This is a genomic window from Candidatus Methylopumilus planktonicus (genome assembly GCF_000981505.1).
Lineage (GTDB): Bacteria > Pseudomonadota > Gammaproteobacteria > Burkholderiales > Methylophilaceae > Methylopumilus > Methylopumilus planktonicus.
On sequence record NZ_LN827929.1, the window covers coordinates 340,614 to 397,712 of the forward strand.

64 protein-coding genes and 1 pseudogene (1 of these 65 cut by a window edge) are annotated in these 57,099 nt (G+C 35.9%); 23 read left to right on the forward strand and 42 right to left on the reverse strand.

The genetic code is table 11. From position 1 onward, the window contains the following. The 3 genes from BN1208_RS01880 to BN1208_RS01890 form a co-directional block, all read right to left on the reverse strand. Positions 1 to 648 carry an alpha/beta hydrolase gene (locus tag BN1208_RS01880; RefSeq protein WP_046487326.1) on the reverse strand — a complete coding sequence of 216 codons (648 nt, stop codon included), beginning with the start codon at positions 646 to 648 and terminating at the stop codon, positions 1 to 3. 48 nt (positions 649 to 696) lie between these two features. Next, positions 697 to 1,218: an SRPBCC family protein gene (locus tag BN1208_RS01885; RefSeq protein WP_046487328.1), complete on the reverse strand. Its 522-nt coding sequence runs from the start codon at positions 1,216 to 1,218 to the stop codon at positions 697 to 699. A gap of 61 nt (positions 1,219 to 1,279) precedes the next feature. Then, positions 1,280 to 2,221 carry a YncE family protein gene (locus tag BN1208_RS01890; protein WP_052734606.1) on the reverse strand — a complete coding sequence of 314 codons (942 nt, stop codon included), beginning with the start codon at positions 2,219 to 2,221 and terminating at the stop codon, positions 1,280 to 1,282. Between the two features lie 95 nt (positions 2,222 to 2,316). Between BN1208_RS01890 and BN1208_RS01895 the strand changes: the two genes are divergently transcribed. Next, positions 2,317 to 2,790 (forward strand): RNA pyrophosphohydrolase, encoded by a 474-nt coding sequence (locus BN1208_RS01895; protein ID WP_046487330.1) that lies wholly within the window; start codon positions 2,317 to 2,319, stop codon positions 2,788 to 2,790. 1 nt (position 2,791) lies between these two features. Here BN1208_RS01895 and BN1208_RS01900 read toward each other — a convergent pair whose 3' ends face one another. The 5 genes from BN1208_RS01900 to nadC all read right to left on the reverse strand — a co-directional run bounded on the left by BN1208_RS01900 (position 2,792) and on the right by nadC (position 7,628). Then, entirely contained in the window at positions 2,792 to 3,436 is a 645-nt protein-coding gene (locus tag BN1208_RS01900; RefSeq protein ID WP_046489187.1) for a phosphatidylserine decarboxylase, read from the reverse strand. 4 nt (positions 3,437 to 3,440) lie between these two features. Further along, entirely contained in the window at positions 3,441 to 4,457 is a 1,017-nt protein-coding gene (ilvC, locus tag BN1208_RS01905; RefSeq protein ID WP_046487331.1) for a ketol-acid reductoisomerase, read from the reverse strand. 20 nt (positions 4,458 to 4,477) lie between these two features. Continuing rightward, positions 4,478 to 4,969, reverse strand: coding sequence for an acetolactate synthase small subunit (gene ilvN, locus BN1208_RS01910; protein WP_046487334.1), 492 nt, complete (start codon positions 4,967 to 4,969; stop codon positions 4,478 to 4,480). Continuing rightward, on the reverse strand, positions 4,970 to 6,688 hold the full coding sequence (locus tag BN1208_RS01915) for an acetolactate synthase 3 catalytic subunit (RefSeq protein ID WP_046487336.1): 1,719 nt from the start codon (positions 6,686 to 6,688) through the stop codon (positions 4,970 to 4,972). A gap of 73 nt (positions 6,689 to 6,761) precedes the next feature. Then, entirely contained in the window at positions 6,762 to 7,628 is an 867-nt protein-coding gene (gene nadC, locus BN1208_RS01920) for a carboxylating nicotinate-nucleotide diphosphorylase (RefSeq protein WP_046487338.1), read from the reverse strand. A 54-nt stretch (positions 7,629 to 7,682) separates the two neighbouring features. On the opposite strand from nadC, the gene BN1208_RS01925 reads away from it, so the two are divergent. Continuing rightward, positions 7,683 to 8,294 carry a glutathione S-transferase family protein gene (locus BN1208_RS01925; RefSeq protein WP_046487340.1) on the forward strand — a complete coding sequence of 204 codons (612 nt, stop codon included), beginning with the start codon at positions 7,683 to 7,685 and terminating at the stop codon, positions 8,292 to 8,294. Here the strand turns inward: BN1208_RS01925 and mnmA are convergent. The 11 genes and pseudogenes from mnmA to BN1208_RS01975 all read right to left on the reverse strand — a co-directional run bounded on the left by mnmA (position 8,245) and on the right by BN1208_RS01975 (position 16,517). Then, complete coding sequence (gene mnmA, locus BN1208_RS01930) at positions 8,245 to 9,372, reverse strand: tRNA 2-thiouridine(34) synthase MnmA (RefSeq protein ID WP_046487342.1); 1,128 nt, start codon at positions 9,370 to 9,372, stop codon at positions 8,245 to 8,247. The genes BN1208_RS01925 and mnmA overlap by 50 nt on opposite strands. Before the next feature lie 4 nt (positions 9,373 to 9,376). Continuing rightward, positions 9,377 to 10,180 (reverse strand): pyrroline-5-carboxylate reductase, encoded by an 804-nt coding sequence (proC, locus tag BN1208_RS01935; protein WP_052734607.1) that lies wholly within the window; start codon positions 10,178 to 10,180, stop codon positions 9,377 to 9,379. After that, on the reverse strand, positions 10,177 to 10,740 hold the full coding sequence (locus tag BN1208_RS07180; RefSeq protein WP_156157761.1) for a YggS family pyridoxal phosphate-dependent enzyme: 564 nt from the start codon (positions 10,738 to 10,740) through the stop codon (positions 10,177 to 10,179). The genes proC and BN1208_RS07180 overlap by 4 nt, the downstream gene beginning before the upstream one ends. Positions 10,741 to 10,998: 258 nt before the next feature. Continuing rightward, positions 10,999 to 11,346, reverse strand: coding sequence for a hypothetical protein (locus BN1208_RS01945; RefSeq protein ID WP_052734609.1), 348 nt, complete (start codon positions 11,344 to 11,346; stop codon positions 10,999 to 11,001). Positions 11,347 to 11,499: 153 nt separating this feature from the next. Beyond that, entirely contained in the window at positions 11,500 to 12,339 is an 840-nt protein-coding gene (locus BN1208_RS01950; protein ID WP_231854584.1) for an amidohydrolase family protein, read from the reverse strand. Then, complete coding sequence (locus BN1208_RS07395; RefSeq protein ID WP_231854585.1) at positions 12,240 to 12,776, reverse strand: amidohydrolase family protein; 537 nt, start codon at positions 12,774 to 12,776, stop codon at positions 12,240 to 12,242. Before BN1208_RS07395 ends, BN1208_RS01950 begins: the two co-directional genes overlap by 100 nt. Beyond that, positions 12,773 to 13,727: pseudogene (locus tag BN1208_RS01955) on the reverse strand (aspartate carbamoyltransferase catalytic subunit). The gene BN1208_RS07395 and the pseudogene BN1208_RS01955 overlap by 4 nt, the downstream one beginning before the upstream one ends. Next, complete coding sequence (pyrR, locus tag BN1208_RS01960; RefSeq protein ID WP_046487344.1) at positions 13,720 to 14,220, reverse strand: bifunctional pyr operon transcriptional regulator/uracil phosphoribosyltransferase PyrR; 501 nt, start codon at positions 14,218 to 14,220, stop codon at positions 13,720 to 13,722. Before pyrR ends, BN1208_RS01955 begins: the two are co-directional and overlap by 8 nt. Before the next feature lie 8 nt (positions 14,221 to 14,228). Then, a complete protein-coding gene (gene ruvX / locus BN1208_RS01965) occupies positions 14,229 to 14,681 on the reverse strand; it encodes a Holliday junction resolvase RuvX (protein WP_046487347.1) in 453 nt (150 codons plus the stop codon). Between the two features lie 158 nt (positions 14,682 to 14,839). Beyond that, positions 14,840 to 15,922, reverse strand: a complete 1,083-nt coding sequence (gene ribBA, locus BN1208_RS01970; protein WP_046487351.1) for a bifunctional 3,4-dihydroxy-2-butanone-4-phosphate synthase/GTP cyclohydrolase II — start codon at positions 15,920 to 15,922, stop codon at positions 14,840 to 14,842. A 7-nt stretch (positions 15,923 to 15,929) separates the two neighbouring features. Beyond that, complete coding sequence (locus BN1208_RS01975) at positions 15,930 to 16,517, reverse strand: riboflavin synthase (RefSeq protein WP_046487355.1); 588 nt, start codon at positions 16,515 to 16,517, stop codon at positions 15,930 to 15,932. A 49-nt stretch (positions 16,518 to 16,566) separates the two neighbouring features. On the opposite strand from BN1208_RS01975, the gene BN1208_RS01980 reads away from it, so the two are divergent. From BN1208_RS01980 to kdsB, 8 genes are all read left to right on the forward strand, one after another. Then, positions 16,567 to 17,835 carry a lipoprotein-releasing ABC transporter permease subunit gene (locus tag BN1208_RS01980; RefSeq protein ID WP_046489193.1) on the forward strand — a complete coding sequence of 423 codons (1,269 nt, stop codon included), beginning with the start codon at positions 16,567 to 16,569 and terminating at the stop codon, positions 17,833 to 17,835. Beyond that, a complete protein-coding gene (locus BN1208_RS01985) occupies positions 17,828 to 18,505 on the forward strand; it encodes an ABC transporter ATP-binding protein (protein WP_046487358.1) in 678 nt (225 codons plus the stop codon). Before BN1208_RS01980 ends, BN1208_RS01985 begins: the two co-directional genes overlap by 8 nt. Before the next feature lie 67 nt (positions 18,506 to 18,572). Then, on the forward strand, positions 18,573 to 19,175 hold the full coding sequence (locus BN1208_RS01990; RefSeq protein ID WP_046487362.1) for a MotA/TolQ/ExbB proton channel family protein: 603 nt from the start codon (positions 18,573 to 18,575) through the stop codon (positions 19,173 to 19,175). Positions 19,176 to 19,191: 16 nt separating this feature from the next. Beyond that, positions 19,192 to 19,605 carry an ExbD/TolR family protein gene (locus BN1208_RS01995; RefSeq protein ID WP_046487367.1) on the forward strand — a complete coding sequence of 138 codons (414 nt, stop codon included), beginning with the start codon at positions 19,192 to 19,194 and terminating at the stop codon, positions 19,603 to 19,605. 30 nt (positions 19,606 to 19,635) lie between these two features. Next, a complete protein-coding gene (gene msbA / locus BN1208_RS02000) occupies positions 19,636 to 21,390 on the forward strand; it encodes a lipid A export permease/ATP-binding protein MsbA (protein ID WP_046487371.1) in 1,755 nt (584 codons plus the stop codon). 4 nt (positions 21,391 to 21,394) lie between these two features. After that, positions 21,395 to 22,387, forward strand: a complete 993-nt coding sequence (lpxK, locus tag BN1208_RS02005; RefSeq protein ID WP_162197755.1) for a tetraacyldisaccharide 4'-kinase — start codon at positions 21,395 to 21,397, stop codon at positions 22,385 to 22,387. Then, positions 22,380 to 22,562 (forward strand): Trm112 family protein, encoded by a 183-nt coding sequence (locus tag BN1208_RS02010; protein WP_046487375.1) that lies wholly within the window; start codon positions 22,380 to 22,382, stop codon positions 22,560 to 22,562. The genes lpxK and BN1208_RS02010 overlap by 8 nt, the downstream gene beginning before the upstream one ends. Then, complete coding sequence (gene kdsB, locus BN1208_RS02015) at positions 22,559 to 23,308, forward strand: 3-deoxy-manno-octulosonate cytidylyltransferase (protein WP_046487378.1); 750 nt, start codon at positions 22,559 to 22,561, stop codon at positions 23,306 to 23,308. The genes BN1208_RS02010 and kdsB overlap by 4 nt, the downstream gene beginning before the upstream one ends. On the opposite strand, the gene BN1208_RS02020 is transcribed toward kdsB, so the two are convergent. From BN1208_RS02020 to BN1208_RS02045, 6 genes are all read right to left on the reverse strand, one after another. After that, a complete protein-coding gene (locus tag BN1208_RS02020) occupies positions 23,305 to 23,643 on the reverse strand; it encodes a P-II family nitrogen regulator (RefSeq protein WP_046487380.1) in 339 nt (112 codons plus the stop codon). The genes kdsB and BN1208_RS02020 overlap by 4 nt on opposite strands. A 22-nt stretch (positions 23,644 to 23,665) precedes the next feature. Next, the gene (locus tag BN1208_RS02025) at positions 23,666 to 25,249 is read right to left on the reverse strand and encodes an NAD+ synthase (protein ID WP_046489198.1); all 1,584 of its coding nucleotides are present in this window, start codon (positions 25,247 to 25,249) and stop codon (positions 23,666 to 23,668) included. A 4-nt stretch (positions 25,250 to 25,253) separates the two neighbouring features. Continuing rightward, entirely contained in the window at positions 25,254 to 26,201 is a 948-nt protein-coding gene (locus tag BN1208_RS02030; protein ID WP_052734611.1) for an ankyrin repeat domain-containing protein, read from the reverse strand. A gap of 3 nt (positions 26,202 to 26,204) precedes the next feature. Beyond that, entirely contained in the window at positions 26,205 to 27,077 is an 873-nt protein-coding gene (sucD, locus tag BN1208_RS02035; protein ID WP_046487385.1) for a succinate--CoA ligase subunit alpha, read from the reverse strand. A gap of 1 nt (position 27,078) precedes the next feature. Then, on the reverse strand, positions 27,079 to 28,242 hold the full coding sequence (sucC, locus tag BN1208_RS02040; RefSeq protein ID WP_046487388.1) for an ADP-forming succinate--CoA ligase subunit beta: 1,164 nt from the start codon (positions 28,240 to 28,242) through the stop codon (positions 27,079 to 27,081). A gap of 321 nt (positions 28,243 to 28,563) precedes the next feature. Then, the gene (locus BN1208_RS02045; protein WP_046487390.1) at positions 28,564 to 28,941 is read right to left on the reverse strand and encodes an ATP-grasp domain-containing protein; all 378 of its coding nucleotides are present in this window, start codon (positions 28,939 to 28,941) and stop codon (positions 28,564 to 28,566) included. Positions 28,942 to 29,065: 124 nt separating this feature from the next. Between BN1208_RS02045 and serB the strand changes: the two genes are divergently transcribed. Continuing rightward, positions 29,066 to 29,911, forward strand: coding sequence for a phosphoserine phosphatase SerB (serB, locus tag BN1208_RS02050; RefSeq protein WP_046489203.1), 846 nt, complete (start codon positions 29,066 to 29,068; stop codon positions 29,909 to 29,911). On the opposite strand, the gene BN1208_RS02055 is transcribed toward serB, so the two are convergent. The 10 genes from BN1208_RS02055 to BN1208_RS02100 all read right to left on the reverse strand — a co-directional run bounded on the left by BN1208_RS02055 (position 29,908) and on the right by BN1208_RS02100 (position 40,060). Continuing rightward, the gene (locus BN1208_RS02055; RefSeq protein WP_046487393.1) at positions 29,908 to 30,687 is read right to left on the reverse strand and encodes a ferritin-like domain-containing protein; all 780 of its coding nucleotides are present in this window, start codon (positions 30,685 to 30,687) and stop codon (positions 29,908 to 29,910) included. The genes serB and BN1208_RS02055 overlap by 4 nt on opposite strands. Positions 30,688 to 30,698: 11 nt before the next feature. After that, positions 30,699 to 31,532: an SMP-30/gluconolactonase/LRE family protein gene (locus tag BN1208_RS02060; RefSeq protein WP_046487396.1), complete on the reverse strand. Its 834-nt coding sequence runs from the start codon at positions 31,530 to 31,532 to the stop codon at positions 30,699 to 30,701. A gap of 24 nt (positions 31,533 to 31,556) precedes the next feature. After that, on the reverse strand, positions 31,557 to 32,045 hold the full coding sequence (locus BN1208_RS02065; RefSeq protein ID WP_046487399.1) for an ankyrin repeat domain-containing protein: 489 nt from the start codon (positions 32,043 to 32,045) through the stop codon (positions 31,557 to 31,559). Between the two features lie 19 nt (positions 32,046 to 32,064). Next, positions 32,065 to 35,952 (reverse strand): phosphoribosylformylglycinamidine synthase, encoded by a 3,888-nt coding sequence (purL, locus tag BN1208_RS02070; RefSeq protein WP_046487402.1) that lies wholly within the window; start codon positions 35,950 to 35,952, stop codon positions 32,065 to 32,067. Between the two features lie 85 nt (positions 35,953 to 36,037). After that, positions 36,038 to 37,828 (reverse strand): ferrous iron transport protein B, encoded by a 1,791-nt coding sequence (gene feoB, locus BN1208_RS02075; RefSeq protein ID WP_046487405.1) that lies wholly within the window; start codon positions 37,826 to 37,828, stop codon positions 36,038 to 36,040. After that, positions 37,825 to 38,058: a FeoA family protein gene (locus BN1208_RS02080; RefSeq protein WP_046487409.1), complete on the reverse strand. Its 234-nt coding sequence runs from the start codon at positions 38,056 to 38,058 to the stop codon at positions 37,825 to 37,827. The genes feoB and BN1208_RS02080 overlap by 4 nt, the downstream gene beginning before the upstream one ends. A gap of 87 nt (positions 38,059 to 38,145) precedes the next feature. Next, positions 38,146 to 38,940 carry a peptidylprolyl isomerase gene (locus BN1208_RS02085; protein WP_082092821.1) on the reverse strand — a complete coding sequence of 265 codons (795 nt, stop codon included), beginning with the start codon at positions 38,938 to 38,940 and terminating at the stop codon, positions 38,146 to 38,148. 36 nt (positions 38,941 to 38,976) lie between these two features. Further along, positions 38,977 to 39,225, reverse strand: a complete 249-nt coding sequence (locus tag BN1208_RS02090) for a BolA family protein (RefSeq protein ID WP_046487412.1) — start codon at positions 39,223 to 39,225, stop codon at positions 38,977 to 38,979. A 6-nt stretch (positions 39,226 to 39,231) separates the two neighbouring features. Further along, positions 39,232 to 39,531, reverse strand: coding sequence for a YciI family protein (locus BN1208_RS02095; protein WP_046487415.1), 300 nt, complete (start codon positions 39,529 to 39,531; stop codon positions 39,232 to 39,234). Between the two features lies 1 nt (position 39,532). After that, complete coding sequence (locus BN1208_RS02100; protein ID WP_046487418.1) at positions 39,533 to 40,060, reverse strand: septation protein A; 528 nt, start codon at positions 40,058 to 40,060, stop codon at positions 39,533 to 39,535. 87 nt (positions 40,061 to 40,147) lie between these two features. Here BN1208_RS02100 and BN1208_RS02105 point away from each other — a divergent pair, with 87 nt between their 5' ends. The 6 genes from BN1208_RS02105 to BN1208_RS02130 all read left to right on the forward strand — a co-directional run bounded on the left by BN1208_RS02105 (position 40,148) and on the right by BN1208_RS02130 (position 45,268). Then, the gene (locus BN1208_RS02105) at positions 40,148 to 40,993 is read left to right on the forward strand and encodes a 3',5'-nucleoside bisphosphate phosphatase (RefSeq protein ID WP_046487420.1); all 846 of its coding nucleotides are present in this window, start codon (positions 40,148 to 40,150) and stop codon (positions 40,991 to 40,993) included. A gap of 68 nt (positions 40,994 to 41,061) precedes the next feature. Beyond that, positions 41,062 to 41,700 (forward strand): site-2 protease family protein, encoded by a 639-nt coding sequence (locus BN1208_RS02110; protein WP_046487423.1) that lies wholly within the window; start codon positions 41,062 to 41,064, stop codon positions 41,698 to 41,700. 17 nt (positions 41,701 to 41,717) lie between these two features. After that, positions 41,718 to 42,917 carry a tryptophan--tRNA ligase gene (locus tag BN1208_RS02115; protein ID WP_046487425.1) on the forward strand — a complete coding sequence of 400 codons (1,200 nt, stop codon included), beginning with the start codon at positions 41,718 to 41,720 and terminating at the stop codon, positions 42,915 to 42,917. Next, positions 42,917 to 43,708 carry a segregation and condensation protein A gene (locus BN1208_RS02120; protein WP_046487427.1) on the forward strand — a complete coding sequence of 264 codons (792 nt, stop codon included), beginning with the start codon at positions 42,917 to 42,919 and terminating at the stop codon, positions 43,706 to 43,708. Before BN1208_RS02115 ends, BN1208_RS02120 begins: the two co-directional genes overlap by 1 nt. Before the next feature lie 3 nt (positions 43,709 to 43,711). After that, a complete protein-coding gene (scpB, locus tag BN1208_RS02125; protein WP_046487429.1) occupies positions 43,712 to 44,263 on the forward strand; it encodes an SMC-Scp complex subunit ScpB in 552 nt (183 codons plus the stop codon). Between the two features lie 30 nt (positions 44,264 to 44,293). After that, positions 44,294 to 45,268, forward strand: a complete 975-nt coding sequence (locus BN1208_RS02130) for a pseudouridine synthase (protein WP_052734613.1) — start codon at positions 44,294 to 44,296, stop codon at positions 45,266 to 45,268. On the opposite strand, the gene prmB is transcribed toward BN1208_RS02130, so the two are convergent. From prmB to xseA, 7 genes are read right to left on the reverse strand one after another with little or no spacing between them, the layout of a single operon-like run. Further along, a complete protein-coding gene (prmB, locus tag BN1208_RS02135) occupies positions 45,265 to 46,164 on the reverse strand; it encodes a 50S ribosomal protein L3 N(5)-glutamine methyltransferase (RefSeq protein WP_046487431.1) in 900 nt (299 codons plus the stop codon). The genes BN1208_RS02130 and prmB overlap by 4 nt on opposite strands. Continuing rightward, positions 46,161 to 47,288: a succinyl-diaminopimelate desuccinylase gene (gene dapE, locus BN1208_RS02140; RefSeq protein WP_046487434.1), complete on the reverse strand. Its 1,128-nt coding sequence runs from the start codon at positions 47,286 to 47,288 to the stop codon at positions 46,161 to 46,163. The genes prmB and dapE overlap by 4 nt, the downstream gene beginning before the upstream one ends. Before the next feature lie 5 nt (positions 47,289 to 47,293). Beyond that, on the reverse strand, positions 47,294 to 47,656 hold the full coding sequence (locus tag BN1208_RS02145) for a Spx/MgsR family RNA polymerase-binding regulatory protein (RefSeq protein WP_046487437.1): 363 nt from the start codon (positions 47,654 to 47,656) through the stop codon (positions 47,294 to 47,296). Positions 47,657 to 47,659: 3 nt separating this feature from the next. After that, the gene (gene dapD, locus BN1208_RS02150; protein WP_046487440.1) at positions 47,660 to 48,487 is read right to left on the reverse strand and encodes a 2,3,4,5-tetrahydropyridine-2,6-dicarboxylate N-succinyltransferase; all 828 of its coding nucleotides are present in this window, start codon (positions 48,485 to 48,487) and stop codon (positions 47,660 to 47,662) included. A gap of 50 nt (positions 48,488 to 48,537) precedes the next feature. After that, positions 48,538 to 49,353: a M48 family metallopeptidase gene (locus tag BN1208_RS02155; protein WP_046487442.1), complete on the reverse strand. Its 816-nt coding sequence runs from the start codon at positions 49,351 to 49,353 to the stop codon at positions 48,538 to 48,540. Between the two features lie 2 nt (positions 49,354 to 49,355). After that, positions 49,356 to 51,236 (reverse strand): potassium transporter Kup, encoded by a 1,881-nt coding sequence (locus BN1208_RS02160; protein WP_046487445.1) that lies wholly within the window; start codon positions 51,234 to 51,236, stop codon positions 49,356 to 49,358. Positions 51,237 to 51,269: 33 nt separating this feature from the next. Beyond that, on the reverse strand, positions 51,270 to 52,499 hold the full coding sequence (xseA, locus tag BN1208_RS02165; RefSeq protein WP_223259253.1) for an exodeoxyribonuclease VII large subunit: 1,230 nt from the start codon (positions 52,497 to 52,499) through the stop codon (positions 51,270 to 51,272). A gap of 64 nt (positions 52,500 to 52,563) precedes the next feature. Between xseA and BN1208_RS02170 the strand changes: the two genes are divergently transcribed. The 6 genes in view from BN1208_RS02170 to BN1208_RS02195 are tightly spaced (at most 13 nt apart) and all read left to right on the forward strand, a layout consistent with a single transcriptional unit that may run on beyond the window. After that, complete coding sequence (locus tag BN1208_RS02170; RefSeq protein ID WP_046487447.1) at positions 52,564 to 53,064, forward strand: disulfide bond formation protein B; 501 nt, start codon at positions 52,564 to 52,566, stop codon at positions 53,062 to 53,064. Further along, positions 53,064 to 53,945, forward strand: a complete 882-nt coding sequence (cysM, locus tag BN1208_RS02175) for a cysteine synthase CysM (protein ID WP_046487450.1) — start codon at positions 53,064 to 53,066, stop codon at positions 53,943 to 53,945. The genes BN1208_RS02170 and cysM overlap by 1 nt, the downstream gene beginning before the upstream one ends. Before the next feature lie 4 nt (positions 53,946 to 53,949). Next, on the forward strand, positions 53,950 to 54,726 hold the full coding sequence (locus tag BN1208_RS02180; protein WP_046487452.1) for a 3'-5' exonuclease: 777 nt from the start codon (positions 53,950 to 53,952) through the stop codon (positions 54,724 to 54,726). A gap of 10 nt (positions 54,727 to 54,736) precedes the next feature. Beyond that, a complete protein-coding gene (gene rlmD / locus BN1208_RS02185; protein ID WP_046487455.1) occupies positions 54,737 to 56,074 on the forward strand; it encodes a 23S rRNA (uracil(1939)-C(5))-methyltransferase RlmD in 1,338 nt (445 codons plus the stop codon). A 13-nt stretch (positions 56,075 to 56,087) separates the two neighbouring features. Further along, positions 56,088 to 56,570, forward strand: a complete 483-nt coding sequence (locus tag BN1208_RS02190) for a L,D-transpeptidase (protein ID WP_046487457.1) — start codon at positions 56,088 to 56,090, stop codon at positions 56,568 to 56,570. Then, positions 56,560 to 57,099: the 5' portion of a queuosine precursor transporter gene (locus BN1208_RS02195; protein ID WP_231854586.1), read on the forward strand. Its footprint extends 171 nt past the window's final position; 540 of the gene's 711 nt are visible here — the first part of the coding sequence; it begins with the start codon at positions 56,560 to 56,562; its stop codon lies off the right edge, out of view. Before BN1208_RS02190 ends, BN1208_RS02195 begins: the two co-directional genes overlap by 11 nt.

Genomic DNA, 57,099 nt, shown 5'->3' on the forward strand with positions numbered 1-57,099 from the left:
TTATTTGAATGATTGGTTGAAGAAAATTGATAAATCATCTATCTCTTTTTCACATACTTCATGACCCATAGGGTACTTTTCAAAGTGCGCAAAATTAAACTTTGCCATTAGTTTTTTAAAGGAAGAATCGGCAATTTCTATATCTATAACATTATCATATAGGCCGTGAGCCATAAAGATTGGTATCTTAATTAAATCATTTTTTATGGACCTTATAAGCATGTCTTTCAAAGGAAGATAACCAGACAAAGCTGCAATGCCTCCTAATTTTTTATGGTATTTTAATCCTAAGTAAAAACTCATTACAGCCCCTTGAGAAAAGCCTCCAATAATAATTTTTTCGGATGGGATACCAAGGGAAATTTGCTCTTCAATCAACTTTTGAATGATTAAACTTGATCTTTGCATACCCAATTCATCTTCATCTTTGTCTAAAGACAGATCATACAAATCATACCAAGCTCTCATTTCCATGCCTTGGTTGATTGTTACTGGCTGGTATGGAGCATGGGGCAAGATAAATCGAATTTTATTGAATTGCGATCTTCCGAAGATGCTTTTGAAATCAAATCCATCAGCTCCAAGACCATGAAGAAATATGACTGAGCCTATGGGCGGTTCAATATTGTCAATAATAATGGGTGTCATAAATAAAAAAAGCAGAATTAAATTCTGCTTTTTAATACCTAAATTATTTTATTTCGTTTCAGCTAATTTTTTAAGTGCTGGAAGCGCTACATCATACATTTCATTCACAGCTTTCAATGCTGTCTCGTCATCTTGGCCAGCTGGAATCGGTGGATTGAGTTTATAAACTCTATAAAAACGTCCTACCCATGTTACAGAGGATTCATTAGGGCTAGGGCCCTTTGCTACAACAATAAATGAATTATAGTCTGCCACAGGGACTGCTCCTTCTAAAATTTCATATTTTAACTTCATAGCTTCTTCATCGATGCCTTTAAGCCTTTCAATTACCTTACCCCCAGATTTTAGTGTAAGCGTTCTTAGGGTATCCTCGCCCTTTTTTTCTAATTTGCTATCAGTTACAAGAGGCTGCCATTTTTGAAAACTACCAAAATCTTTAATGATTGCCCAAACTTTATCAGGCGATGCATTGATTTTGATTGTTTTTTCTACTTTTTGAGGTGATGGGCCGTGAGCAAATACATTCATTGATACAAACAAAAGGAAGATACTAATAATAATTTTTTTCATGTGAATAGAGCCTTTGGTGTTTAATAAGCTTGATAATTATAAATTGTTTTTATATATAACATTAGTCAATTTTGATAAATTGACCAAAAGATCGGCTTTGCTTGCCTGTTTTGATTTCATAGAGATATTCTTGTTTTGCCAAGTCAATGATCGAAATAGAGTCGCTTCTCCAATTAGAAGTGATTAAAATATTATCTCTTTCATCAATATCAATACCCTCTGGATTGCCACCCACTTTGATTTTTTTGATTTCTTTTTTTATCTTAAGATCAACAACACTTATATTGTCATCTTGAGTATTTGTAACAAAAGCAAATTGGTTTTTTATATCGGATACCACTCCATAAGGATGATCTCCAACCTTAATAGTTTCCGAAGCAAATGATTGGATATTCACTACAGATAATGAGTCATCTAAAACATTAACAACAAAAAGTAAGTTTTTGCTGACAAATAAGCCATAGGGATGATTGCCTACTTTAATTTTCTTAACGAGAGCCAAATCAGATTGACCATATATTTCGACAGTATTCTCATCACGATTAGAAATAAAAAGATACTTTCCCTCAGTATCACAAATCATGCCAGATGGAGATTTGCCAACTACTATTTTTTTAATGACTGTTAAAGATTTTGTTTCTATTATAAAAACTTCACTATTAAACCAATCGCTCACATAGATGAAGTCTTCATTTGTGGACTTGGTAATTCCAACTGGCGTTCCACCAGTCTGTATTGTTTTAATAATTCGATTATGTTGAAGATCTAAAACATTTACGGAGGCATCATTAGTATTTGTAATAAAGGCATAGGATTGCTTTAGAGAAATAGCAACTCCTACAGGGCCTCTGCCTACAGGAATTTCTTGAATAATTTTTTTCTCTTTTATATTAACAACACTTACTGTATCAGAGCCTTGGTTGGTAATATAAGCAATAGGCGAAGTTGAGCAAGCACAAAGTAATAAACATAGAGCAAGTGAAATAAGATTTTTAAAATTCATAATTTAAGTTTTTTCGTAATAGATTCTAGCTTTAATTCTGGCTTTTATTTAAACTAAATCTATGGAAAAATTAAGGAAAAGCTTAAGGTGGTTTCATGATTGATAAAGATGGTTATCGGCCAAATGTTGGTATTGTCATTTGTAATGTCGAGAATCAAGTTTTTTGGGCGAAGCGAACACAAGAGAATGCATGGCAATTTCCTCAGGGCGGCATTCAAAAAGGCGAGGCGCCAGAAGAGGCTATGTATAGAGAGCTTATGGAAGAGGTTGGTTTAAAACCACACCATGTAGAAATACTTGGCCGAACAAAGGACTGGTTAAAGTATGAAGTGCCCTCACAATGGCTTCGAAGAGATTTTAGAGGGGTTTATAAAGGCCAAAAACAAATATGGTATCTCTTGAGGATGAAGGGGGAAGATACTGATATCTTTTTGAGGAACACTATAAAGCCAGAGTTTGATGCATGGCGCTGGCATGATTACTGGATGCCTCTTAATGAGGTGATTGAATTTAAAAGGGATGTTTATCGGCTTGCTTTAAACGAACTTCGTTTGTTTATAGATAATTAGTCTATTTTTTTAATTCAGCAATAATTGTTTCGCCATTAAAAACTGTGTCGCCCAAAGTAACTTTTATCTTTGAATTGATAGGTAAATATAAGTCAACACGCGAACCAAATCTTATAAAGCCATACCTTTCACCGACCTCTAACGCATCACCCTTATTTACATAGCATAAAATTCTTCTCGCAATTAAGCCAGCAATTTGAACGCAAGTAATATCAAAACCTTCTTTAGTTTTTAAGTGAAGCGCACATCTTTCGTTCTCCAAAGAAGCTTTTGACATAGCTGCATTTAGAAATTTTCCAGGAAAATACCATTTATTCATAATAATTGATTTAATCGGACTTTTGTTTGAGTGGACATTAAAGACATTCATAAAGACACTCACTTTAATTGCTCGCCTATTAAGATAATCGTCTTTACATTTTTCAATCACAATCACCTTGCCATCAGCTGCTGATACCACCATATTTTTCTTGGAGGGCGTGCTTCTTTTTGGATCTCTAAAAAATTGTAGAATAAATAAAGAGATTATCCAAAGAGGAATTGACCACAAAGCACATATTTTAAATACGATAGCTGATACGGCAATAGATGCTATTAGAAATGGCCAACCTTCTTTTGCAATGATAGGGTAAGCTTTTTTTACCATAGAGCTAGTTTTTGCTTTGATCAACAAGCTTATTCTTGGCGATCCAAGGCATCATTGATCTGAGTTGTGAGCCAACTTTTTCAATAGGATGTTCAGCATTGAGTCTTCGTCTTGCGGTCATTTCTGGATAGTTTGTTTTCCCTTCAAGGATAAAACGTTTCGCATACTCTCCATTTTGAATATTTTTTAAAGCTTCTTTCATGGCTAACTTGGCCTCATTACCAATAACTTTAGGGCCGGTTACGTACTCTCCGAATTCAGCATTATTTGAGATAGAGTAGTTCATATTAGCAATACCGCCTTCATACATTAAATCTACAATAAGTTTAAGTTCATGTAAGCACTCAAAATAAGCCATTTCTGGGGCGTAACCTGCTTCAGTTAATGTTTCAAAACCTGCTTTGACAAGCTCAACTGCGCCACCGCATAAAACAGCCTGTTCACCAAATAAGTCAGTTTCAGTTTCTTCACGGAAATCTGTTTCAATGACCCCACCTTTTGTGCCACCATTTGCCGCTGCATATGAAAGAGCAATTTCTTTTGCTTTGCCAGATTTATTTTGATAAATCGCAATTAATGAAGGTACGCCACCACCTTTAAGATATTCTGAGCGCACTGTGTGGCCAGGCCCTTTTGGTGCAATCATAATGACATCAAGATCATCCCTCGGAATAATTTGGTTATAGTGAATATTAAATCCATGGGCAAAAGCAAGCACAGCATTTTTTTTCAAGAATGGGGCAACTTCTTGATGAAAAATCTGAGGCATTGTTTCATCAGGGATTAAAAGCATGGCCACATCAGCATTTTTGACGGCTTCATTAATTTCTAAAACGTTATGTCCTGCACTTTTGGCTTTATCCCATGATGCGCCACCTTTTCTAAGAGCAACAGTGACGTTGACGCCTGATTCTTTAAGATTGGCTGCATGAGCGTGGCCCTGTGAGCCATAACCAACAATAACAACATTTAATTTTTTAATTAAATTTAAATCAGCATCTTTATCGTAGTAAACCTTCATAATAACCTTTCAGTTTTAATTTATACCTTTAAAATTCTATGACCGCGTCCAATTCCTGACGCACCAGTTCTGACCGTTTCTAAAATAGCCGCCTTATCAATGCTTTCAATATAAGCGTCTAATTTGCTAGATGATCCTGTTAACTCAATAGTAAATGAGCTATCAGAAACATCGATAATTCGTCCTCTGAAAATATCACACATTCTTTTCATCTCATCTCGGTACTGAGCATTTGCTTTAACTTTAACTATCATTAGCTCCCGCTCAATAAATTTGCCATCATTTAAATCTAGGACCTTTACAACATCAATTAATTTATTAAGTTGCTTGATGATTTGTTCAATAATCTCATCTGTGCCAGAAGTGACAATAGTCATTCTTGAGAGCGTTGCATCTTCAGTAGGCGCAACAGTCAAAGATTCAATGTTGTAACCTCTTGCAGAGAATAACCCGGAAACTCTAGATAAAGCACCAGATTCATTTTCCATCAATAGAGAAATAATATGTCTCATTTATAGATCCTCAGCTGTAATCATTTCTGACAAGCCTTTTCCATTAGGAATCATTGGAAATACATTTTCTTTTTGATCCGTAATGAAGTCCATAAAGACCAAGCGCTCTTTTAGTTTTTTACTAAAAGCTTCTTTGAGAGCCGGCTCAATATCGCTTGGGTTCTCGATTTTCATTCCAACGTGACCATAAGCTTCAGCTAATTTCACAAAATCAGGCAATGCTTCCATATAGGATTCCGCATAACGATTTCCATAAAAAAATTCTTGCCATTGTCTTACCATCCCCATGTATCTATTGTTGAGATTAATAATCTTGATAGGTAAATGGAATTGCTTGCAGGTAGATAGTTCTTGAATACACATTTGTATGGAAGCTTCACCGGTCACACAAGCAACCATCGCATCAGGATGAGCTAGTTGAGTGCCCATTGCATAGGGTAATCCCACGCCCATGGTTCCCAGGCCACCAGAATTAATCCATCTTCTAGGCTTATCAAATGGATAGTATTGTGCTGCCCACATTTGGTGCTGACCTACATCAGAAGTAATAAAGGCATCGCCTTTTGTTACCTGATGTAAGGTTTGAACAACAAATTGAGGTTTAATGAGTTTTTTATCGTTTTTAAAACTTAAGCAATTTGTCGATCTCCATTGGTCAATTTCTTTCAACCAATGCTTAAGCGATATGTTTTGCTTTGTTTTTTCTTTAGATAAAAGATCATTAAGTTCAGTAAGTACTGAAACGACATGACCTACGATAGGTATATCAATCTTTACTCTTTTAGAAATAGATGATGGATCAATATCAATGTGAATGATTGTTTTCGGTTTGGATAAGAAATGCTCTGGATTACCAATCACTCTGTCGTCAAAGCGAGCACCAACAGCCAACAATACATCACATTCTTGCATAGCCATATTAGCCTCATAGGTACCATGCATACCTAACATGCCTAGAAACTGCTTATCACTTGCAGGAAAACCACCCAAGCCCATAAGCGTGCTTGTAATAGGAGCCCCAATAGTACGAACAAATTTAGTTAATTGTGAAGAGGCATCGCCCAATACAACGCCGCCACCCGAGTAGATCATTGGTTTTTTTGCACTCAAAAGAAGTGACAATGCTTTTTTAATTTGGCCGCTATGACCCTTAATAATAGGGTTATAAGATCTTAAATGAACCGATTTAGGATAGTTAAACTCATATTTTTCGGCTGTGATGTCTTTTGGAATATCAACCAAAACAGGCCCAGGTCTTCCGCTTGACGCAACATAGAAAGCTTTCTTAATTGTAGATGCAATATCTTTAACGTCCTTAACTAAGAAATTATGTTTTACACATGGACGCGTAATCCCTACCGTATCACATTCCTGAAAGGCATCTTGCCCAATAGCGTAAGTTGGAACCTGACCACTAATGATCACCATGGGAATGGAATCCATGTAGGCGGTCGCAATACCTGTTACAGCATTGGTCGCTCCCGGGCCTGAGGTTACAAGAGCAACGCCAACTTTTCCAGTAGATCTTGAATAGGCGTCAGCTGCATGAACAGCTGCTTGTTCGTGACGAACTAGAACATGCTTAAATTTATTTTGCTTAAAAACAGCATCATAAATATTAAGGACGGCGCCACCAGGATAACCAAAAACGAATTTGACTTTTTCCTCGTGAAGGCAGCGAATAACAATTTCTGCTCCAGAAATGTGATTTGAGTTCATAGAATTCTTGATTGTAATTAGTGAGATAGCTTTAAACCCTCAACATTAACGCTTTAAGCGTATTTGGTCAAGTTTAGAGACTTTTAAAAGTCTCAATTTTCATAGATAAATCAATTGCCTTGATATTTTTTGTGAGCGCTCCTAGAGAGATTCTATTTACGCCCGTCAGTGCAATTTTTTTAACATTTTTTAGCGTAATATTTCCAGACGCCTCAAGAATCGCTCTTTTTTTATTAAGAAGTACAGCTTTTTTAAGATCTTTAATATTAAAGTTATCTAATAATATATTTCTAAAGCCTAGCTCAATAAATTTTTTAAACTGATCAAGATTTTCAACTTCAATTTGAATATCTTTACTTTTGGAGTATTTCAAAGCGAGCGAGAGTAAATCATCAATTTTTTTAGCGGATGTAATATGGTTTTCTTTGATAAGTATTTGATCAAAAAGTCCGATGCGTTGATTATTACCACCCCCAATAGCGACAGCATATTTTTGCGCAATTCTTAACCCTGGGATTGTTTTCCTTGTATCAAAGATACCTGTATGCGTATTTGCAATAGCTTTGACATATTGATGTGTAATCGTTGATGTGGAAGATAAGGTTTGTAAGAAATTAAGCGCTATTCTTTCTCCGCTGAGGATTGATTTTGCATTGCCGTAAATCTCACAAAGCCTCTGATTTTTTTTTACAATCTCACCTTCTTTAACAAGCCACTTTATTTTGATTTTTGGATCTAGCATTAAAAAAGTAGCGTTAAACCAAGGAATACCAGCAATTAAAGCCGACTCTTTGGCTTTAACATAAGCTACTGCAGTTGATTTTGCTTCGATGAGTTGAGCAGATAAATCAATATTACCTATATCTTCTTGGATCGCCATTTTGACATTTGTTTGAATGGCTTCAATCAAAGTTTTCTTATTTATTTTTGATCTTTGCATAATCTAGAAGCTTAACAAATTATAATAAATTTAGTTTTTTTAATTGAGAGAAAAATGAAGCTTTTTTATTCAAATAATAGCCCTTACGCTAGAAAAATAAGAATTTTAATTGATGAGAAAAAAGTTCCAGTGACTTTGGAGAAGGTTGTGCTTGCTGATAAAAATTGTACTATTCATGAATACAATCCTTTAGCTAAAGTACCTATATTGGTTATAAACGATATATCAATTTTTGATTCACCGGTAATAGCTGAGTATATTGACTATAAGAGTGGTCCGCTTTATTTAATTCCCAGTGATTTTGATAAAAAAATATTAGTAAAAAGATGGGAAGCTATAGCAGATGGATTATGCGACGCATCAGTGGCAATCATGCTGGAAAAGCGAAGGCCGATTTCACAACAAAATACTGATGTATTTGAAAAGCAAATGAGAAAAATAAAGTTAAGTCTTCAAAGGCTCAATGAAGAAATAGAAGATAAAGAATACTATTTAGAGGATACATTTTCGTATGCTGATATAGCCGTCGGATGTGCTTTGGGGTACGTTAAATTAAGATATCCTGAAATTGACTTTAAGAGTGAATATCTAAATCTATATCATTTGCATGAAGAGCTTATGAAGCGACAATCTTTTCAGGAAACGGCACCTGAGCCTTATCTATAGCGCATTCAATAATAGCGCCACCTAAACATACATTGCTTTCGTAAACAACCACAGATTGCCCGGGAGTAATGGCCCATTGTTTTTGCCCAAAAAATATTTCCACTGAATCATCTTTTATCATATCGATTTCACAAGGGGCATCAGATTCCCGGTATCTTGTTTTGGCTCCATATACCCAATGTTTCTCTGGTAGAGCCTCATGTATCCAATGGGGTTTCTTTGCAATTAATCCATCTTTAAATAAAAGGGGGTGGGCGTGTCCTTGAGCAACAATAAGTATATTTTCTTTAATACTTTTTTCAGCTACAAACCAAGGCTCACCATTACTCGTTTTCGAGCCACCGATGCCAAGCCCCTGTCTTTGGCCAAGCGTGTAAAACATAAGACCTATATGCTCTCCTAGTATCTTTCCGTGCTCATCTTTAATGGGACCTGGAGAATTTTCTATATATTTATTTAAAAATTCTGTAAAGGGTCTTTCGCCAATAAAACATATACCTGTAGAGTCTTTTTTATCACTGTTATGTAAACCTTCTTTTTTAGCAATCTCTCTTACATCTTTTTTAAGGAGATTACCTAGGGGAAATAAAGACTTTGAGAGCTGATGTTGATTGAGGCGATATAAGAAATAACTTTGATCTTTTGTTGAGTCGTCTGCTTTAAGAAGACTATATAAGCCGTCTGCTTCTTTAATTTGTGCGTAATGACCAGTTGCAATCTTATCTGCACCCATTGAAATTGCATGATTTAAAAAGGCACTAAATTTAATTTCAGAATTACATAAAATATCTGGATTTGGAGTTTTACCACTTTTAATTTCATTAATAAATTCAGAAAATACCTTTTCTTTATATTCCTTACTAAAATTTACTACTTCAATATCAATGCCAATTTTATCGGCAACAGATACTGCATCCAGAAGATCTTGTTTGCTTGAGCAGTAATCATCATCATCGTCATCTTCCCAATTTTTCATGAAGAGACCAACGACTTTATAGCCTTGGTTCTTTAGGAGCAAGGCAGCCACAGAAGAGTCAACGCCGCCTGATAAACCTACAATGACTGTACTATTATTCATTTAATTAATTAAATTCTGAGCCAAGTTTTTTTGATTTTTCACAAGCAGCTCGAGTAGCCTTTAAAAGTGTTTCATTTAATTTATTTGATTCGAGTTGTTTCAAGCCCTCTTCTGTTGTGCCACCTTTTGAAGCGACAGATGCTATAAGATTTTGAAGGTCATTTAAATGATCTGAAGCTAAATGAGATGCGCCGAGTAAAGTTTTACCACATAATTTTTCGGCCTCTTTTCTCGACAAACCTAATTCAATAGCTGATTCGATAAATGCATTGAGGAAATAGAATATATAAGCTGGCCCACTTCCTGAGATAGCTGTAACGGCATCCATCTTAGACTCATCTTCTAGCCAAATAAACTCTCCAATAGCGCCCGCAATTTCTTCAACAGCTACTTTGTTCTTTGCATCCAAGGCTTCTTGAGTAAAAAGAGCCGTTACTCCAAGCTGGATTTGAGCGCACATATTAGGCATAGATCTCACAATATTTTTATGCCCACCTACCCACTTCTCAATGGAGTCTATTTGAATGCCTGCCGCGATAGATAGAATAAGTTGATTCGAAATTTCACTGGAAATTGATTTAAGAACTGATTCAGCTTGCTGAGGCTTAACGGCAAGTACAATAATTTCATTGCTATTTATCTTTTTAAACTCCGCCTCCGTAGAAACATTAAATTTATTTTCAAGAGCTAATCTTTTTTCTGAATTAGATTCAATCACCCGAATAAGTGCAGGGTTATGGTCTTTATTTAATAAGCCGCTAATCATAGCTCCGGCCATATTTCCTCCGCCTAAAAAACAAATATTCAATTATCGTCCCCTTGAGTTTTTATTGCTCTCGCCCCAAAAATAGCGGTACCAATCCTAACAAGATTTGAACCATGCTCAATAGCTGGTTTGAAGTCATTCGACATACCCATAGACAATGTATCAACAGTATCAATTTGATTTTTTAATTTAGCATAAAGTACATGCATGGATTTAAATTCATCAATGACTTTTTTGCGGTCTTCCGTATTGGAGGGTATAGACATAATACCTCTTAGTTTAAGTTTAGGAAGTTCTTTGAGTGCGCTAATAAGGTCTATTAAATGTGATTGTGCATCATCGATCGCGATGCCGCTCTTAGTATCCTCACCGCTTGAATTAATTTGAATACAGATATTTAGAGGAGTGGCGCCTGAAGGTCTTAAGTCATTAAGTAGTTTCATAACTTTTAATCTATCTACGCTATGAACCCAGTCGAAGTTTTCTGCAATAAGCTTGCATTTATTGCTTTGAATGGGCCCTAAAAAATGCCACTGAATTGCAAAATTTTCTAAATGTAATTTTTTGTTGAGAGCTTCTTGAAGATAGTTTTCCCCCGAAATTTATGATACCAGCATCAAACGCTTCAATAATTTTTATCAAAAGAGTGACCTTTGCTTACAGCTACCAAAGTAACTTTCTCAGGAAAGTTATTAAAAGCAGAAGCCTCTAGAATGTTTTGATTGATTTGAGAAACGTTTTGAGAAATTGTAGTCATTATTTAAATAAAAAAAACCAAGCAAATTGAAGTTTGCTTGGTTTTAGTTTGTTTAGCAACAAAGAACTTGCTAATAAAAACGGGACATAAAGTCCCGTTATATTTATTTTTTAGCTGCTGGTTTTCTTTTAGCTGCTGGTTTTCTTTTAGCTGCTGGTTTTTTCTTAGCTGCTGGTTTTCTTTTAGCTGCTGGTTTTCTTTTAGCTGCTGGTTTTCTTTTAGCTGCTGGTTTTTTCTTAGCTACTGGTTTTTTCTTAGCTACTGGTTTTTTCTTAGCTGCTGGTTTTTTCTTAGCTGCTGGTTTTTTCTTAGCTGCTGGTTTTCTTTTAGCTGCTGGTTTTTTCTTAGCGCTGACTGATGTTGAAGGTTTAGAGATTGTTGCTGGAAGAGTGCTATTAGTTTCTACTGGTTTTGAAGAACCAAAAATTGCTGAAATTAATTTTTTGATCATTTAATACTCCAAAGAATAAAAAAAATTTTTTTTACTACAAATGCAAATATAAATATGGACTTGTTTTTAAACCTAGTCAAGTTTTTATTGCAATTATTTTCATATTACTTTTTACGATGAATTTATTCTTTTTATTTAATTTTTTAAAATTACTTAGGAGCCAGTAAAGACAATATTGCCATTAAAAATAGTGCTCGATACTTTTCCAGTAAGATTTTGATTAAAAAATGGTGTATTTTTACCTTCACTGATTAAAGATTTTGAATTTATTTCCCATGAATGCTCAGGGTCAAATATACAAATATCTGCATCCGAATTTACCGAGAGACTACCCTTATTAATTTCCAAAATACCTGAAGGCTGATTAGTTATTTTATTGATTAGCAAGCCCAGGTCTATTTTATAGTCCTCAGATAGCTTGTATACGAGCGGCATTAGGAGCTCTACGCTTGATGCGCCATGTTCAGACTCTGCAAAAGGTTTCAATTTATTATCTTCATTTACTGGTGAATGATCTGAACATATTGCATCAATTGTGCCATCAACAATTGAATCAATAATCTTTATTCGATCAGATTCTCTTCTCAAAGGAGGCTTTAAAAAACAGTTAGTGTTAAAGAAGCCAATATCATTATCTGTAAGAAAAATTTGATGAATAGATACATCACAAGTCACTTTGACACCATTTTTTTTAGCTATTTTTACTAAATTTAATCCATCAGCAGTTGATATTTTATTTAAATGAACCTTTGTCTTGGTTAAATGAGCAATTTCCAGAATTTTATTGATGGCAGTAGTTTCACTTATGCTTTGAATACCTTTTAATCCTAGTCGAGTTGAGATTTCACCCGCATTTATAATGCCCTTTTCTGATAAATAAGCATCCTCTGCTCTTAAAATGCTTTTAAATTGAATGTTGAGAGGTATTGAAAAGATCTGTACAAAACTTCTGTGTCTTGAATTGGTTTTTCTGCCTGAGAAAATCCAATACACCCAGATTCGTATAAATCATTTATTTCAGTTAATAATTTCCCATTTAATTTTTGAGTGAGCGCTCCAAGGGGATATACATTGCCTAACTTAAGCGCCTCTGATTTGTTCTTTAACATTTTCACAAGGCCTGGCTCATCTAGAATTGGTGTTGTGTCTGGAGGGCACACCATCCCAGTGACTCCGCCAGCATTTGCTGCTTTCATTTCACTTTCTAAGGTGGACTTATATTGGTTACCCGGCTCTCTTAAATTCAATTGAAGGTCAATAATGCCTGGTATAACTATTTTGTTTGAGGCATCAATTATCTGTTTTGCTTTCTTTGAGTCTAAATTCTTATTTAGTTCTGCAATTTTTCCATCTATAACCAATATATCTAATATTGCATCTATATTATTTTTTGGGTCAACCACTCGACCATTTTTAATTAAAATGCTCATGAATGTTGCCCTGCTAAAATTGCCATCACAGCCATTCTTACGGCTATTCCAAAAGTCACCTGAGGGAGAATGACAGATTGTTCGCTGTCAGCTATGGCTGAATCGATTTCTACCCCTCTATTCATTGGTCCGGGGTGCATAACTATTGCATCTTTTTTTGCTAAATCTAATCGCACTTGATTTAATCCATAAGTTTTAAAGTACTCTTCTTTGAGAGGGGAGCATGATTCCATCCATTCTTTCATTTTGAATCCTTAGCATCATAATGACATCTACATCTTTCAGTCCCTTATCGACATCATAGAAAACATGCACTCCTAGCTTTTCAATTTCATCGGGAAGTAATGTTTTGGGAGCAATCACTCTAATTTCAGGAACGCCAAGTATATTTAATGCGTGAATATTAGATCGTGCAACCCTAGAATTTAGAATATCTCCCACGATAGCCACTTTTAAATTATTAAAGTTTGTTTTATATTTTCTTATAGTAAAAGCGTCTAGAAGGCCTTGAGTGGGGTGAGAGTGATTTCCGTCACCTGCATTGATAATATGAATATTTGGCTTTACATGAGAGGCAATAAAATGAGCAGCACCTGATGACGAATGCCTTACAACAAAAATATCTGCATTCATGGCAATCAAATTATTGATTGTATCCAAAACAGTTTCACCTTTAGATTGAGACGAGGTAGCGACATTTAGATTAATAACATCGGCAGAAAGTCTCTTGGCAGCAATCTCGAAAGTAGTTCTAGTTCTTGTGCTATTTTCAAAGAAAACATTGCATACTGTTTTACCTCTTAAAATAGGAACTTTTTTAACATCTCTCTCGCCTATTTTTAAGAATGATTCTGCTGTATCTAATATTTGAATAATTTTTTCTTTGGACAGGCCTTCAATAGATAAAAGATGATTTAAATTACCTTTATTGTTTAGCTGAGGATTAAACATGAGATTCCTTTAACTGAAAGGTAAATTTTTTATTCTCATCTAATACAAGCTCTAAATGTTGATTTTTAGAAAGGCTAATTTTTTCGATACAAATCTGCGGCGAAATAGGAAGCTCTTGCTCGTTTCTGTCAATTAAAACAGCCAATGTAATTTTATCAGGTCTTCCATAATCAAAAATTTCATTCATGGCAGCCCTAACAGTTCTTCCTGAAGAAAATACATCATCAATAAGAATAATATGCTTGCCATTAATTTCCGTATCAATTTTTGAAGGCTTGTTTTTTATTTTTAAGCCGCGACTTGAAAAGTCATCCCTATAGAAAGACGTATCAATTGAGCCTGTTGCAACAGCACTTCCCAAGCTAGGTAAAATCTTTTGAAGAATAAGTTCTCCACCTCGCTGGACGCCAATGAGAACAGTGTTCTCATCAATCATCTCATTGATTTTATTTTTTAGGCTTTCTATAAGGTTTTCTGCGTTAGGTAGGTTCATTTTTTAACTTAAATTTGGTCAAGATAAGATTGTAAAATAATTTTTGCAGCTATTTGGTCAATTAATAGTTTCTTTTTCTTTAAATCAATTTTCTTATCTTTAAGTTCATGATTAGCTTCAATTGAAGTATAGCGTTCATCAATAAGATGAGTGGGAAGCAAATATTTTTGCTCTAGTTGCTTGGCGAATTTTTTAGATAAATTAGTGACTTTATGTTCAGACCCATCCACATTAAATGGAACTCCAACAACTATAGATATCGGCCTCCATTCATCCATAATTTTTTGAATAGCTTCAAATGTTTGGTTATTAGTTGAAGATTCGATTGTTATTAAAGCCTGAGCTGTCTTGGAAATATTGTTTCCAATTGCAACCCCTATGCGTCTTTGTCCAAAATCAAATCCTATGATATTTCCTTCTCTTTGCTTACCAGGTGCTTGATGATTTTCGATATTTAACATGGCAATTTTATCGAGCTTAATTCTAGATTCAAGCTAATAAGGGAAGTTTTTTTCGAAAAAAAAACTGACATGAAGTCAGTTTGACAGTGCGCTTTAAAATTATTTTTTCTATAATTTTTCAATGACATAATTCTAGCATAATTTAATAATAGCACATATTAATTTTCTAAATAACCTGTAATTTCAAGCCCAAAACCAATCATGCTCGGCATTTTTCTTGGGGCAGATAGTAGCTTCATTTTTCTAACTCCTAAATCTACTAATATTTGAGAGCCAATCCCGTAATTTCTTAGATCATTACTGCTCTTGAGTGGCAGAGTGTTTTCTGTTTTTAAAATATTTAGGAGATCGTTGGTGTTTGTATTGTGGTTTATAAAGACTAATACACCGCCATCCTCACTTATTTTTTTGATTGCCTTCAAGGCATTCCATGAATGCTTTTTATCTTCTATATCTAAAAGGTCTATCACCGATAAAGGCTCATGAACTCTCACAATAGTTTCTTTATCTTTTTGAATTTCACCTTTTACAAGGGCAATATGAGTTTCTTCTAAGATTTTGTCTTTATACAAAATTAATTTCATTTCGCCATAAGGCGTTAAGATATTTTTTTCGATTAATTTTTCGATTAATTTTTCATTTTTTCTTCGGTATTCGATAAGATCTGCAATTGTTCCAATCTTAATATTATGCTGCTCTGAAAATTTAATTAAATCTGGAAGTCGCGCCATATTTCCATCTTCATTAAGAATTTCACATATCACTGATGCTGATTCAAGACCTGCAAGATGCGCAAGATCACATCCAGCTTCAGTATGTCCAGCCCTGACAAGCACACCACCTTTTTTGGATATTAATGGGAATATATGACCGGGCCTTACAATACTTTTTGAAGTAGCATTTTTATGAATTGCAGCTTTAATTGTTGTGGCTCTGTCATTTGCTGAAATTCCAGTAGTGACGCCTTCAGCAGCTTCAATAGACACCGTAAAGTTAGTCCCTAAGCGTGTTTCATTTTCTTGAACCATTAGAGGCAATTCGAGTATTTTGCATTTCTCTTCTGTTAGCGTTAGACAAATAAGGCCGCGCCCAAATTTAGACATAAAATTAATATGATCTGAATTAGCAAATTCTGCCGCAAGAACGAGATCGCCTTCATTTTCTCTATTTTCCTCATCCACAAGGATAACCATTTTGCCTTGTTTTATATCTTCAATAATTTCAACTATCGGACGGATCATCTATTCTTTATTTTCTTTTGAGAATGTTTTCAAGGTATCTAGCAATCAAGTCTACTTCAATGTTAATTTCGCTGCCCTTGGTTAGGCTCCCTAAATTAGTTTCCTTCAGGGTAAAAGGAATAATGTTTACTTTAAAATTATCACTTTTAACTGAATTTACAGTAAGACTTACGCCATTTATCGCAATAGATCCCTTTTCAGCAATAAATTTCATTAGTTTTTTAGGGGGCTTGATTTCTAGAATCCAACATTGACTAGTAGTTTTGATACTGGCAATTTTTGCTATGCCATCAATATGGCCTGTTACAAAATGACCGCCTACTTTTCCATTGTATAAAACTGCACTCTCTAAATTTACTAGAGATTTTTCAGAAAAAGATATAGTTCTGCTTAACGTTTCTGCGGACACATGAAATATAAATTGATTTTTTTGTTTTTTCTGAACGGTAAGGCATACCCCATTAATAGATATGCTATCTCCCAAGTTGCTTGCCTTAATTTTATTGGCCTCATAGGCGACAGTAATGCGGGCATCTTTTTTTAAAGATTCAATTTTTTTTATTAAGCCGATGGATTGAATTATGCCTGTAAACATAGGGTGATTTTATCAGATTAGAATGTATATCCCTGATAAAATAAAACAAATGTCTTTACTTAACAAATACCTGCCTTTTGAAGTTTGGATTGCTTATAGATATATAAAGTTTAAGCAAAAAAATAGCTTCATATCTTTTATTTCAATGACAAGTATGGTTGGAATAGCTCTTGGAGTTTCAGCACTCATTATTATTTTATCTGTTATGAATGGTTTTCAGGATGAACTTCGAACGCGAATTCTAGGAGTGGCTTCTCATATTGAAATTACAAGCTCAAATAATACATTGACACATTGGGAAGATTTAGTAAAAAAACTTCATGAATCTCCTGATGTAGTAGGGTCAGCACCTTATGTAGATGGCCAGGGCATGTTAGTTAGCGAATTCGGAAGTCAGGGAATTATGCTTCGAGGGATTTCATCAGAACTTGAAGGTAATGTTGATAACTTGGAGAAGAAAGTTAAGGTTGGTAAGCTATCTGATTTAAAACCTAATACATTTAATTTGATTTTAGGGATAGATGCTGCAAAGCAACTAGGTATTGTCGTTGGAGATAAAGTTAATATTTTAATTCCGCAAGGCTCTTATACGCCCGCAGGCACATTTCCTAGAATGCGACAATTTAATGTTGCAGGTATTTTCGAAATTGGAATGTATGAATATGATTCTGGTATGGCGTTGATGAATATAGAAGACGCTCAGAAATTCTTTCAAATGAATAATACTATTTCAGGAGTCAGGGTTAAGACTGATGATCTTTTTTTGGCGCCTTTAGTGGCAAAAAGACTATCAGAGAGCTTGTCGGAATCAGGTGTTTTTTATGTCAGCGATTGGACAAAAAAACATGCGAATTTTTTCGCAGCTGTTCAAATGGAAAAAAGAGTGATGTTTATAATTCTGATGCTAATCATTGCGGTTGCGGCATTTAATATTGTTTCTACTTTGGTGATGGCGGTAACTGATAAAAGATCAGACATTGCAATTCTTAAAACATATGGAGCAAAACCTAAAAGTATCCTATATATATTTATCATTCAGGGTTCTTTGATAGGCTTAATCGGAACTATCAGCGGGGTATTTTTGGGAACTGTTGTTGCATTAAATATTCATTCGATCGTGCCTTTTATTGAGCATTTATTCAACGTTCAATTCTTATCCAAGGATATTTATTATATTTCTGAAGTGCCTTCCAAGCTCTTATATAGCGATGTAAGTGCTATAGCCTTTATCTCGATTTTGTTGTCTATTGTTGCCACAATTTATCCAAGCATAAAAGCTTCTAACACTTCACCTGCTGAGGCGTTAAAGCATGACTAAAAAATTACTTATAGCTTGTAAAGACTTATCTAAGACTTTTCCTGGTCTAGATGAAGAAATTATTAAAAAGTTAAATCTTAATATCAAAGAAGGTGATCATACAGCTATTGTTGGCGTCTCCGGGTCTGGCAAAAGTACACTTCTTCATCTCATGGCTGGACTTGAAAAGGCCTCATCTGGACAGATAGAAATTTTAGATCAAGATATCTCATTTTTAAATCAAGATGAATTGGGAGTTTTGAGAAATACACATTTAGGCTTTGTGTATCAATTTCATCATTTGCTCAGTGATTTTAATGCCATAGAAAATGTTGCAATGCCGTTATTAATTAGAAGGTATGGATACAAACAGGCTTTTAAGGAGGCTGAGGTACTATTAAAAAAAATAGGTTTAAGTAAAAGGCTGACTCATAAACCATCCGAATTATCTGGGGGCGAAAGGCAGAGAGTGGCAATTGCGAGATCCCTAATTACCAAGCCAAAGTGCATTCTTGCAGATGAGCCCACAGGAAATTTAGATGGAAAAACAGCACATTTTGTATTTGATTTATTGCTTGATTTAGCGAAAGAGGATCGTTCAACTCTTGTCCTGGTAACTCATGATATTCAGCTAGCATCAAAATTAAAGTTTCAATATAAATTAAATCAAGGAAAGCTTAAAAAGACTTAAGTTGATTTAAGCAATTAACCAAATATTAAGATAGAATAATGCTCATTAAACATTTGGAGAATTAGATATGTGGGAAATTATTTTAGCCGCTGGATGGCCGATTTGGCCGCTCATTTTTGCATCAATTATTGCTCTAGCAATTATTGGCGAGCGATTTTGGTCTTTAAGAGTTGAAATTATTGCCCCAAGCGATCTTCTCCCTGAGGTTCAGAACTTATTGAATCAAGGCACCATAAAAAAAGATGTCATTGCAAAAATTAGAGAGCATTCTCTTTTAGGTGAAATTTTTGCAAGCGCTCTTGTCAATTCAAATACATCCGCAGCTCATATTAAAGAAGCTATAGAAGAGTCAGGCAGATCAGTGAGCTACAAGCTTGAAAAATATCTATCAACACTTGGTACAATTGCGGCAGTTGCTCCTCTTTTGGGGCTCTTGGGCACGGTAATAGGCATGGTTGATCTTTTTAGTTCATTCACAAACAGTGGCCATGATGTGGCTATATTTGCAAGAGGCATTTCAGTGGCCCTGTATAATACGGCAGCAGGTATTGTTGTGGCAGTCCCAGCTATGATTTTTTATCGCTTTTTTAGATCTAAAGTAGATGATTTAATCTTTGATATGGAGCAACAAGCTCTTAAGCTGATTGAATCTATGGGCGTTCGTAAATAAATAATTAGGATTGCATATGAATTTTCAGCGGGGAAAAAAACACGAAGAGATGGAATTAAACTTAGTTCCTTTAATCGATGTTTTATTAGTTATTATTATTTTCCTTGTCGTAAGCACAACCTTCTCTAGATTTAGTGAATTAAAAATTAATCTTCCTACTGCTGAAGCCAATAGCCCCGATAAGAAACCTAACGTTATTAATGTGTCTATTTCAGCTGAGGGCGTCTACGCCATAAATGACAATCCCCTCCCTAATAAAAGCCTCGAGTCTATTATTGCGGCCTTAAAAAATTCGGCAAAAGGTGAAAAAGAAATTCCGGTAATTATTAATGCAGATGCAAAATGTGAGCATCAGTCCGTCATTAACGTCATGGAAGCCTCAAGACAGGCAGGGTTAACCCATATTACATTCTCAACAAAAGTTAACTAAACTTTAAAAAGGTTAGTTTTTCTTGGCCTAATGGCAAAAAATATTAAAAAAATAACTGCATCACAGCCAATTAATTTTAGATATCTTTATAAAAGACTGTTTAAATATACTTGGCAACATAAGTTTATTCTATCTTTAAGTTTAGTTTCATTGATTGTCCTGTCATTAACTAATACAGCATTTCTCGCTATTATTAAAAAAATTACTGATCAGGGATTTGGGTCGGAAATTGCAGATAAACAATCTTCCCTAGCTTTACTTCTTCTTTTGGTTATGTCGATAAGAGCCTTGTCAGGGTTATTTTCGAGTTATTTTATGAAATCAACTTCATTGAAGGTTGTTGAAAGTCTTAGGTCTGATCTATTTAAGAAAATTATGATGCTGCCCATGAATTTTTTTGACAAAAATTCATCAAGTCACATTGTCTCTAAATTAAATAGCGATGTTCAGCAGCTCTCAAATGTGATTACAGATATAGGATTTAATCTCATAAAGGACGGAATAAGTTTTATTGGGATAGTTTGCTATATGATTTATTTGGACTGGAAACTTACGCTAGTATTTTTATTATTAGCTCCAATCTTGGCCTATTACCTTAAAATAATGTCTCCAAGGCTTAGGGCTGCAGGAACGATTTCGCAGAATGCAAATGGGGAGTTAATCATGGCATCTGATGAGGCTATAGCTGCACAAAGAATCGTTAAAATATTTGGAACAGGCCAATACGAAGTTAGTCGGTTTAATAAAATTTCAGAAAAAATAAGGAAAATCCAAGCAAAGCTCATAAGAATTGCATCCTTAAATTCTTTTACAGTAGAAATTTTAGCGGGCGTTGCATTATCGGGAATTGCTTTTTATTCATTCGGTAAATTTTCGGCAGGACAATTTGCTGCTTTTTTTGCTGCTTTGTTGATGATCATTGCCCCAATTAAAAGCTTAACCTCAATAAATGACAAAATTCAAATTGCTATAGCAGCTGCTAAAAGTGTATTTGGATTGATGGATGAACCCTCAGAAATTGATCGTGGTTCAAAATTAATTAATCGGGCAAAAGGGCATATAAAAATATCTGACTTAACATTTAAATATCAAAATAGTAAGCTCAATATTCTCGAAGGCATCAATTTGATTATTAAGCCTGGTGAGAAAGTAGCGCTCGTTGGCAAATCAGGCGGAGGAAAAACAACGCTTATTAATTTATTGCCAAGATTTTATCAAATTGATCAAGGTAAAATTTTTTTAGATGGTATTAATATTAATGATTTAAAGTTAAAAAATCTGCGTAGTCAGTTTTCATTGGTAAGCCAAGATACAATTTTATTTAATGACACAATAATGAACAATATAGCTTATGGCAATTTAGAAAGACCAGTAAGTTTAGAGGAAGTTAAAAAAGCTGCTATCGCAGCAAATGCTTGGGAATTTATTGATCCCCTTCCGAATAAACTAGACCATGAAATCGGCGATAGGGGAGTTAGGCTGTCTGGAGGACAAAGACAAAGAATTTCAATTGCCCGTGCAATTTTAAAAAATGCACCAATACTACTTCTTGACGAAGCAACTTCAGCACTTGATTCTCACTCAGAAAAATATGTTCAGTCAGCCTTGGATAATCTAATGAAAAATAGAACAACTATAGTCATAGCCCATAGATTGTCTACAATTTTAAATGCTGATCGAATTGTTGTGATTGAGAAATCTAAAGTTATTGATGTTGGAACACATGCAGAATTAATTAGGCGATGCAAACATTATTCAACCTTGTACAAAAAAGGTCTGAAATAGTATTTTGATAGCATACAAGGCTCTCTCTAAGCTGCATTACTCAAAAAGCTTAGCTTCTTTATTTCTTCTGCCGTTATCAGCAATTTATCTCCTAATATCCTTTACTAGAAAATATCTTTATCGATTTAATCTTTTAAAGTCTTTTAAGATGCAGGTCCCTGTAATTGTTATCGGAAACATAACTTCAGGTGGTACCGGTAAAACTCCTTTAGTGATTCATCTCGCAAATGAATTGAAGAAAAATGGATACTATCCCGGAGTCATAAGCAGGGGATATGGCTCTAAAAGAAATGGTGTAAGTGAGGTAAATAAAAAAAGTGATGTGGAAAATATTGGTGATGAACCAATTTTGATTCATAAACATACCCATCTACCAGTTTTTATTGCAAAAGATAGGGTATTGGCTGCAAAAACACTCATTAAAAAATATAAAAAAATAGATGTCATTTTATCTGATGATGGAATGCAGCATTATCGTTTAAGGCGTGATATGGAAATTTTAGTTATAGATGGGACTAGAAGATTTGGGAATGGGTATCTTCTACCAGCAGGGCCGCTAAGGGAACCTAAGCGAAAACTGAAAGCTGTAGATGCTATCGTCTGTAATGAAAAAAAAGTGATAGATGGTAGCTACCTCATGAAATATAAGAGTTATTTCCTAATTAATCTAAAAACTAAGAAAAAAATTCCATTAAATAAGCTTCGCTTAAAGAACCTTCATGCAGTAGCTGGCATTGGGAACCCAGATCGCTTTTTTAATTACCTAAAGGCATTAGGTTTGGTATTTGATAGCTCATCTTATAAAGATCATTATCGGTTTACAAAAAAAGATTTTAAAACGATGAGTGATAAGAATATTATAATGACTGAGAAAGACGCTATTAAATGCGAAAAGTTTGCTAAGGATAATTTTTGGTATTTGCCAGTTGTTGCTGAAATTGACTCAAGGTTTACTGATCTTATTTTGAATAAAATGAAAAATATAGCCCATGGATAAAAATCTATTAAAAATTTTAGTTTGCCCAGTTACTAAGGGGCCATTAATCTATAAAAAAGAACAAAATGAGCTTATATCGAAGTCCGCTAAACTTGCTTATCCGATCAAAGATGGTATTCCAATTTTGCTGGAGAGTGAGGCGAGAGCAATCAAGAGTGACGAAGATTATTCATGACATTTAAAATTATTATTCCAGCGAGATATCAGAGTAGCCGACTCCAGGGGAAGCCTCTTTTGAATATCGCTGGCATTCCCATGGTGATTCATGTTATAAAGCAATCATTAAAAAGCAAGGTTAATGAGGCTGTGGTTGCAACTGACGATCAAAGGATTTTTGATGCTGTTGAAAAGTTTGGGTATAAAGCAATCATGACTAATATTAATCATAAATCTGGCACTGATCGATTAGCAGAGGTTGTTAATTTGATGCATTGGTCAGATAACGAGATTGTTGTTAATGTTCAGGGAGATGAGCCGCTTATTGACCCATTATTAATTAATCAAGTTGCAGAATATTTAGATTATCAAAAAGAAGTATTTGTTTCTACAGCGTGCCATTCTATCTCAGATTACAATGATTTTATAAATCCAAATAATGTCAAAGTCGTACTTGATAAAAATTCACAAGCCTTATATTTTAGTCGAGCGCCTATTCCCTTTGCGAGAGATGAGTTTGCTCAAAAGATAATTGGAAGAAAAGGGTTCTATAAACATATTGGAATCTACGCTTATCGTGCTAAGTTTCTAAAAGACTTTAATAGAATAGGGGAAGCTGAATTGGAAGACATTGAAAAGTTGGAGCAGCTTAGAATTCTATATGCAGGTTACAAGATTGGTGTTGTTCAATCAAATGACACGCCCTCGGCTGGAGTTGATACCCCCGAAGATCTTGAAAGGGTAAGAAAGCTTTTTTCTAATTAAATAGCAGATTCACCCGTTTCACTAGTTCTAATCCTCACTACCTCTTCAATATTACTTACAAAAATTTTCCCATCGCCAATTTTTCCGGTATGTGCTGCTGTAGATATTGCTTCAATGACTTTTTTAACCATTTTGTCTGAAACAATAATGTCTAATTTAATTTTGGGTAAAAAGTCAATTACATACTCTGCACCCCTATAGAGTTCAGTGTGGCCTTTTTGTCTTCCAAACCCCTTAACTTCCGTCGCTGTAATTCCATTTATACCAATTTCAGAAAGAGCCTCTCTTACTTCGTCTAATTTAAACGGTTTAATTACTGCCTCAATTTTTTTCATCTAATTTCCTTCTTCATATACATTAATGTTTAAAGGTTATGGGGTATCTTCTGTCTTTACCAAACGCCCTATGTGTAATTTTCGGCCCTATGGGACTTTGAGCTCTTTTAAATTCGTTATTGTTGATTAACTTTACAACGCGATTCACATTTTTACTAGAAAAACCTTTTTTTACAATCGACGCTATATCTAGATCTTTTTCAACATAAAGCTCAATTATCTTATCAAGAATTTCATATTTAGGGAGGCTATTCTGATCAAGTTGGCCATGCCTTAATTCAGCTGTAGGCGGTCTTTTAATGATTTCATTTGGAATGATGTTTGATATTGAATTTCTATAATGTGCTAATTTATAAACCCATGTTTTTGGGACGTCTTTAAGAAGTGCAAAACCTCCTACCATATCCCCATAAAGGGTTGTATAACCTACAGCAGTTTCACTTTTATTACTTGTTGATATTACAAGCCCACTAAATTTATTAGACAAAGCCATTAATAAAACACCCCTGATGCGAGCCTGTAAATTTTCTTCAGTTGTATCAAAAGGCTTATTTTTAAATTCGCTTGATAATGTTTCTCTAAAAAGCTTAAAAATGGATTGAATATCTATTTCTTTGTAATTGACACCTATATTTTTAATCATTTTGCGAGATTCAATAATGCTTATTTTTGCGGTAAATTCTGAAGGCATCATGACAGCAGTAATATCTCTTTTGTCAAATACGTCATTTGCTAGTGCTAGAACCAAAGCAGAATCTATACCACCAGATAGACCTATAAATATGCTTTTAAAATTATTCTTAACTACATAATCTCTAAGTCCTAATTTAAGCGCCTCATATAAATGTGCTTCTTTGTTATAAAAAGTATTATTAATGTTTGCTTTTGAAAAAACATCAATAATCGCTGTTTCTTCTTTAAAAAATGATAACTGATGAGTAAGTTTCGCTTGTTTGTTAACAACAAAAGAGCCACCATCAAATATGAGCTCATCTTGACCTCCAATTGCATTAAGGTAGATCACAGCAGATTTTGTTTCATTAGCTAGCTTAGTAATGATTTTTACTCGAGCATCATATTTTTCTATTTCATAAGGGGACGCATTAATTACAATAATGACATCAACTAATTTTTTCTTAAGTAATTTGCTTGGGGAAAGACTCCAAGCATCTTCGCAAATAAGAAGACCAATCTTTAAACTCTTATGTTTAAAAATAAATTCTTTTTCACCTGGCTCAAAATATCTATTTTCATCAAATACGCCATAATTAGGCAGAATTTTTTTAAAATAGGTACCTTGAATTTTTCCATTAAAAAGTAATGATGCTGCATTGTATATTTTGCCACCTTTTTTTAATGGGTGCCCAACAATTACTTTTATAGAAGGTAAGGCTTGCGCAATCCTCGTCATTGATTTTGAACATGCTTTAAGAAAATCTTCTCTTAAGACAAGATCTTCAGGAGGGTAGCCGCACAAAGAGAGTTCAGGGGTAATAAGTAATTCAGCCCCGTTTTTAGAAGCTTCTCTGGCTCGCTTAATAATAAGAATGCTGTTGTTTTCAATATCACCAACAAACGAATTTATTTGTGCTAGAGCTATTTTCATAGTTTTAGTAACTGCCACCCGCATTTTTAATAAGGTCAACAATTTCTGTATTTTTAGCTTTGAGCGCATATACAAGAGCTGTCAATCCGTAGCGATCTTTTGCTTTCAAATTAACTTTTGATTCAATAAAAAGTTGAATCATTTCCTTAGATTTATTTGCTACAGCATAGTGAATTATAGGCGTGCCATCGGAGTCTTTTCGGTCAATATTAGCGCCATTTACTATAAGAAGTTTTGAAACTGCCAAATGATTTTTTTTCGTGGCCCAAGTAAGTGCTGTCCAATTAAACTGATCTTCATAATCAATTTTTACACCACGCTTTATAAAAAGACTTACCGCATCTGTATTCCCCTCTCTTGAAGCATACATAAGAGGACTACATTTATATTTGTCTACGATATTTGGATCAGCACCATGGTCAAGTAGTGTTTGAATTGTTTTTATATCACCGTTTTTGGAGGCATACATTAAAACAGTTTGACCAGCATCGTTGGTGTTATTGGGATCAATGCCGCGTTTGATTAATAGATCTACGATATTATGAAATCCTGATATCGCAGCTAGCCCATAAGCACTCCATCCATCATTGTCTCTTATTTTTGGATCTGCTCCATTATCTAAAAGTAACTGAGCTGATCGTATATAATTTTTTTTTGCAGCAAACATTAATGCAGTCCAGCCGTTACTTTCAGTTGCATTCACTGATGCGCCTTTTTTAATTAAGAGTGCCACAATCTTATCCATATCTTTTCTTGCTGCATACATTAGAGCTGTGACGCCATCTTCATCTTTAGTGTTTGGATTTCCACCACTTTCCAAAATAGCGCTAACTGTCTCAAGGTCGCCTTTTGATGCTGCTGTTAAAAGGTAATTTACCGACTCTTCCGCATTCGCTATTAAGGCAAAAAAAGAAGTGATTAGAAAAAAGGCGAGAAGAGTTTTTTTATACAATTTTTATTTTTTTAATAATGCTTGCATAGTAAGCCCCATGTCCGCAGGAGACTTAGACATGCTCACACCGGCTTTTTCTAGCGCGTTAATTTTATCTATTGCAAGACCAGAACCTTGAGAAATGATAGCACCCGCATGACCCATTCTTTTTCCTTCAGGGGCTGTAATGCCAGCAATATAACCTGCAATAGGCTTTTTAATGTGTTGTTTGATATATTCAGCAGCCAGTTCTTCATCTGAACCACCAATTTCACCAACTAATATAATGCCCTGAGTATTTTTATCTTCTTCAAACATTTGTAAGCATTCAATAAAATTGAGTCCTTTGATGGGATCGCCACCAATGCCAACACATGTGCTTTGACCTAATCCAAGCATTGTTGTTTGTTGAACAGCTTCGTAAGTTAATGTGCCTGATTTTGAAATAATGCCAATGGATCCAGGCAAGTGAATACTTCCAGGCATAATCCCAATCTTACATTCGCCTGGTGTTATAACGCCAGGACAATTAGGGCCAATCAGTTTAGATTGGTTAGCGCGAATAGCCGCCTTCACATTAATCATATCTTGTATTGGAATACCCTCTGTAATACATACAATAATTTCAATACCTTCTTCAGAGGCTTCGATAATTGAATCTGCAGCGAAAGCGGGAGGAACGTAGATGACTGATGCATTGGCCCCAGTTATTTTAATAGCATCTCTCACTGTATTAAATACAGGTAAATTAAGATGTAATGTCCCACCTTTGCCAGGCGTAACCCCACCGACTAATTTTGTACCATAGGTAATTGCTTGCTCTGAGTGAAAAGTACCTTGTTTGCCAGTAAAGCCTTGGCAAATAAGCCTGGTAGATTTATTAATGAGAATAGACATTTTATTTTTTGATGAGACTAGTTGCGATCGTTGCCGCTTCGGTAAGCGTGTTTGCGGCCTTAATATTTAAACCGCTTGTTTGTAAAAGTTTTTTACCTATATCTACATTGGTGCCCTCTAATCTTACGACAATAGGAATTTTGATACCAACCTCTTTGATTGCAGCGATAATTCCTTCAGCAATAATATCGCATCGCATAATGCCACCAAAAATATTAACCAAGACAACCTGCACATTTTTATCATCAAGAATAATTTTAAAAGCTTTGGCAACTGTTTCAGAAGTAGCTCCACCACCCACATCTAAAAAGTTTGCAGGTTCGCCACCGCAGAGTTTGATAAGATCCATCGTAGCCATAGCAAGACCTGCGCCATTGACCATGCAACCAATATTGCCATTAAGTGCAATGTAATTAAGTCCAGCATCAAAAGCTTCGGCTTCTTTAGAGTCGTTTTGTGACCAATCACGGAGATCAGCTAATGTTCTTTGTTTATAAAAAGCATTGTCATCGACATTTATTTTACAGTCGAGAGCAATAATTTTTTTATGGGAATTGATAACGAGCGGATTAATTTCTAATAGGGCTAAATTATTTTCAATAAAAGCTTTAAAAGCACTTCTAGCAAATCTAACGAAATCATTAATCATTTCATTAGACAAACCTAATGCAAAGGCAATGTTTCTAGATTGATAATCCATGAGGCCATTAATTGGACTACATGTTTCTCTGATAATTTTTTCAGGGTTATTTTTAGATATTTCCTCAATTTCCATACCGCCTGCAGAAGATGCAATAACGACGATCTTTTCTGACTGCCTATCAACTAATATAGAAAAATATAATTCTTTTTCGATGTCACATGACTCTTCTATAAGAAGAGCATTAACAGGTTGGCCATCTGGTTTATTCTGATAAGTAACAAGTTTTTTATGGATAAGCGAATTTACAGCCTCAACTGCTTCTTTCTTAGAAGTTACAATCTTAATGCCACCTGCTTTACCTCTACCGCCCGAATGAATTTGGGCTTTGATAACATAAGAAGAAGATTCAAGTTGGGCTATCGATTGATCCACCTCCTCTATAGACTTAATTGCAATGCCTTTTGGCACAGAAATGCCGTATTTTGCAATTAATTGTTTGGCCTGATATTCGTGGAGATTCATGGTAAAAAAGGAGCTAAATAAGCATTATTTTCTACGAATTTAGATAAACATGCCAGTTAAGAATTATATTTTAATAGCAATGTTAGAATTATTAATTTGTAGGCTTATATCACTTATAAACACCATGAAATTATTAGTCCAGTCTTCATATAGTCTCCAAAGTCATTTAACAGAAATCTCTGAAATTTTAGGCCAAGTGACAGCTGCTCCTTATTTGCTTATCAATGATAATGCTGCCATATATGAGATTGAATCGGACTTGCCAGTAGATTTAAAAAAACAGATTCATCTTAAGCAAGTAGATTTTGCAGTTTTAGATAATTACAGAGCTTTAAGTGAATTTAGCCTATGCGTGATGGATATGGATTCAACACTCATTTCTTTTTCGATGTCACATGACTCTTCTATAAGAAGAGCATTAACAGGTTGGCCATCTGGTTTATTCTGATAAGTAACAAGTTTTTTATGGATAAGCGAATTTACAGCCTCAACTGCTTCTTTCTTAGAAGTTACAATCTTAATGCCACCTGCTTTACCTCTACCGCCCGAATGAATTTGGGCTTTGATAACATAAGAAGAAGATTCAAGTTGGGCTATCGATTGATCCACCTCCTCTATAGACTTAATTGCAATGCCTTTTGGCACAGAAATGCCGTATTTTGCAATTAATTGTTTGGCCTGATATTCGTGGAGATTCATGGTAAAAAAGGAGCTAAATAAGCATTATTTTCTACGAATTTAGATAAACATGCCAGTTAAGAATTATATTTTAATAGCAATGTTAGAATTATTAATTTGTAGGCTTATATCACTTATAAACACCATGAAATTATTAGTCCAGTCTTCATATAGTCTCCAAAGTCATTTAACAGAAATCTCTGAAATTTTAGGCCAAGTGACAGCTGCTCCTTATTTGCTTATCAATGATAATGCTGCCATATATGAGATTGAATCGGACTTGCCAGTAGATTTAAAAAAACAGATTCATCTTAAGCAAGTAGATTTTGCAGTTTTAGATAATTACAGAGCTTTAAGTGAATTTAGCCTATGCGTGATGGATATGGATTCAACACTCATCTCAATTGAATGTATTGATGAAATTGCAGATATGTGCGGCAAAAAACAAGATGTAGCTTTAATTACTAAAAGTGCCATGATGGGCGAAATTGATTTTTCACAAAGCCTAATTAAGCGCGTTTCTTTATTGGAAGGACTTGGAGAGGAGATGCTCCTCAAAGTGATAGAAGAAAGATTAAAGTTTAATGACGGCACTCAGGCATGGATTGAAGCTTGTCGCAAAAATAATGTTACAACAGTTCTTGTATCAGGCGGCTTTGATTATTTTGCAGATTATGTTAAGAATAAATTAGGGATTGATATTGCTATTTCTAATCAACTTGAAATTAAAGATAAGAGGCTGACTGGTAAAGTATTAGGTCGAATCGTCAATGATGAAGTAAAAGCTCAAGTTGTAAGAGATTTTCAAACAAAACTCAGCATCGACAAATCAAATACAATCGTGATTGGTGATGGGGCGAATGATTTAAAGATGTTAGCTGAAGCCCAATACAGTATTGCGTATCACGCCAAGCCTATTGTTCAAGAAAAAGCACGATTTAAATTAAATCACTCAGACTTCAAAGGTGTATTAAATCTTTTTAAGCTTTAAATAAGCTCTTCTTTTAAAAAGCCTGCTCTGTAACGCGCTTCTTTATTTAATTTTTGGTAATTCAATTTAACATCATAAGACACCAGCAATTTTTTATACGTTTCATGTGGGTTTAGGTTTTGAGACTCACATGCCCAACGATACCAAATATTTCCGATAGATACATGATGAATTTCTTCTTCATAAATAGTTTGTAGAATAGATGCAATATCATCATCTTTTTGCTGCTTAAATTTTTCGATAATTGGGGGCGTTACATCCAGGCCTCTTGCTTCCATTGTTTTAGGAATGAGCGCTAATCGATGAATTAAGTCATGACTTGTTCGATCAGCCATTTCCCAAAGACTGTTGTGTGCATTGAAGCTGCCATAGCTTAAATCAAATTTTTTAAGATAGTCATTCAGTAAGTTGAAGTGCGTATGTTCTTCATAAGCAATTTGAAGCCAGTCACTATAGAATTGACCTGGAAGGTCTTTAAAGCGCCAAATAATATCAAGCGCTAAATTAATCGCATTAAATTCAATATGGGCTAATGCATGAATGAATATTAATTTCCCATGCTCAGTAGAGGCAGATCTTTTTTCAACAAGTCTCGGAGGAACAATTTGAGGTTTTAAGGGTGCGCCTGGTAAATGATAACTACTTTGAATATCGGCTTTTGAATCAATCGCCACTTGATAAGACTTAAAAGATTCATATATATCTTTAACTCGATTTAATTTCTCATTTAAATCGTTTATAGCAAGAGCTTTTAGGCAATTAGCTCTTAACTCCATAGTCAAATCAATTATTGAATTGGAACGAGGGTTACGGAACCAGCTTTCATGTCCGGAGTGATAATTGATTTTTTATCATAAGAAAGTGCTATGTCAGCAGCAGCTGTAAAACCTTCTTTATATAACGTGACCTTGTTACGCTGTAATTTAAAAATCTTTCCGTTTTTCCAGTCACTAATAAAGAAACTATCCCCAGATTTAATTAAACCATCGCCACCACCAAAGCCTTCAGCAACTTTCAAGATGGATTTTGTTTTCAAATTAATTTTATATAGAATGCCGCTTGCAAAATCTACTTCGTATAGATCATTTTTAACAACTAAAAGGCCATTCGGCGCTAAAATTTCAGGTGTATTCTCATTGAGAATTACAGTAACTTTTCTATCCTTAGCAATTTTAAAAATGGCGCCACCTGTTTTAAGGTTGCCGCTATCGCTTACATATAAATTTCCAGCTTCATCTGAAGTGATATCATTAAAAAAGACAGGCGTTTGAGGAAATGCCATAGTGCTTCCAAATACTGCCCATTTTCCATCGGGGTCAACCTTCAAAACTCTATTCTTGTCTGTTACATATAGAGACTTACCAATAAAAGTTAAGCCTTTAGGATCGTCCATACCACTTGCAAATGTTGAAAGTTTGCCATCAATTGAAATACGCGTAATTTTTCCATCACTATCCTTATTAAATTCACCGATCTCAGAGACATAAATATTTCCCTTAGCATCTTGAACCACTGACTCAGGACTTGTAAACCCTGAGATTACATTTAGTGAATCATGTGCTTTTGATGGGACAGTAAAAAGGGTTAATAATAATATTAAAAATACACGCAAATTTTTCATAGTTTAATTAAGAAGCCTTATTGATTAAAGACACTTATCTTCGCAGCCTTCTTCACTTACACCTAAAGAAAGAAGTAAGTCGACCATTTTTTGATCACCTTTTTCTTGTTTCACCACACGGATAATAGATACACCACCATTCATTTTTTTATTAAGATCAGCGCCCTTGGATGCAAGGTATTTAACGATCTCAGTTCTACCGTCAAAAGCAGCATGATGAAATGCATTCATTTTAGTAATTGGATGAGTGTAATTAAGATCAGCGCCATGCTCTGCTAAATATTTGAGCACTTGAAATTGACCTTTAGCCGCCGCCATAAGAAGGGGGCTCCATGCAAAGTAAGTTGCATTGATATCTACTTTTTTTACTTCAACATATTTTTTAACGATAGATAGTTTGCCTTCATTCACTGCGCCTGAAAATTCGATTCCTTCTGCATCTGTTAATGCAAAAAGTTGCATTGAGAAAGTGAGTAAAATTAGTGTAAGTGTTGTTTTTAAAAATTTATTCATATTTAAGTGACTCTTTCATTTAGTTAAAAAATTGGTAAGCATTTGCAAACATTTTATACCATGGCGCTAATTCGTTCCACGCTTCAGGATGCCAAGAATTTTGTGTTACCCTAAAAACTCTCTCAGGATGAGGCATCATAATTGAAAACCGTCCATTGACAGAAGTAAATCCAGTAATTCCTTCAGGAGAACCGTTTGGATTCATAGGGTAGGTAGAAGTTCCCTTTTGGTAGTTATCAACATAGCGAAGTGTTGCAAGTTGATGATTTAAAACATCATTCATTTGAGTCTGGTTTTGATATTCTGTATAGCCCTCACCGTGAGCCACTGCAATTGGAAGTATTGAGCCGTCCATCCCGGTAAAAAATACAGAATTAGACTTAAGAATTTCAACTGATACAAACCTTGCTTCAAATTGTTCAGATCTGTTTTTTACAAAGTGTGGCCATGATGTTGAGCCAGGAATAATTTCTTTAAGGTTACTCATCATTTGGCAGCCATTACAAATACCTAGTGCAATCGTATCAGGCCTTGAGAAAAAAGCTGCAAAAGCGTCACGTGTTTTTGAATTGAATAGAATTGATTTAGCCCAGCCTTCACCTGCACCTAATACATCGCCATATGAAAAACCGCCGCATGCAACTAGCGCTGAAAAATCAGTTAAACTTTTTTGACCTTCAATAATGTCTGACATATGCACGTCATGCGCTTCAAATCCTGCAGTAGAGAAGGCTGCGGCCATTTCAACATGGCCATTTACACCTTGCTCTCTTAGGATGGCAATTTTAGGTTTCGTCTTTTTAATTGCAAAAGACTGGGGAATTTCAAAATCAAATTTTGGGTTAATACCTGGATCAAGATCATCTGAAATTTGTGAAAACTCTTCTAAGGCGCACTCTGGATTATCTCTCATAGATTGCATCTTGAAAGTTGTTTCGCTCCAGGCGCTTTGTAAGTTTGATCTTGTCTCTTTGAGGACAGTTTCATTTTTATGTTTAATATGAATTGTTTGATTGGGGCTGATAGACCCAATGAGGAAAGTGTGCTGATTTAGCGCCTCGTGAATCTTTATGAGCGTGCTAGAAATATACTCTGTTTGAACTTGAATGACAGCACCCAGCTCTTCGTTAAATAAAATTGCTTTAATATCATCACCGCAATGAGTCAAATCAATATCCAAACCGCAGCGACCTGCAAAGGCCATTTCAGTTAACGTTGCAAAAAGTCCGCCATCAGATCGATCATGATAAGCCTCAATCACATTTTCATTTTTAAGTATTTGAATCACATCAAAGAATGCTTTAAGTGTTTTCGCGTCATCAAGGTTTGGAGGGATATCGCCCACCTCATTGAAGACTAAGTTGAATGCTGAAGCGCCCAATCTATTTTTGCCAAAACCTAAATCGATGAAGATAAGACCGCTATCCTTAAGATTTCTATTGAGTGTGGGCGTTAATGTTTTTCTAGCATCAAAGACGGGTGCAAAAGCACTTACAATAAGCGACAAAGGCGAGACCACCGTTTTTTCTTTTGTACCATCTAACCAAGCTGTTTTCATAGACATGGAATCTTTGCCTACAGGAATACTAATACCTAGGTCAGGACATAGACGCATACCGATTTCTTCAACTGCATCAAATAAAGCAGCGTCTTCACCTTCATGATCTGCAGACGCCATCCAATTAGCTGATAATTTAATGTCTTCTAAATGATGAATGGAGGCTGCCGATAAATTGGTAATAGCTTCGCCTAATGCCATGCGAACAGAAGCTTTAGCATCAATCATCGCAATAGGGGTTTTTTCGCCAATAGCAAAAGCCTCACCTAGTAAACTATCAAATGATGATAGGGTCACAGCAACATCAGCAACAGGAACTTGCCATGGACCTACAAGTTGATCTCTAGCAATTAATCCCGTTACTGAACGATCACCAATATGAATCAGGAACATTTTATTTGCTACAGCTGGGTATCTCAAAACGCGATAAGCTGCGTCTTTGATATCAATATTTTCTGTGATAAATCTTTTAAGAGCTTTCTCTTTTCGCTGCACATTGCGCGTCATCTTAGGCGGCTTTCCTAAGAGGGTAGATAAGTCCATATGGACAACATCTTTTTTAAGAAGACTATCTTCAACGATGAGTTGTTTATCGTTTTTTGCAACACCTACAATCGCGAAAGGACATCTTTCTCTCTCGCAAAGCGATTTAAATAAATCAAGGTCTTTATCTATAATAGCTAATACATAGCGCTCTTGGGCTTCATTACACCAAAGCTCCCGGGGTGACATGCTTGGCTCTTCATTATTAATTGAACGTAATTGAAACGTTGCACCTACCCCACCATCATTGACCAATTCAGGGAATGCATTTGATAAACCGCCAGCACCTACATCATGAATGCTTAAGATGGGATTATCTTTGCCTAATTGCCAACATCGATCAATGACTTCTTGCGCTCTTCTTTGTAATTCAGGATTGCCACGTTGCACAGAATCAAAGTCTAAATTTTCTGCATTGAATCCAGTGCCCATACTTGAGGCGGCGCCACCACCCAACCCAATAAGCATTGCTGGGCCACCTAACTGAATGATAAGTGCGCCTGGCGGAATTGCATGTTTTTTTGTATGGATATCGTTAATACTTCCAATACCACCTGCCAGCATAATGGGCTTATGAAAACCCTTTACTTCATCATTATGCTTAATTTCTAATGTTCTAAAGTAGCCTGTAATATTAGGCCTGCCGAATTCATTATTATAAGAAGCGCCACCAATCGGACCATCAATCATAATTTGGAGCGCTGATGATATGCGAGAAGGCGCGCCATAAATCTCTTTTTCCCAGGGCTGAATAAAATCAGGGATGCGTAAATTAGAAACTGAAAATCCTGTAAGGCCGGCTTTAGGTTTTGAACCTCTTCCTGTAGCACCTTCATCTCGAATCTCACCACCTGCACCAGTTGCTGCGCCTGAGAATGGAGAGATTGCTGTCGGATGATTATGTGTTTCCACTTTCATAATAAAGTGAGTTAATTCTTTGTGATCTTCATAAACACCATTTTGATTTGGATAAAAACGATTAACCTTAGCGCCTTCTACAATAGAAGAGTTATCCGAGTAAGCTACAATCGTATTGCCTGGATGAAGCTGATGTGTATTTTTAATCATGCCAAAAAGTGATTTAGATTGTGTCTTGCCATCTATCACCCAATCGGCATTAAATATTTTATGACGACAGTGCTCAGAATTCGCTTGAGCGAACATCATGAGTTCAGCGTCTGTAGGGTTTCTTTTGATGGAAGTAAAATAATTAAATAAATAATCGATTTCATCTTCAGATAACGCAAGCCCGAGATTTTTATTAAAATCATTTAAGATTTTTTTGCCGCCTTCAAGTATCTTTGCATACTGAATGGGTTTAGGAGGCAAATGAGAAAAGAGAGATTGAGCTTCATTAAGATCAAAAATAGAAATTTCTGTCATACGATCATGAAGTAATAAAGAAAGCTGTTTCTTTTCATCATTCGACAATAAAGATTCATCTTTTAACTCAATATAATTAGCAATGGCTCTTTCGATACGGTTAACGTCATGAAGTCCACAATGGTTTGCAATATCAGTTGCTCTGGAGGCCCATGGAGATATGGTACCCGGACGTGGAATTGTGATTATGGAATTATGTTTAAAATTTAATGTTTGAGCCTTCGGACCATAATGCAGAATTTTTTCTAGAATGGCTTTCTCTGTGCCTGTAATTTTTTTCTCACACCATACAATATGAATGTATTCAGAATGAATATCTTTGATTTGACTATTAACTGTTTGAAGCCTTCCAAGAAGTCTTTCTTTTCTAAACTTTGAATAAGCTGGACCGCCAGCGATATGTATAATTTCTTGGCTTTGCATGTTTTGGGTAGTGTTTTAAGACGTTACTTTAAGCTTATGATTTTAACAGAAGCTATTTTTTTAAACCTTGTTAATTTTGACTAAATTAACTATAAAAATAGAGCGAGGTTTGATAGAAAATAAAGCTAAAAACCCAGGCTAGAAGAAGCGCCCAGAAAACTGAATAAATCACAAACGAAAGATTTTTAGATTCATTTTTAAGTGTAGCAATTGTTGAAAGGCAGGGCGTATAAATGAGGGTAAAAATCATAAAACTAATCGCCTGTATTTGGCTCACATTACTGTAAAGGTGATGGGCTAATGCGGAACCTTCTACACCATAAATCACAGCCAATGCGCCAATCACAATCTCTTTGGCAATAAAGCCAAAAATTAAAGCAATCACTAATTGTTCGTTGATGCCAATAGGGTCAAAAATAGGGGATAGCCACTTACCCAGTTGGCCAGAATAGGTAAGCTCGCTGGCGATAGGCACATCCATTGGAAAGTGAGTTAACGCCCAAACAAGAAGTACGCCAATGATAATAAATTTGGTAGCGCGCGTTAAAAAATGTTTGATTTCAATCATACTTCTTTTGACAATCTGTTTCATCGTAGGAAAGCGGTATGGGGGCAATTCAATAATAATAGGCTCTTTATTTTTAAACTGATGTTTGAAGATAAGGGCTGAAATAAAGATTGTAAAAAAGCTTAATAAATAAAGACAGAAAAGAACCAGCGGCCCATATGTGGCGCTAAAGAGAGCCGTGATAATAAATAAAAATACTTGAAGTCTAGCTGAGCAGAGCGAGAATGGAATGACAAACATCGTTAAAAGACGAAGTTCTTTTGTGCGCATAATTTTAGTGCCCATGAGAGCCGGGACATTGCAGCCAAAGCCCATGAGCATCATGACAAAACCTCTTCCATCTAAACCTATTTTTTCCATCAAGGTATCCATCAAAAATGCAGCCCTAGAAAAATAACCACTATCTTCCACGACACTCATAATAAGAAAGAAGAGAATAATGATCGGCACAAAAGCGGCCACTGTGGTCACGCCAAGATAGAGTCCGTCTAAGAGCAGGCTTTCGAAAATGCCATGATGATTTATGAATAGCGGTTCAAGATAATCCATCCTAAAGAAATTAAAGAATTGCGTCATTAAATCTTGAATGGGTTTACCAAGAGTAAAGATAAACTGAAAAATTGAAAATACAATAAAAAAGAAAATAGGCAAGCCCCAATAGGGATCTAGAAAGAGCGCATCTAATTTTTTTGTATTTTTGTCGTTGAGTTTGGTGGGGTATTTGACGGTTAATTTAATTAAAGTCTGAATCGTTTTTTCATTCGATATTAGATCGGATGCGTTCAGTGGTTTAATTTTTTTAATCGGGGTAGAGACTTTTTGATTGATGACCTGGGTACATGCTTTTAAAAGCTCAACCATACCTTCGCCATATTTGGCACTTGTTTTAATAACGGGCGTTTTAAGTTTCTTTTCCAGTAACACAGCATCAATAGCAATACCCATTTTCTTTGCTTCGTCATCCATATTAAGTGCGAGCACGCAGGGTATATGAAGTTTTTGAAGTTGTAGCAGTAAAGAAAGCTGTCGTTCAATTTGAGTGCTACATAAAACTACAATGGCTAAATCAATCTTGTTATTGTTAATAAAGCTTTGTACAATTTTTTCATCTTCAGATAGACCTTGAAGATCATAAATGCCAGGAAGATCAACCAATTCGGCCATATGGCCGCCTAAAAATGTTTTAACTGCATGAAGGTCAACAGTGATCCCAGGCCAATTACCGACACGAGCAGATGAGCCGCTTAAACGATTAAAAAGCGTCGACTTCCCAGTATTGGGCATGCCTAAGAAAGCGATACGTTTCATAGGGCAGCAGAAGTAATATTAATTAGTGATGCTTCATGCTCTCTAATCATGAGTTCGGTTGTATCAATCATGATATGAAAAGGGCCTTTAAATTGAGCTTTCCTTAGAACGGTTATTTTTTTTCCGCGCCGAAGCCCCATGGCATTAAGCCTTTGAATAAGTAAGCGATCCATATTGAGTTTATGGATGATGCCACTTTGACCTTCTGCTAGCTCTAATAAGGTTGTCATAGATATCTAAATGATAATGATTCTTATTATTATATACAAAAAAGCCTGCATAGCGCAGGCTTTGTGAGGTTTCTGAGGGTAACTTCTTTATTTACGGTTATCCACAATCTTCGCTTTTGCTTTGAGATCTAATACAAGCTTATCAAGTTGCTTTTGTTGAAGTGTTTTAGCTAAACCTTCTTTTACTTTATCAAATTCAGGAGCTAGAAGGGCTCTTGTATCTTCCAATTTGATCACATGCCAGCCAAATTGCGTTTGCACAGGCGCTGTTGTGAAGCTACCTTTTTTAAGTGAAGTGAGTGTATCAGCAAACGGTTTAACCATTGAGTTAGCTGGGAACCAGCCTAGGTCACCACCTTTATCTTTTGAGCCCGAGTCTTTTGATTTGTCCTTAGCGATTTTGCTAAAGTTGCCACCTTTATTCAGTTCAGCAATCACGTCTTTAGCTTCTTGTTCACTTGCTACAAGAATATGTTTTGCATTGAACTCTTGAGTGCCTAAGTCTTTCTTATATTGCTCATACGCATTTTTAATATCAGATTCTGAAATAGGATTTTTTTGAACATAACTTTGTAAGAATGTGTTGTATAACATTTCTCTACGCGCTAGCTCTTCTTTTAAAAGATAGTTTGCATCTTTACTTAAACCTGTTCTTTCAGCTTCTTGGTTAATGAGCTCCATGGCAATCATACGATTCACAATCATACTGTTAAGATTGTCATCCATTTTTTGACCGCGACTTTCAAGGTCTTTTACTACAAAATCATATAGATTTTTTTTGATAGGCTTTCCATTCACTGAAATATTTAAATCAGCTGCTTGAGCTAAATTTCCAAGCTGGATAAGTAAAACAAAAACGAAGGTTTTGATAAAAGAAAACATAAAGCTCCTTAGTTATTAATATTGAAGAGTGATTCCTTAAGGCAAATCAGCTTTGATACTTAATGCATGAATTTTATGAGGAATTAAATCTTTAAGCGCTTCGTATACAAGGCGATGCCTCATTATCGTTGATTTTCCTAAAAAATGCGAACTAGTAATTTCCAAATCGAAATGACCGCCACCCGTATTACCTTTATGACCTTTATGAAGATCGCTTAAATCTTTAAGGTTTAGATGTGTCGGCTCTAAGAATGCGAGTCTTTCTTTAATGAGATCTTGAAGCATAAATATTTAAGGAAGTGTTTTTCTAAAAGGTTTCACTTCAATAGAAGCGTAAACACCTGAAGTATAAAAAAGGTCTTCATGCGCCCAGAGGATCGCTTCATTAAGTGATATAAATTCAGCTACAATCAAACTACCTGTGAAACCATCTAAGCCTGGGTCGATTGAATCAATGGCAGGGAAGGGCCCTGCGAGTAGAAGCTTACCTTGATCTTGCAGTACTTTAATGCGCGCTAAATGTGCCGGCCTATATGCCGTTCTTTTATCGAGGCTGTGTTGATGGTCTTTGGCGATGATGGCGTAAAACATATTATTTACGATTTGCTCTTGATGCTAAAACACCAATAAAGATGGCATAGCACATGATAAGTCCTGTAATGCCAAATAATTTAAAATTAACCCACGTACTTTCTGAAAAATTAAAAGCGACATAAAGATTGAGCGCGCCTAAGACTCCAAAAAATAAAGCAGAAGTGATATTGATTTGGTACCACGTTTTTTCAGTCAGTTGAATTTGTTTTCCCATAAGATTTTTAACAAGATTCTTTCTTTTGAAAAATTGAAAAAATAAAAGTGCGCATGATAATAGCCAATACAAAATACTAGGTTTCCATTTAATAAAATTTGCATCATGAAGCCATAAAGTAGTGCCACCTAATACACTGATCAATACCGCATTAAATATAAGTAACTTATCCACTCTCTTATGAACGAGTTTGCTATAAATCACTTGGAAGAATGTGGCGCCAATGACGACCAGTGTCGCGGTATAAATGTCTGAAAATTTATATGCAATAAAAAAAAGGATGACAGGAAATAGATCGAATAGAAATTTCATTTGTAAAATTATCCCAAGACTTCGTTAATTATCTTTGCTAAAGACTATCTGATACTATGGTAGTTCATATTGAAATACTGAATATTCATGATTGATCTTCACTCACATTCTACTATATCTGATGGGTTATTAACCCCAAGCGGTCTTGTTAAGCATGCCCACTCTAAAGGTATTAAAGTACTTTCTTTAACTGACCATGATGATGTAGAGGGATTGACGGAGGCCGCATCAGAAGCAAAATTATTAGGCATGCATTTAGTTCACGGTGTTGAAATTTCAGTGACATGGAAAAGAGACACGATTCATATCGTAGGATTGAATGTGGACTCTCAAAATAAAACACTACTGCAAGGACTTGCTTCTATTAGACAAGGGCGTTTTGAGAGAGCGAAACAAATGGCACATTCACTCGATCAGGTGGGAATTAAAGGGAGCTTAGAGGGGGCATTAAAATATGCAAAATCAGGCATTTTAGGTCGTACCCATTTTGCAAGATTTTTAGTAGAAACAGGGCATGCCAAAGATGTCAAAACCGTATTCAAAAATTATCTCGTGAAAGGTAAGCCAGGTTTTATTGAGCACACCTGGACGAGCCTAGAAAATGCGCTTTCATGGATTCATACAAGTGGTGGCATTGCAGCTATCGCCCACCCTGCAAGATATGATTTAGGTAAAAATAATCTTTTAGCATTTTTAAATGAATTCAAAGAGTTGGGTGGTCAAGGTATTGAAGTGATTTCGGGAAGCCATACGACAGAGCAGTCTTTAAAAATTGCAAAAATTGCAGAAGAGTTTGAATTCCTTGCATCCACAGGTTCTGACTATCATGGACCAGGCATTTCTTACAGGGAGATGGGGTCTTTGCCAAAAATCCCCGAAACATGCATTCCGATATGGAAAAGTTGGAATGAAGTCAATGCCTTACTGAACTAAATTTTTTCTTAAAAACACATATTTCTTGAATGAATATAAGAATATTCAAATAGAATGATATTCTATATATGGAATTAACCGCTATACAAAAAGTTGCCGTTTACGCACTCCCCATCATTTTTGCGATTACGGTTCATGAGGCAGCCCACGGCTATGTTGCGAAGTATTTTGGCGATTTAACCGCCTATAAGCAAAACAGAATCAGCCTTAATCCATTAAGACATATTGATCCCATTGGTACCATTATTCTCCCAGCCTTAACCGTATTATTGGGGGGCGTTTTATTTGGATGGGCTAAGCCTGTTCCGGTTAATTTTATGAATTTACGCCATCCCAAACAAGATATGCTTTGGGTAGCAGCTGCTGGACCTTTTTCAAATTTAATTATGGCGATCTTCTGGGCGATTTTATTTGGCCGAAGCGCTTACTTTCCTGAATCGATGACTTTATTTGTTCAGCAAATGGGTATTGCGGGCATGAGTATTAATTTATCCTTGATGATATTAAATTTAATCCCACTCCCGCCACTTGATGGAGGAAGAATTGCTGTGAGTTTATTGCCTGATCATTTGGCATATAAGTATGCACAAGTTGAGCGATACGGCTTTTTAATTTTAATTATTTTATTAATGACCCACATACTTGATTTAATTATTTTTCCACTCATCCAAATTAGCCAAAGTCTAATTTTATGGATATTTGCTTAGGAGCTCAGGTATAGGTTATGGCTATTGAACGCGTTATATCTGGCATGCGACCAACAGGCAATCTTCATTTGGGCCACTTCAATGGAGTATTGAAAAATTGGATTAATCTTCAACATGAATTTGAATGTTTATTCTTTGTGGCAGATTGGCATGCACTCACGACACATTACGACTCTCCTGAAATTATTGAAGAGAATGTGTGGGAGATGGTTGTGGATTGGATTGCAGCAGGGGTAGATCCAGCAACAGCAACTATTTTTATTCAGTCTAAAGTACCTGAGCATGCCGAACTTCATACTTTGCTTTCTATGATTACACCCTTAGGTTGGCTCGAGAGAGTGCCAACCTATAAAGACCAGCAGGAAAAATTATCATCTAAAGATTTGTCGACCTATGGATTTTTAGGTTATCCATTATTACAAAGTGCAGACATTTTAATTTACAAAGCAACACAAGTACCTGTCGGTGAAGATCAAATTCCTCACATAGAATTTACTCGAGAAATTGCAAGACGCTTTAATCACCTCTATGGCAAAGAAACGGGATTTGTTGAAAAGGCTGAGGAAGCAATTAAAAAATTAGGCTCTAAAAAAAGTAGTCTCTATATGGAGATGAAAACAGCGTATCAAGAAAATGGCGACCAAGAGGCACTGGACTCGGCTCAGGTATTAATTGAAGAGCATCAGGGTTTAAGTTTGGGAGACAAAGAAAGGTTGTTAGGCTTTTTAGAGGGCGGCGGCAAAATGATTTTAGTTGAGCCTGAATATAAATTAGCGCCTGCATCTAAGATGATTGGTTTGGACGGTCAAAAAATGTCTAAATCATATAACAACACTATTGCCTTAAGAGAGTCGCCTGAATCTGTTGAGAAAAAAATTAAAACCATGCCAACCGATCCCGCTCGCATTAGAAGAAATGATCCTGGCAATCCAAATCACTGTCCTGTATGGCAGTTGCATCAAGTGTATTCAAGCGATGAAGTTAAAGCTTGGGTTGAAACTGGATGTAAAGAAGCTAAAATAGGATGTATTGAATGTAAACAGCCTGTGATTGATGCAATTAATAAAGAACTTAAACCTATTCAAGAAAGAGCATTTCATTACATTGAAGATCCTGATCTCGTGAAAAATATCGTAGCCGAGGGTTGTGAAAAAGCTAAAAAACTCGCGAGAGAAACTATGCGAGAAGTAAGAGAAGCCATGGGGTTGAATTACTGATGAATCAAGAAGTTCAAATAGCCGCTATTGGGAAAATTCATGGAGAGAATATTGAGGTATTACCTCAAGATCTTTATATTCCTCCAGATGCTTTAGAAATTTATTTGGAAGCTTTTGAAGGACCGCTCGATCTTCTTCTATATCTTATTAGAAAACACAACCTAGATATTCTCGATATACCGATGGCTGCTTTGACAATTCAGTACATGGATTATGTAGAGAAGATGAAAGAAATTAAACTTGAGTTAGCTGCAGATTACTTACTTATGTCAGCAGTCTTGATTGAAATTAAATCAAGAATGTTATTACCTAAGAGGGCAGCTGAGGTTGATACAGAACAAGATCCCCGCGCTGAGCTTGTTCGAAGACTTATGGAGTATGAGCTCATCAAAATAGCCTCTGAAAAGCTTACACAAATGCCGCAGGTCGGTGTTGATCTTTATGTCGCTAACGCGTATTTTGAAAAAATTACAGAAATTACCTATCCTGACGTATCAAGTGATGAAATATTTTCAGCGTGGAAAAATATTTTAAATCGGGCAAAACATTTTGAGGTGCATAAAGTTGCTCGCAATGAACTTTCTGTAAGAGAGCACATGACAATGATTTTAAGAAAACTTCAAAAAGAAGAGTTTGTAGAGTTTTCATCATTATTTAATGTAGCTGAAGATAGAGTTCAAAAGTTAGTTGTATGTTTCTTAGCTATATTAGAATTAGCAAGAGAGCGACTTATAAAAATTACCCAGCAAGAAAGTTTTTCTCCCATCTATATTAAATTACAGATCAACTAGGTCATGACAGACTTAAATAACATATCAAAAATTAAACAAATACTAGAGGTCGCATTGTTAACGAGTGCCAATCCTCTATCTTTAGACGATTTGCAAAAATTATTTTCAGAAAAAATTGAGCGATCTACATTAAGAATGTTATTAGATGAACTCAAAACAGAATGGCAAGATCGCACTATGGAATTGGTTCTTGTAGCCTCGGGCTATCGTTTTAAAGCGAGAGATGAATACTCAAGTTACTTAATGAGATTAAACCCAGAAAGATTGGCTAAATATAGCCGCGCTGTCATGGAGGTGTTAGCGATTGTAGCTTATAGGCAGCCAGTGACACGTGGCGACATAGAAGAAATTAGAGGTGTGGCACTCAATCCGAATGCTATTAGACAACTTCAAGAAAGAGACTGGATTGATGTGATTGGTCAAAAAGAAGTGCCGGGCAGACCTTCTTTATATGCGACAACAAAACATTTTTTAAATGATTTTAATTTGAGATCTTTATCTGAGCTTCCTGATATTGAAAGTTTCCTTCAAAATGAAATTCCCTTGAATGTTTAATTTTAAGTCATTGGTGACTTAAAGCATTTTATGCGTTCACAAGATCAAGACTCAGTTAAAGAAAGAAAGACCCCTAGCCTATCTAAAACTCAGCGCTTACATAAGCTCCTTGCTCAATCTGGAATTGGTTCCAGGCGAGAAATGGAAAAATATATTGAAGCAGGCCGTGTGCATGTGAATGATAGTCCAGCAACATTAGGACAATTAATCCATGAGCATGATGTTATCAAGATTGATGGAAAGACCATCCATCTTTTCTTTGATTTAAAATTTCCTAAAATTCTTATTTATCACAAACCTGAAGGTGAGATTGTTTCAGTAAGTGACCCACAAAAAAGAACCACAGTATTTTCAAAGCTACCTAGAATTAAAAATGAAAAATGGATTTCTATAGGGCGTCTTGATATCAACACTTCAGGTCTACTCATGTTTACTACTTCAGGCGATCTTGCTAACCGTCTTATGCATCCAAAATTTGAAATTGAACGTGAATATGCTGTCCGTATCTTTGGTGAATTAACTGAAGAGCAAATATCACAATTAAAATCTGGTGTTAAATTGGAAGACGGTCTAGCGAAATTCGATGAAATTCGTTATCAAGGTGGCGAGGGGGCTAATCGTTGGTACCAAGTCATCCTTATGGAAGGTAGAAATCGAGAAGTAAGACGCTTATTTGAACATTTCAATCTTCCGGTAAGTCGTCTTATTCGAACCAGGTTTGGTTCTGTGTCACTCCCCTCACGCGTAAAAAGAGGCATGATGTTAGAACTTGAAGTTAAGGAAGTTGAGAAAATTTTAAAATGGCTCGACATGCCTTTCTCTATAGTGAGCCGCAATGAAAGCCTCGTTAAAGTTAAGGCACGTAAAAAGCATGCACACCCATCACCTTATGCACCTAAAGTTAAGCTTGATCGAAAAGCAATCCTAGAGAAAAAAATTAAAAAAATTGGAAAAAAACCAATCAAGAGAAGAATTAGAAGTAATTTAGATATTAAAAAAATCTAATGAGATAGCTGAGATTTTTGTAGCATAAATACAAAATCATTACCTAAAGAAACATCCAGCCACTGAAATTCAAGCGCTGGAAATTTATCCAACAAAGCTTCTTTGTTGTGACCAATTTCAACAATGAGCATGCCGCCGTCGTTAAGATACTCCTTAGCTTCATGAATAATTCTAATTGTATGATCTAACCCGTCGTCCCCGCTTCCAAGTGCCAAACTAGGTTCTTTTAAGAACTCCATAGGAAAGTTTTTAACAGAAGCTTCATTGACATAAGGAGGGTTCGAAATTATCAGGTCATATTTCTTTCCCTTCAGTGCATCAAATAAATCAGATCGGATTAATTCGATACGGTCATCTAATCCATACTGATCCACATTGATTTGGGCTACCTGTAATGCTTTGTCGGATAGGTCAACAAGATCAATCTCAGCGTTCTGGAAGCTGTGTGCCATCATGATACCTAAGCAACCACTTCCGGTACATAAGTCAAGTGCGCTATAAATTATTTCGGGATCATCAATCCATGGGTAAAGATTTTCGCTTAATGATTCCGCTATTAAAGACCTAGGAATGATCACACGTTCATCGACATAAAATTTATAATCTCTCAACCATGCTTCATTAAGCAAGTAAGCTGTCGGGACTTTATCATTAACTCTTTTTTCAATCAAAAATAGCAAATCTTTTTTTTCTTTACTCGTGATGTGAGCATCTAAAAAGTTTTCTATTGTGTCGTGTGGTAAATGAAGAAAGCCAAAAATGAGCCAGACGGCTTCGTCATATGCATTTGAGGTGCCATGGCCGAAAAATATATCAGAACTCTCAAATCGACTAACAGCATATCTTAGCCAATCGCGTATTGAAAAAAGTTCTTTAAATAGTTGCGTTTGGGTCAAGTGAGAATCTTGTGAAGCGTAAGCTTGTAAATATTTTTAAGTGGTTCAATATCTTTTACATCAATACATTCATTGATTTTATGAATCGTGGCATTGAGCGGTCCAAACTCAACGACTTGATCACTAATATTCGCAATAAAACGTCCATCTGAAGTGCCACCTGTTGTCGATAGCTCAGGCGTGATACCAACAGTTTCCTTAATGGCATCTGATAATATCTCTACAAGTCTTCCTTTTTTTGTTAAATAAGGATTGCCTGAGTATTCCCAATCAATAACGTAATCAAGTTTATGCTTATCTAAAATCGCGTGCGCTCTTTCTTTTAAATTTTCAGCGGTACTTGCTGTTGAATACCTAAAATTAAAAAGAATATCTACTTCACCAGGAACAACATTTGTAGCACCTGTTCCACCTTTGATATTTGAAATTTGCCACGATGTCTTAGGGAAATATTCGTTACCTTCATCCCAGGACATATTCACTAAATCTGTAATGGCGGGCGCAACCATATGAATAGGATTTTTTACTAAATGGGGATAGGCAATATGGCCTTGGATACCTTTTACGGTAAGTTTTGCTGAAAGCGATCCTCTTCTGCCATTTTTAATCATGTCGCCGAATTTCAGATGTGAAGTCGGTTCGCCCACAAGACAGAAATCAATTCTTTCATTTCTCTCCTTAAGAAGCTCCACCACTTTAACAGTACCATCAACTGCAACACCTTCTTCATCAGAAGTGATAATTAATCCAATCGAGCCTTTAAAGCCTTTAGTTTCTTTTAAAAATTCTTCAATAGAAACAATAAAGGCTGCAATAGATGTTTTCATATCCGCAGCGCCTCGACCATAAAGCTTGTCATCCTTGATCGTGGGTTCAAAGGGTGGTGATATCCATTGATCAACTGGGCCGCTAGGTACAACATCTGTATGACCTGCAAAAACAAAGAAAGGTGCTTCAGTACCTTTGCGCGCATACAAGTTTTCTACATTACCTGATTTAATTTTCTCGCATTTAAAACCTAAGGGCTCCAAGAGGCTAATAAGCAAATCTTGGCAGCCAGCATCATCTGGCGTATTAGATTTTCTAGCAATTAAATTTTTAGCAAGCTCTAGCGTTCTAGTCATTTTTTTTATTTTTTAAATAGTTGTTGAAATACTGATTCATCAAACCCAAGTGATACTACTTTCTTATCGATGGCTACCAAAGGTCTTTTCATTACCGTTGGTTTTTCTATAATTAATTGAATGGCAGTTTCTTGTTTGTCAGCGAGTTTTTTCTCTCGGTCTGTAAGATTTCTCCATGTCATACCAGATTTATTAATTAGCATATCCCAAGTTAAATGATCTGGTAACTTTTTAAACCATGCAGTCAAAGTAGCTACATTTAACACATCTTTTTTGAGATCGTAAAAGTCATAATTAATTTGATGGCTATCAAACCAAGTTAATGCTTTTTTGACAGTGCTGCAATTTTTAATGCCATACACCATCATGATTTAGATGCCTCTAAGTAACTCGTTAATACCAACCTTACCAAGCGTTTTTTCATCTACCTTTTTTACAATCACTGCGCAATATAGACTATAAGAGCCATCTTTTGAAGGGAGGTTTCCTGAGACTACAACAGAGCCCTTGGGAATGCGACCGTAAGTCACTTCTCCTGTTTCACGATCATAGATCTTAGTAGACTGGCCTATATAGACACCCATAGAAATTACTGCATTATCTTCAACCACAACGCCTTCGACCACTTCGGATCGAGCGCCAATAAAGCAATTATCACCAATAATAGTTGGACCTGCTTGAATAGGCTCTAGCACTCCACCAATACCAACACCACCTGAAAGGTGAACGTTCTTACCAATTTGTGCACATGAACCAACCGTTGCCCATGTATCAACCATCGTACCTTCGTCTACATAAGCCCCGATATTGACATAAGAAGGCATTAGTACAACATTTTTACCAATAAATGAACCGCGTCTTGCAATAGCGTTTGGCACAACGCGATAGCCACCCGCTTTAAAATCTTCATCTGTGAAGTTAGCAAATTTAGAATGTACTTTATCAAAGTAATTTGTATAACCACTCTTCATTACTTCGTTATCGTAGAGTCTAAAAGAGAGAAGCACCGCTTTTTTAATCCATTGATGCGTTTCCCATTCTTGGGAATCTTTAATACGTGTTGCGACTCGAAGCGATCCATTATTTAAGCTGATAAGGACTTCATCCACAGCATCTTTAATTTCTTTAGGTGCATTTTTTGGGTTGATTTCAGCTCTTGTTTCAAAAGCATTTTCGATAATTGATTTTAATTGGTCCATGAGAGTATTTTTTTAGTTAAAACAGTATTTTACATTAAAGTCTAATGTAATTAGCGCGGTCTGTTTGATTCGTAAAGAGGTTTTAATTGATAGGCAAGTTCGGTGAGATCCTTAATACGATTATCGTCCGATGGGTGAGTGCTTAAAAATTCAGGTGGTTTTTTTGTGTTTTGTTGTTTCATTTTTTCCCATAAAGTTACTGCAGCAAAAGGGTCAAAGCCAGATCTTGCAGCAAGCTCTAAGCCAATAGCGTCAGCCTCTCTTTCTTGCGTGCGACTATTAGGGAGAGCGAAAAAGAGGGTGGCACCCAATGAGGCCGCTTGCATTGTGGCATTAGCTCTATTTCGATTGGTTGTATTAGAAATATAAGCTGCAAATCCAATTAAACCAAACTGTTGAATGGCGGCAGTCGACATTCTTTCTCGTCCGTGTTCGCGAAGTGCGTGAGAGATTTCATGCCCTATCACAGCTGCTAATTCATCATCCGTTGCTTTGAGCTTTCGAATGAGACCTGAGTAAACCATGATTTTCCCCCCAGGCATACAATAAGCATTTACTTCGTCACTGTCTTCAACATTGACTTCCCATGCCCATTGACTCGCTTCGGGTTTAAAATAATTTGCATTGGCAATGAGTCTATTACTAATTCTCTTGACACGCTTGACTTGAAAAGAATCGACATTGAGTTTATTTTTTTTACTCGCTGCTTGAAGTGCACCTCGGTAGCTATCACTTGCTATTCCTGCCACCATAGATTGAGGCATAAGCAATAGTTGTTTCCTATCTACGCCTGATTGATTTTTTAGAGTTGTTGAAGCACAGCCCGAGATAAGAAGGGCTAATAAAAATAAAATGCTATATTTCATTCTTAAAATAATACTTGGCTTCCTAGCTCAACCACACGGTTGGGTGGCAGTTTAAATTGATTGGTAATTGTTTCTGCACTTCTAAATAAACCTATAAACAATTTCTTTCTCCAATAGTTCATATTTTCTTTTGGTGTTGCCAATAAAATTTCCTTACCAATAAAGTAAGAGCTATTCATTGGGTCAATATTGATACCATTTTTAGCGTGCAGGGCAAGGTCTTTAGGTAAGTCAGGCTCATCTTTAAATCCATATTTCACAGTCACTTTATAAAAATCGTGAGGTAATTTTTCAACAGTCACAAGATCTTTTTTAAGTGAATGAGGGTAGTCCATAAACATAACGGTCAGAATAATAACTTTTTCATGGATAACTTTATTATGCTTGAGGTTATGAAATAAGGCATGAGGCACACCATCTGGATTGGGCGTTAAAAATATTGCTGTACCTTCCACCCGAGGGGGAGGGTTAGTTCCAATAGAGGTAATGAATGAATTAATTTCAATAGCCTCACCTTTGAGTATTTTGTAAAGAATTGCACGTCCCTTTTTCCAGGTAGTCATTAAAATAAAAATCACAGAGCCAATCAAAATTGGAAACCAGCCACCATCAGGTATTTTTAAAATATTTGCACTAAAGAATGCAAGATCGATTATTAAAAAGATTGCCATGAAAATAACTGTCTTTATGGAATTCCATTTCCATACTTCATAGAACACAAAGCTTGCGAGAAGTGTCGAGATCACCATATCACCTGTGACTGCAATACCATAAGCCCCTGCAAGATTCCCAGAGCTTTTGAAGGTCACAACTAAAGCCATAACTGCAATCATTAAGAGCCAATTAATTCTTGGGAGGTAAATTTGCCCTTCTTGATTTTCAGAAGTATGTTCGACATGCATTCTTGGCAGAAATCCTAACAGAAGTGCTTGTCTTGAGACTGAGAAAGCGCCTGTAATGACAGCTTGTGAAGCAATGATTGCTGCGAGCGTTGCTAAAATAATAAGAGGTATGACAAGAAATTCAGGCGCCATGAGATAAAAGGGATTTTTAATATTTTCAGGGTTGCTAATAATTAATGCGCCTTGTCCAAAGTAATTTAATGTAAGCGCTGGAAGTACAAAAATAAACCATGCAAGCCTAATTGGCTTACGTCCAAAATGCCCCATATCTGCATAAAGTGCCTCAGCGCCGGTGACAGATAAAACGACCGCGCCTAATGCTACGAATGCAACCATTGGCGATAGCTGGAAGAAATGAAATGCATACAATGGATTAATAGCTGAGAGAACATGTGGCTCCTGTGCAATATTAATAATTCCCAATAGCGCGAGCGTTAAGAACCAAAAAAACATAATAGGGCCAAAGAAAGTGCCCACAACATTCGTCCCTTTACTTTGTGCGTAAAATAAAATAAATAACACTACAAGAGTTATAGGAATAATAAGATGGCTTAAAGAAGGCGCAACAACCTCAAGACCTTCGATCGCAGATAAAACAGAAATTGCAGGAGTAATCATTCCGTCTGCATAAAACATACATGCCCCAAGAATACCTAAAATCATAATCAAATTTCTTTTATTGCCACTGGGCGCATTTTTATTAGCAAGAGAGAGAAGAGCCATAATGCCCCCTTCACCTCTATTGTCAGCACGCATAATAAAGGCAACATATTTAGCTGACACAATCATAATGAGCGACCAAAAAATAAGGGACAGTATGCCAAGGACGTTAAACTCGGTAAGCGCGACAGGATGTTTACTGAGAGAAAAAACTTCTTTCATAGTGTATAGCGGGCTTGTGCCAATATCACCAAATACAACACCTAATGCTGAAAGTGAGAGTGTAGCTAGAGAAGCTTTTTGATTTTTTTTATCTTCCATGTGTGCGTCAGTTTTTTTTAAATCAATCTAAAATTATTGATCTTTGAGATCTGAAATATTTGCGTCAGCTTGCCCATGGTTTAGTTGAATATGGATTTTATCATTAAGCTTTAACTGGGCTACATTATTTACAACCTGGCCTTCCACATTTGTAATGATGGAATAGCCTCTTGATAAAACAGCATGAGGGCTTAAGTGATCCAAGTTTAATTTTAATTTATCGATGTGCAAACGATATTGGATCAAAGTATTCTTCATACTTTGATTAATCCTCTGTATATATTGATGAATCTGTTCTTTTTGTCGTTGAATGTGTTGGTGAGGCGATATAAGACGCTTTTCTAGGTAATCAATTTTCTGCATCACTTCTCGAATAAGAACTGCCATGACTTTATTTAATTGGTTTTTATAAATCTGAATTGTTTTGATAAGTTCGACACTATGACTTGTAACGAGTTCAGCAGCTCCTGTTGGCGTTGGGGCTCTTAAGTCCGAAACAAAATCAGCTATAGTTGTATCAGTTTCATGCCCAACACCTGTAATTGTAGGTATTTTTGATGCAACAATCGCTCGCACTAAGATTTCCTCATTAAATGCCCATAAGTCTTCAATCGAACCTCCACCCCGCGCTAAGATCAGCACATCACATTCTTGCCTTATATTTGCAGTTTCAATGGCTTTCACAAGCGCTAGAGGCGCTTCTTTACCCTGAACGAGACTAGGATAAATAATGACTGGAATATGTGGACTTCGTCTTTTAAGTGTAATTAAAATATCTTCGATCGCGGCCCCTGTGGGCGACGTAATGACACCAATAGATTTAGGAAATTGAGGTATTGATTTTTTGCGAGAATCCTCAAAAAGACCTTCTTTCAGGAGTTTTTCTTTTAATTGATTGAATGCTTCTGATAAAAGCCCCGCACCTGCATGCCTAATTGACTCAATATTGAGTTGATATTCGCCCCGGGCCTCATATAAACCGATAAAACATTTTGCTTCAATCTTTTCGCCATTTTTAGGCATCCAATCCGTTGCCATATTTTTATTTTTAAACATGGTACAACGGACTTGAGCTTCATCATCTTTAAGAGAAAAGTACCAGTGTCCAGAAGATGCGCTTATGAAATTAGAGATTTCACCTGAAATCCAAAATGAGGGAAAGCTCTGCTCAAGGAGCTCCCTTACAAGACGATTAATTTCTTTGACAGAAAAAACCCTGGCTTCGTTAGGTTTGGGGGTATTTATTGGAGTTGAATTAATCAAACTAGAAGGATATCCGTTACAATTATCTTCATTATAGAGTTAATGAATAACTAAAGAGCTTTAATTGAAGAAATTTTTTTTATCACATAGACAAGCCCATTTAATTGCTTTTATTGCTGCTTATTTTTTAGTTGCATTAGCAGTCTTCATTCAAAACAAATTCAACCTCGAACCATGTCCTTTATGTGTGACCCAGAGGATTATTTTTATGGTGCTGGGGTTACTTTTTTTAATCAATGCATTCATTAGGCCTACTTATTTAATTAAAAAGTTATCTTTAGTCGTTTTATCTATAACTTCAATCACGGGCATGGTATTTTCATTTAAACATATCTTGATCCAATCAAAAGCTATTAGCGCGCCAAATGAATGTGGTGTTGATTTAAATTATATGTTTGAAAATTTCCCATTCTCAAAAGCTTTGAATTTGCTTTTTAAAGGGACAGGCGACTGCTCACATATTGATTGGACTTTGTTAGGCCTTACGATCCCTGAATTAGCTTTAATCGGATTCATATCATTTTTTGTATATACCGTTTTTTTATTTAGGATGAATTTAAAGTAATGCAATTAGAAGATTTTATTGGAAATACACCACTCGTTGCTTTGCAGCGGATGCACGGAAATTCAAGCGGTGCCATCCACTTAAAGTTGGAAGGGAATAATCCTGCCGGCTCAGTCAAAGACAGGGCTGCTTTTTCTATGATTCATAACGCTGAATTAAGGGGCGACATTAAACCTGGTGACACACTCATTGAAGCTACATCTGGGAATACAGGTATAGCGCTTGCTATGGTGGCTGCGATGAAAGGTTACAAAATGATTCTGGTCATGCCGGAAAATCAAACCATTGAAAGACGGCAAACTATGAAAGCATTTGGCGCAGAATTTATTCTGACTTCAAAAGAGGGCAGTATGGAGCTTGCCAGAGATATTGCCTTAAAAATGCAAAAAGAAGGTAAGGGTTTTGTACTAGATCAATTCAGTAATCTTGACAATCCTAAAGCGCATTATGAGACGACAGGTCCTGAAATTTGGAAAGATACAAAGGGCCGTGTCACACACTTTATTGCGAGCATGGGAACCACAGGTACGATTGTAGGTACTTCGCAATTCTTAAAAGAAAAAAATAAGAATATTCAAATTATTGGTGTACAGCCAGAAGAGGGTGCTCAGATTCCAGGCATACGTAAATGGCCAGAAGCCTATTTGCCGAAAATATACAGCGCAAAAAATATTGATCACATTGAATATGTTTCACAGCAACATGCAGAAGAGACTGCGAGACGACTTGCAAAAGAAGAAGGTATTTTTTCTGGTGCATCGACAGGTGGCGGACTTTATGTTGCACTGAAAATCGCAAAAACAAATAAAGATGCCGTCATTGTTTCTATTGCTTGTGATCGCGGTGACCGTTATCTATCTTCTAATTTATTCTTGAGTTAATGCATTGATTCCTATTTTAGTTTTTGATATTGAAACCATTCCTGACATTCAAGGCATTAGATCTTTATATACCTTAGAGAAAAATTTATCTGATGATGATGTCGTCAATGTAGCTCTTTATAAAAGAAGACAAAAAAACGGCTCTGATTTCCTGCAGCACCATCTTCAAAAAATTGTAGCTATCTCGTGTGTCCTTAGAGAAAAAGACCAGTTAAAGATTTGGACGCTTGGGGAGGTTGATGATCCTGAAGAAGAAGTCATCCAACGTTTTTTTGATGGCATTGATAAATATACACCCACCCTTGTATCTTGGAATGGCTCAGGGTTTGATCTTCCTGTATTAAATTATAGAGCGTTAATGCATGGCATTAATGCATCCAAGTATCTAGACATGGGTGAAATAGATAAAGATTTTAAATGGAATAATTATTTAAGTCGATATCACACGCGCCATACGGATTTAATGGAATTTTTAGCGATGTTTCAAGGTAAAAATAACGCGCCCCTAGATGATATTGCAAAGCTGTGTGGCTTCCCAGGCAAGTTAGGTATGGATGGCGGTAAAGTTTGGGATACATACAGACAAGGAGACATTCAATCAATTAGAGATTATTGTGAAACTGATGTCGCCAATACTTATCTTGTATATCTTAAATTTCAATTGATCAGAGGCCATCTTAACCAAAATGAATATGAGTCTGAAATTAATTTAGTTAGAAATACAATTCAAGAATACCAAAAAGATTATTGGGATGAATTCCTGTCCGCATGGAAATCTTAGACATTTCTAAATGCAAGACGATATAAAACCTAAAAAAAAATTATTACTCGCCACAATAGAAAATATTGATCAAGAGGGGCGAGGTGTTACCCATATTGATGGTAAAGCTATTTTCGTCGAAGGTGCCCTTCAGGGTGAGATTGTCGAATGCGAGTCATATGTTAAAAAACCAAGTTACGAAATTGCTTTTACAGAAAGAGTCATTCGGCAATCTAATTTAAGAGTAAAGCCTAAATGCGATCACTTTAATCGTTGTGGTGGTTGTTCTATGCAGCATTTTGAGTTCCAAGCACAAATTGCAGCTAAGCAAAGGGTCTTTGAAAATACGTTATCTCGCATTGGTAAAGTTAAAACTGAAACAATACTCACCCCTCTTGCAGGACCATCATGGCATTACCGATATAAAGGTCGCTTAAGAGTCAAGTTTGTTGTTAAGAAAAATAAAGCGCTTGTGGGATTCAATGAAAAAAGAACACATTTCATTGCTGACATTTCTAGCTGTGAAGTCTTACCTCAAACCCTCTCCGATATCTTGCCTCAACTGCAAGACTTAATCACTCAACTTTCGATTAAAGATCAGATTCCTCAAATTGAATTTGCTGCGGATCAAAAGCATTTGGTTTTAGTATTAAGAATTTTAGATGCATTAAATACAAATGATGAGTTGCTTTTAAATACATTCTCATCTCAACACCCGGTGCAATTTTGGACCCAATCCAAAGGGCCTGATACGATAAAACCTTTATCGAAGAAAGATGACGTTAAGCTTTCTTACGCATTAAAAGAATTTGGGCTGCAGTTTAGTTTTATGCCGTACGACTTTACGCAAATCAATCCCTTCATCAATCAGGTATTAGTAAGAAGGGCAATGAGTTTATTAAAGCCTTCAAAAGATGATCGTATTTTCGATTTTTTCTGTGGCCTAGGAAATTTCACATTACCTATAGCCACGAGTGGCGCAAAAGTGAGGGGTATCGAAGGCTCAGCATCGCTCATAGAAAGAGCAAAGCAATGTCGTGATGAAAATCACTTAAATGATTTTGTTGAATACCAATGTATGAATTTATTCGACATTACGAAAGAATCCTTATTAAAGTTAGGTCATGCAAATAAATGGCTCATTGACCCACCACGGGATGGGGCATTTCAATTGGTGCAACTTATTGATGACGACATTCATCCTTCTATCATTGTTTACGTATCTTGTAATCCAGCGACCCTTGCAAGAGACGCTCAAATATTAGTGCATGAGAAGGGTTACAAATTTGATAAAGCTGGTATTGTAAATATGTTTCCACATACTTCACATGTTGAATCGATTGCATTATTTGTAAAGACGGAATCTTAAAAATCATTTAACTATGCATATTAAAATTTCAATTGCAGAACAGAAGCTTCATTTATATCGTGATGATAATGTATGGGTAAAATCTTTTGTAATCTCCACTGCAGAAAAAGGCATAGGTCAAGATAAAGGTAGTTTTTGTACGCCTTCAGGTAAACATATCGTTCGCGCAAAAATTGGTCAAGGCGCACCTCTCTATGCTCAGTTTGCGGCTCGTAGACTTACAGGAAAAATATGGCATCCATCAATGTCAGAAAATAACCCAAAAGAGGATTGGATTTTAACCCGCATACTTTGGCTCTCGGGTCTTGAGATTGGATTTAATCGTCTAGGAAATCAAGATACGATGCAGCGTTTTATCTATATCCATGGGACGAATGATTTAGCTCGCTTAGGTCAGCCTGTATCACATGGATGCATTCGCATGGACAACCAAGACATCATCGATTTGTTTGATCAAATTAATGCAGGCGATCATGTATTGATCAATGAAATCTAATATGTATAAAAACCAATACCGATATTACGATCTTGTCATGGCAGCGTTTGTGACAGTATTGATCACATCAAACTTAATTGGACCTGCAAAAATTTCTCAGGTAGAGGTTCCATTTTTTGGCCTTCTTACTTTCGGTGCTGGGGTCTTATTTTTCCCTATCTCATTTATTTTTGGCGATATCTTAACTGAGGTTTATGGTTATGCTGCTTCAAGAAGAGTGATATGGGCAGGTTTCATAGCGCTTGCTTTTGCATCTTTTATGGCTTGGATGATTGTGGCGCTTCCACCTGCACCCTATTGGCATAATCAAGAGGCCTATGAAATTGCATTCGGTTCAGCTTGGCGAGTTTCTTTGGCAAGTTTGGTTGCTTTTGCTGCAGGCGAATTTGTAAACTCTTTTGTATTAGCAAAAATGAAAATTATGACAAAAGGAAAATATTTATGGAGCCGTACGATCGGTTCTACCATTGCAGGTGAAGCGATTGATTCAATTCTATTCTATCCTTTAGCTTTTTATAATAGCGGTGTG

Bases quoted from the DNA above. Each gene is read 5' to 3' on its own strand.
- BN1208_RS01880 (WP_046487326.1), bottom strand. From the start codon at position 648: ATGACACCCATTATTATTGACAATATTGAACCGCCCATAGGCTCAGTC.
- BN1208_RS01885 (WP_046487328.1), bottom strand. From the start codon at position 1,218: ATGAAAAAAATTATTATTAGTATCTTCCTTTTGTTTGTATCAATGAAT.
- BN1208_RS01890 (WP_052734606.1), bottom strand. From the start codon at position 2,221: ATGAATTTTAAAAATCTTATTTCACTTGCTCTATGTTTATTACTTTGT.
- BN1208_RS01895 (WP_046487330.1), top strand. From the start codon at position 2,317: ATGATTGATAAAGATGGTTATCGGCCAAATGTTGGTATTGTCATTTGT.
- BN1208_RS01900 (WP_046489187.1), bottom strand. From the start codon at position 3,436: ATGGTAAAAAAAGCTTACCCTATCATTGCAAAAGAAGGTTGGCCATTT.
- ilvC (WP_046487331.1), bottom strand. From the start codon at position 4,457: ATGAAGGTTTACTACGATAAAGATGCTGATTTAAATTTAATTAAAAAA.
- ilvN (WP_046487334.1), bottom strand. From the start codon at position 4,969: ATGAGACATATTATTTCTCTATTGATGGAAAATGAATCTGGTGCTTTA.
- BN1208_RS01915 (WP_046487336.1), bottom strand. From the start codon at position 6,688: ATGAACTCAAATCACATTTCTGGAGCAGAAATTGTTATTCGCTGCCTT.
- nadC (WP_046487338.1), bottom strand. From the start codon at position 7,628: ATGCAAAGATCAAAAATAAATAAGAAAACTTTGATTGAAGCCATTCAA.
- BN1208_RS01925 (WP_046487340.1), top strand. From the start codon at position 7,683: ATGAAGCTTTTTTATTCAAATAATAGCCCTTACGCTAGAAAAATAAGA.
- mnmA (WP_046487342.1), bottom strand. From the start codon at position 9,372: ATGAATAATAGTACAGTCATTGTAGGTTTATCAGGCGGCGTTGACTCT.
- BN1208_RS01945 (WP_052734609.1), bottom strand. From the start codon at position 11,346: ATGATCAAAAAATTAATTTCAGCAATTTTTGGTTCTTCAAAACCAGTA.
- BN1208_RS07395 (WP_231854585.1), bottom strand. From the start codon at position 12,776: ATGAGCATTTTAATTAAAAATGGTCGAGTGGTTGACCCAAAAAATAAT.
- pyrR (WP_046487344.1), bottom strand. From the start codon at position 14,220: ATGAACCTACCTAACGCAGAAAACCTTATAGAAAGCCTAAAAAATAAA.
- ruvX (WP_046487347.1), bottom strand. From the start codon at position 14,681: ATGTTAAATATCGAAAATCATCAAGCACCTGGTAAGCAAAGAGAAGGA.
- ribBA (WP_046487351.1), bottom strand. From the start codon at position 15,922: ATGATCCGTCCGATAGTTGAAATTATTGAAGATATAAAACAAGGCAAA.
- BN1208_RS01975 (WP_046487355.1), bottom strand. From the start codon at position 16,517: ATGTTTACAGGCATAATTCAATCCATCGGCTTAATAAAAAAAATTGAA.
- BN1208_RS01980 (WP_046489193.1), top strand. From the start codon at position 16,567: ATGTCTTTACTTAACAAATACCTGCCTTTTGAAGTTTGGATTGCTTAT.
- BN1208_RS01985 (WP_046487358.1), top strand. From the start codon at position 17,828: ATGACTAAAAAATTACTTATAGCTTGTAAAGACTTATCTAAGACTTTT.
- BN1208_RS01990 (WP_046487362.1), top strand. From the start codon at position 18,573: ATGTGGGAAATTATTTTAGCCGCTGGATGGCCGATTTGGCCGCTCATT.
- BN1208_RS01995 (WP_046487367.1), top strand. From the start codon at position 19,192: ATGAATTTTCAGCGGGGAAAAAAACACGAAGAGATGGAATTAAACTTA.
- msbA (WP_046487371.1), top strand. From the start codon at position 19,636: ATGGCAAAAAATATTAAAAAAATAACTGCATCACAGCCAATTAATTTT.
- BN1208_RS02010 (WP_046487375.1), top strand. From the start codon at position 22,380: ATGGATAAAAATCTATTAAAAATTTTAGTTTGCCCAGTTACTAAGGGG.
- kdsB (WP_046487378.1), top strand. From the start codon at position 22,559: ATGACATTTAAAATTATTATTCCAGCGAGATATCAGAGTAGCCGACTC.
- BN1208_RS02020 (WP_046487380.1), bottom strand. From the start codon at position 23,643: ATGAAAAAAATTGAGGCAGTAATTAAACCGTTTAAATTAGACGAAGTA.
- BN1208_RS02025 (WP_046489198.1), bottom strand. From the start codon at position 25,249: ATGAAAATAGCTCTAGCACAAATAAATTCGTTTGTTGGTGATATTGAA.
- sucD (WP_046487385.1), bottom strand. From the start codon at position 27,077: ATGTCTATTCTCATTAATAAATCTACCAGGCTTATTTGCCAAGGCTTT.
- sucC (WP_046487388.1), bottom strand. From the start codon at position 28,242: ATGAATCTCCACGAATATCAGGCCAAACAATTAATTGCAAAATACGGC.
- BN1208_RS02045 (WP_046487390.1), bottom strand. From the start codon at position 28,941: ATGAATCTCCACGAATATCAGGCCAAACAATTAATTGCAAAATACGGC.
- serB (WP_046489203.1), top strand. From the start codon at position 29,066: ATGAAATTATTAGTCCAGTCTTCATATAGTCTCCAAAGTCATTTAACA.
- BN1208_RS02055 (WP_046487393.1), bottom strand. From the start codon at position 30,687: ATGGAGTTAAGAGCTAATTGCCTAAAAGCTCTTGCTATAAACGATTTA.
- BN1208_RS02060 (WP_046487396.1), bottom strand. From the start codon at position 31,532: ATGAAAAATTTGCGTGTATTTTTAATATTATTATTAACCCTTTTTACT.
- BN1208_RS02065 (WP_046487399.1), bottom strand. From the start codon at position 32,045: ATGAATAAATTTTTAAAAACAACACTTACACTAATTTTACTCACTTTC.
- purL (WP_046487402.1), bottom strand. From the start codon at position 35,952: ATGCAAAGCCAAGAAATTATACATATCGCTGGCGGTCCAGCTTATTCA.
- feoB (WP_046487405.1), bottom strand. From the start codon at position 37,828: ATGAAACGTATCGCTTTCTTAGGCATGCCCAATACTGGGAAGTCGACG.
- BN1208_RS02080 (WP_046487409.1), bottom strand. From the start codon at position 38,058: ATGACAACCTTATTAGAGCTAGCAGAAGGTCAAAGTGGCATCATCCAT.
- BN1208_RS02085 (WP_082092821.1), bottom strand. From the start codon at position 38,940: ATGTTTTCTTTTATCAAAACCTTCGTTTTTGTTTTACTTATCCAGCTT.
- BN1208_RS02090 (WP_046487412.1), bottom strand. From the start codon at position 39,225: ATGCTTCAAGATCTCATTAAAGAAAGACTCGCATTCTTAGAGCCGACA.
- BN1208_RS02095 (WP_046487415.1), bottom strand. From the start codon at position 39,531: ATGTTTTACGCCATCATCGCCAAAGACCATCAACACAGCCTCGATAAA.
- BN1208_RS02100 (WP_046487418.1), bottom strand. From the start codon at position 40,060: ATGAAATTTCTATTCGATCTATTTCCTGTCATCCTTTTTTTTATTGCA.
- BN1208_RS02105 (WP_046487420.1), top strand. From the start codon at position 40,148: ATGATTGATCTTCACTCACATTCTACTATATCTGATGGGTTATTAACC.
- BN1208_RS02110 (WP_046487423.1), top strand. From the start codon at position 41,062: ATGGAATTAACCGCTATACAAAAAGTTGCCGTTTACGCACTCCCCATC.
- BN1208_RS02115 (WP_046487425.1), top strand. From the start codon at position 41,718: ATGGCTATTGAACGCGTTATATCTGGCATGCGACCAACAGGCAATCTT.
- BN1208_RS02120 (WP_046487427.1), top strand. From the start codon at position 42,917: ATGAATCAAGAAGTTCAAATAGCCGCTATTGGGAAAATTCATGGAGAG.
- scpB (WP_046487429.1), top strand. From the start codon at position 43,712: ATGACAGACTTAAATAACATATCAAAAATTAAACAAATACTAGAGGTC.
- BN1208_RS02130 (WP_052734613.1), top strand. From the start codon at position 44,294: ATGCGTTCACAAGATCAAGACTCAGTTAAAGAAAGAAAGACCCCTAGC.
- dapE (WP_046487434.1), bottom strand. From the start codon at position 47,288: ATGACTAGAACGCTAGAGCTTGCTAAAAATTTAATTGCTAGAAAATCT.
- BN1208_RS02145 (WP_046487437.1), bottom strand. From the start codon at position 47,656: ATGATGGTGTATGGCATTAAAAATTGCAGCACTGTCAAAAAAGCATTA.
- dapD (WP_046487440.1), bottom strand. From the start codon at position 48,487: ATGGACCAATTAAAATCAATTATCGAAAATGCTTTTGAAACAAGAGCT.
- BN1208_RS02155 (WP_046487442.1), bottom strand. From the start codon at position 49,353: ATGAAATATAGCATTTTATTTTTATTAGCCCTTCTTATCTCGGGCTGT.
- BN1208_RS02160 (WP_046487445.1), bottom strand. From the start codon at position 51,236: ATGGAAGATAAAAAAAATCAAAAAGCTTCTCTAGCTACACTCTCACTT.
- cysM (WP_046487450.1), top strand. From the start codon at position 53,064: ATGCAATTAGAAGATTTTATTGGAAATACACCACTCGTTGCTTTGCAG.
- rlmD (WP_046487455.1), top strand. From the start codon at position 54,737: ATGCAAGACGATATAAAACCTAAAAAAAAATTATTACTCGCCACAATA.
- BN1208_RS02190 (WP_046487457.1), top strand. From the start codon at position 56,088: ATGCATATTAAAATTTCAATTGCAGAACAGAAGCTTCATTTATATCGT.